The organism is Ruegeria sp. HKCCD6426 (genome assembly GCF_057221115.1).
The window spans coordinates 229,595-281,284 of record NZ_JBWVBF010000006.1; the positions used below are offsets into that span (position 1 = coordinate 229,595).

At 55.1% G+C, this 51,690-nt stretch carries 38 protein-coding genes (1 of these 38 running past the window's edge); 20 read left to right on the plus strand and 18 right to left on the minus strand.

Translation table 11 applies throughout. The features are described from left to right. Positions 1-32, minus strand: partial view of a trimethylamine methyltransferase family protein gene (locus AC2TDA_RS17830; RefSeq protein WP_480880074.1) — the 5' portion only. It extends 1,372 nt beyond the left edge of the window; the window shows 32 of its 1,404 coding nt (coding positions 1-32); its start codon is at positions 30-32; its stop codon lies off the left edge, out of view. A gap of 72 nt (positions 33-104) precedes the next feature. Then, on the minus strand, positions 105-1,700 hold the full coding sequence (locus AC2TDA_RS17835; protein ID WP_480850275.1) for an ABC transporter substrate-binding protein: 1,596 nt from the start codon (positions 1,698-1,700) through the stop codon (positions 105-107). A gap of 231 nt (positions 1,701-1,931) precedes the next feature. Here AC2TDA_RS17835 and AC2TDA_RS17840 point away from each other — a divergent pair, with 231 nt between their 5' ends. The 7 genes from AC2TDA_RS17840 to AC2TDA_RS17870 all read left to right on the plus strand — a co-directional run bounded on the left by AC2TDA_RS17840 (position 1,932) and on the right by AC2TDA_RS17870 (position 11,056). Further along, positions 1,932-2,594, plus strand: a complete 663-nt coding sequence (locus AC2TDA_RS17840) for a GntR family transcriptional regulator (protein ID WP_480850273.1) — start codon at positions 1,932-1,934, stop codon at positions 2,592-2,594. Positions 2,595-2,718: 124 nt separating this feature from the next. Continuing rightward, positions 2,719-3,672: an ABC transporter permease gene (locus tag AC2TDA_RS17845; protein WP_480850271.1), complete on the plus strand. Its 954-nt coding sequence runs from the start codon at positions 2,719-2,721 to the stop codon at positions 3,670-3,672. Then, a complete protein-coding gene (locus AC2TDA_RS17850; RefSeq protein ID WP_480850269.1) occupies positions 3,669-4,532 on the plus strand; it encodes an ABC transporter permease in 864 nt (287 codons plus the stop codon). Before AC2TDA_RS17845 ends, AC2TDA_RS17850 begins: the two co-directional genes overlap by 4 nt. A 1-nt stretch (position 4,533) precedes the next feature. Then, the gene (locus tag AC2TDA_RS17855) at positions 4,534-6,213 is read left to right on the plus strand and encodes an ABC transporter ATP-binding protein (protein ID WP_480850267.1); all 1,680 of its coding nucleotides are present in this window, start codon (positions 4,534-4,536) and stop codon (positions 6,211-6,213) included. A gap of 51 nt (positions 6,214-6,264) precedes the next feature. Next, the gene (locus AC2TDA_RS17860; RefSeq protein WP_480880076.1) at positions 6,265-8,661 is read left to right on the plus strand and encodes an FAD-dependent oxidoreductase; all 2,397 of its coding nucleotides are present in this window, start codon (positions 6,265-6,267) and stop codon (positions 8,659-8,661) included. Further along, the gene (locus AC2TDA_RS17865; protein WP_480880078.1) at positions 8,630-9,424 is read left to right on the plus strand and encodes an aspartate/glutamate racemase family protein; all 795 of its coding nucleotides are present in this window, start codon (positions 8,630-8,632) and stop codon (positions 9,422-9,424) included. The genes AC2TDA_RS17860 and AC2TDA_RS17865 overlap by 32 nt, the downstream gene beginning before the upstream one ends. A gap of 108 nt (positions 9,425-9,532) precedes the next feature. After that, the gene (locus AC2TDA_RS17870; protein ID WP_480880080.1) at positions 9,533-11,056 is read left to right on the plus strand and encodes a trimethylamine methyltransferase family protein; all 1,524 of its coding nucleotides are present in this window, start codon (positions 9,533-9,535) and stop codon (positions 11,054-11,056) included. 149 nt (positions 11,057-11,205) lie between these two features. On the opposite strand, the gene AC2TDA_RS17875 is transcribed toward AC2TDA_RS17870, so the two are convergent. Genes AC2TDA_RS17875 through AC2TDA_RS17885 form a run of 3 tightly spaced genes read right to left on the minus strand, consistent with a single transcriptional unit; the run spans position 11,206 to position 13,843 of the window. Next, the gene (locus AC2TDA_RS17875) at positions 11,206-11,529 is read right to left on the minus strand and encodes a 2Fe-2S iron-sulfur cluster-binding protein (protein WP_480880082.1); all 324 of its coding nucleotides are present in this window, start codon (positions 11,527-11,529) and stop codon (positions 11,206-11,208) included. A gap of 13 nt (positions 11,530-11,542) precedes the next feature. Beyond that, a complete protein-coding gene (locus AC2TDA_RS17880) occupies positions 11,543-12,655 on the minus strand; it encodes an S-(hydroxymethyl)glutathione dehydrogenase/class III alcohol dehydrogenase (RefSeq protein ID WP_480880116.1) in 1,113 nt (370 codons plus the stop codon). A gap of 42 nt (positions 12,656-12,697) precedes the next feature. After that, positions 12,698-13,843, minus strand: a complete 1,146-nt coding sequence (locus AC2TDA_RS17885; protein WP_480880084.1) for an aromatic ring-hydroxylating oxygenase subunit alpha — start codon at positions 13,841-13,843, stop codon at positions 12,698-12,700. A gap of 261 nt (positions 13,844-14,104) precedes the next feature. Between AC2TDA_RS17885 and AC2TDA_RS17890 the strand changes: the two genes are divergently transcribed. The 3 genes from AC2TDA_RS17890 (at position 14,105) to AC2TDA_RS17900 (ending at position 19,013) form a co-directional block, all read left to right on the plus strand. After that, positions 14,105-15,133 (plus strand): type 2 periplasmic-binding domain-containing protein, encoded by a 1,029-nt coding sequence (locus tag AC2TDA_RS17890; RefSeq protein WP_480880086.1) that lies wholly within the window; start codon positions 14,105-14,107, stop codon positions 15,131-15,133. Between the two features lie 9 nt (positions 15,134-15,142). Then, positions 15,143-17,185, plus strand: coding sequence for an adenylate/guanylate cyclase domain-containing protein (locus AC2TDA_RS17895; RefSeq protein ID WP_480880087.1), 2,043 nt, complete (start codon positions 15,143-15,145; stop codon positions 17,183-17,185). Positions 17,186-17,624: 439 nt separating this feature from the next. Further along, positions 17,625-19,013, plus strand: a complete 1,389-nt coding sequence (locus tag AC2TDA_RS17900; protein ID WP_480880088.1) for a tyrosine phenol-lyase — start codon at positions 17,625-17,627, stop codon at positions 19,011-19,013. 113 nt (positions 19,014-19,126) lie between these two features. On the opposite strand, the gene AC2TDA_RS17905 is transcribed toward AC2TDA_RS17900, so the two are convergent. From AC2TDA_RS17905 to AC2TDA_RS17915, 3 genes are all read right to left on the minus strand, one after another. Beyond that, positions 19,127-20,314: a cytochrome P450 gene (locus AC2TDA_RS17905; RefSeq protein WP_480880089.1), complete on the minus strand. Its 1,188-nt coding sequence runs from the start codon at positions 20,312-20,314 to the stop codon at positions 19,127-19,129. Positions 20,315-20,550: 236 nt separating this feature from the next. Next, positions 20,551-22,020, minus strand: a complete 1,470-nt coding sequence (locus AC2TDA_RS17910; RefSeq protein ID WP_480880090.1) for a PP2C family protein-serine/threonine phosphatase — start codon at positions 22,018-22,020, stop codon at positions 20,551-20,553. Positions 22,021-22,042: 22 nt separating this feature from the next. Continuing rightward, positions 22,043-22,420: a hypothetical protein gene (locus tag AC2TDA_RS17915; RefSeq protein WP_480850246.1), complete on the minus strand. Its 378-nt coding sequence runs from the start codon at positions 22,418-22,420 to the stop codon at positions 22,043-22,045. Positions 22,421-22,540: 120 nt separating this feature from the next. Here AC2TDA_RS17915 and AC2TDA_RS17920 point away from each other — a divergent pair, with 120 nt between their 5' ends. The 3 genes from AC2TDA_RS17920 to AC2TDA_RS17930 are packed head-to-tail and all read left to right on the plus strand — an operon-like array spanning position 22,541 to position 24,550. Next, complete coding sequence (locus tag AC2TDA_RS17920; RefSeq protein WP_480850244.1) at positions 22,541-23,095, plus strand: SiaB family protein kinase; 555 nt, start codon at positions 22,541-22,543, stop codon at positions 23,093-23,095. 10 nt (positions 23,096-23,105) lie between these two features. Next, positions 23,106-23,495, plus strand: a complete 390-nt coding sequence (locus AC2TDA_RS17925; RefSeq protein WP_480850242.1) for a DUF1987 domain-containing protein — start codon at positions 23,106-23,108, stop codon at positions 23,493-23,495. Further along, positions 23,492-24,550 (plus strand): adenylate/guanylate cyclase domain-containing protein, encoded by a 1,059-nt coding sequence (locus AC2TDA_RS17930; protein ID WP_480880091.1) that lies wholly within the window; start codon positions 23,492-23,494, stop codon positions 24,548-24,550. Before AC2TDA_RS17925 ends, AC2TDA_RS17930 begins: the two co-directional genes overlap by 4 nt. Before the next feature lie 101 nt (positions 24,551-24,651). Here AC2TDA_RS17930 and AC2TDA_RS17935 read toward each other — a convergent pair whose 3' ends face one another. Beyond that, positions 24,652-26,685, minus strand: a complete 2,034-nt coding sequence (locus AC2TDA_RS17935; RefSeq protein WP_480880092.1) for an oxidoreductase — start codon at positions 26,683-26,685, stop codon at positions 24,652-24,654. Between the two features lie 556 nt (positions 26,686-27,241). Here AC2TDA_RS17935 and AC2TDA_RS17940 point away from each other — a divergent pair. From AC2TDA_RS17940 to AC2TDA_RS17950, 3 genes are all read left to right on the plus strand, one after another. Beyond that, the gene (locus AC2TDA_RS17940; RefSeq protein ID WP_480880094.1) at positions 27,242-28,750 is read left to right on the plus strand and encodes an FMN-binding glutamate synthase family protein; all 1,509 of its coding nucleotides are present in this window, start codon (positions 27,242-27,244) and stop codon (positions 28,748-28,750) included. 88 nt (positions 28,751-28,838) lie between these two features. Then, the gene (locus tag AC2TDA_RS17945; protein ID WP_480850234.1) at positions 28,839-30,512 is read left to right on the plus strand and encodes an acetolactate synthase large subunit; all 1,674 of its coding nucleotides are present in this window, start codon (positions 28,839-28,841) and stop codon (positions 30,510-30,512) included. After that, positions 30,509-31,894: an aldehyde dehydrogenase family protein gene (locus AC2TDA_RS17950; protein WP_480880096.1), complete on the plus strand. Its 1,386-nt coding sequence runs from the start codon at positions 30,509-30,511 to the stop codon at positions 31,892-31,894. The genes AC2TDA_RS17945 and AC2TDA_RS17950 overlap by 4 nt, the downstream gene beginning before the upstream one ends. A 269-nt stretch (positions 31,895-32,163) precedes the next feature. Here AC2TDA_RS17950 and AC2TDA_RS17955 read toward each other — a convergent pair whose 3' ends face one another. The 7 genes from AC2TDA_RS17955 to ubiT all read right to left on the minus strand — a co-directional run bounded on the left by AC2TDA_RS17955 (position 32,164) and on the right by ubiT (position 39,870). Then, the gene (locus tag AC2TDA_RS17955; RefSeq protein ID WP_480880098.1) at positions 32,164-33,930 is read right to left on the minus strand and encodes an OmpA family protein; all 1,767 of its coding nucleotides are present in this window, start codon (positions 33,928-33,930) and stop codon (positions 32,164-32,166) included. Positions 33,931-34,023: 93 nt separating this feature from the next. Beyond that, on the minus strand, positions 34,024-34,914 hold the full coding sequence (locus AC2TDA_RS17960) for a type IV pili methyl-accepting chemotaxis transducer N-terminal domain-containing protein (protein ID WP_480880100.1): 891 nt from the start codon (positions 34,912-34,914) through the stop codon (positions 34,024-34,026). A gap of 52 nt (positions 34,915-34,966) precedes the next feature. Next, entirely contained in the window at positions 34,967-35,842 is an 876-nt protein-coding gene (locus tag AC2TDA_RS17965) for a type IV pili methyl-accepting chemotaxis transducer N-terminal domain-containing protein (protein WP_480880101.1), read from the minus strand. Positions 35,843-36,235: 393 nt separating this feature from the next. Continuing rightward, positions 36,236-37,447: an NnrS family protein gene (locus tag AC2TDA_RS17970; RefSeq protein WP_480880102.1), complete on the minus strand. Its 1,212-nt coding sequence runs from the start codon at positions 37,445-37,447 to the stop codon at positions 36,236-36,238. 5 nt (positions 37,448-37,452) lie between these two features. Continuing rightward, on the minus strand, positions 37,453-38,346 hold the full coding sequence (gene ubiV, locus AC2TDA_RS17975) for a ubiquinone anaerobic biosynthesis protein UbiV (protein ID WP_480880104.1): 894 nt from the start codon (positions 38,344-38,346) through the stop codon (positions 37,453-37,455). Between the two features lie 4 nt (positions 38,347-38,350). Beyond that, the gene (gene ubiU / locus AC2TDA_RS17980) at positions 38,351-39,328 is read right to left on the minus strand and encodes a ubiquinone anaerobic biosynthesis protein UbiU (RefSeq protein ID WP_480880117.1); all 978 of its coding nucleotides are present in this window, start codon (positions 39,326-39,328) and stop codon (positions 38,351-38,353) included. Then, a complete protein-coding gene (gene ubiT, locus AC2TDA_RS17985; RefSeq protein ID WP_480850222.1) occupies positions 39,328-39,870 on the minus strand; it encodes a ubiquinone anaerobic biosynthesis accessory factor UbiT in 543 nt (180 codons plus the stop codon). The genes ubiU and ubiT overlap by 1 nt, the downstream gene beginning before the upstream one ends. Positions 39,871-40,006: 136 nt before the next feature. Here ubiT and AC2TDA_RS17990 point away from each other — a divergent pair, with 136 nt between their 5' ends. Then, positions 40,007-41,515 carry a UbiD family decarboxylase gene (locus AC2TDA_RS17990; protein WP_480880118.1) on the plus strand — a complete coding sequence of 503 codons (1,509 nt, stop codon included), beginning with the start codon at positions 40,007-40,009 and terminating at the stop codon, positions 41,513-41,515. Next, positions 41,512-42,084: a UbiX family flavin prenyltransferase gene (locus AC2TDA_RS17995; RefSeq protein WP_480880106.1), complete on the plus strand. Its 573-nt coding sequence runs from the start codon at positions 41,512-41,514 to the stop codon at positions 42,082-42,084. Before AC2TDA_RS17990 ends, AC2TDA_RS17995 begins: the two co-directional genes overlap by 4 nt. 252 nt (positions 42,085-42,336) lie before the next feature. Here AC2TDA_RS17995 and AC2TDA_RS18000 read toward each other — a convergent pair whose 3' ends face one another. Beyond that, entirely contained in the window at positions 42,337-44,430 is a 2,094-nt protein-coding gene (locus tag AC2TDA_RS18000; RefSeq protein ID WP_480880107.1) for a tetratricopeptide repeat-containing sulfotransferase family protein, read from the minus strand. Between the two features lie 265 nt (positions 44,431-44,695). Between AC2TDA_RS18000 and AC2TDA_RS18005 the strand changes: the two genes are divergently transcribed. Continuing rightward, positions 44,696-49,576 (plus strand): hypothetical protein, encoded by a 4,881-nt coding sequence (locus AC2TDA_RS18005; protein ID WP_480880108.1) that lies wholly within the window; start codon positions 44,696-44,698, stop codon positions 49,574-49,576. Positions 49,577-49,642: 66 nt separating this feature from the next. On the opposite strand, the gene AC2TDA_RS18010 is transcribed toward AC2TDA_RS18005, so the two are convergent. After that, positions 49,643-50,407 (minus strand): DeoR/GlpR family DNA-binding transcription regulator, encoded by a 765-nt coding sequence (locus tag AC2TDA_RS18010; RefSeq protein ID WP_480880109.1) that lies wholly within the window; start codon positions 50,405-50,407, stop codon positions 49,643-49,645. Between the two features lie 216 nt (positions 50,408-50,623). Here AC2TDA_RS18010 and gap point away from each other — a divergent pair, with 216 nt between their 5' ends. Continuing rightward, the gene (gene gap, locus AC2TDA_RS18015) at positions 50,624-51,625 is read left to right on the plus strand and encodes a type I glyceraldehyde-3-phosphate dehydrogenase (RefSeq protein WP_480850212.1); all 1,002 of its coding nucleotides are present in this window, start codon (positions 50,624-50,626) and stop codon (positions 51,623-51,625) included. Positions 51,626-51,690: the final 65 nt, after the last annotated feature.

Consider the following 51,690-nt stretch of genomic DNA (forward strand, 5'->3'; position numbering starts at 1 on the left):
CGTGCGCGCCGGTCACGGGATCGTGGCGCCATTCGGTTCTCCAGAGAGCAGGGGACCGGCCAGCGACAGATGTGTTGGCCGGTTAGTTAGCGCTTGGGTCCGGGTCAGGTGTCGATCCAGGCGGTTCGGGCGCCCTGATAGAATCCGAGAGGTCCGGCGCCATGCGGGGAAATGCCCTGCACTTCATTGCGCGCCGCATCTACAAAGTTACGGAAACCAAGAGTGATATGACCCCCGTCATCCTGTAGCAGCTGTTGCATTTCACCGTACATTTCCTTGCGCAGATCGAAATCAAGCGTCGCACGCGCTTCCAGCAGAAGGGCCTGGAACCGGTCATTGTTCCAGAGCGTTTCATTCCAGCTGGAAGTATTCGAGAAGGCAATGGAGAAAATCAGATCCGGCACCGGGCGCGGGTCCCAGCCCGAGGTAATCATCGGTTTCTGAATCCAGACCGATGACCAGAAACTGTCGGCAGGTGGGTTGATGACATTGATGTTGACCCCGCCGGCCTTGGCACTTTGCTGGACGTGTTGTGCCGCCGCCAGGGAACCGGTTCCGGCAACATCCGAGCCATAAAAGTCGATCGGTGTGTTTTCCAGCCCAGCTTTCTTAATGTGGAATCTTGCCTTGTCGGGGTCATATACCCGCTGTGGGATTTCTGCATTGTAATAAGGATCGATTGGGGCGATCGGATGATCGTTGCCAACCATGCCGAACCCCTTGAGGATATTGTCGACAATGCCTTGGCGGTCGACTGCATATTTCATTGCCAGCCGGAAGTCCGGGTTGTTGGTCGGCTCACGATCCATCATCATCGCGGCATTGAGGAATGCCGCTGAGGGTGCGTTTACAACATATCCGATTCCCGAGTTGTCGATGACGCGGGTCGCCTTCTGATCCAGCTGCAGCAACATGTTGATGTCGCCCGCGATCAGGGCATTGATCCTGGCGGTATTGTCGGGGATGCCGATAAATTCGAGATCATCCACATAGGGGCCATCACCCCAATAGTTTTCGTTGCGGGTGAACACATACCGACTGCCCGGCGAGAACTCGACAACCTTAAATGGACCGGTTCCCGGTGGGGTGCCGGTAAAGTCTTCCATACCGCGCTTGACGATGTGAAGCCGCGTATCCGACAGGATCATCGGGAATTCGGCGTTCGAGCCGGACAACTCGAAACGAACTTGATGATCGCTCAGCTTTTCGACGTTGGTGATCTGGCTGATATAAGATTTTGCGGGGGCTTCACTGTCAGGGTGATTGATGCGGGCGATGGTGTGCATCACATCCTCTGCACCGAAAGGTGCGCCGTCATGGAAGGTGACACCTTCCCGCAAGTTGAACACCCAGGACGTGGCATCTTCGTTGGCCTCCCATGAGGTGGCCAACCAGGGCATTGCCTGCAGGTTGTCGTTGCGGTTTACGAGCGTATCGAAGACGGAGTAGCCCATCATGATATTCGCGGTACCGTAAAACAGGGTTGGATCGAGGCTATCCTGCGCCTGAGCGGCTTCAACACCGACGACCAACCGCCCTCCGGTTTTCGGCGTAGCGGCCTGAGCGCGCTGAGCTGTCAGGCCGGTGATGACACCCGACGACACCCCTGCGGCGGCCAAAGTTCCCATAAACCGACGCCGCGACAATTTCCCGGCGACATATTGCTGGAACATATAATCTTTGAACTTGCTGTCGGACATTTGAAGTCTCCGCTGTTGGGTAGTCCGCCACTGGACTGCCTGGAATTTTCAGACCTTTTGCAGGCTGGATTTTTGTTTATTTGGGGAAACTGTGATCACAGAATGATGTAAAAATCAAGCATCTTTGATCACAGATGGCAGCCATGGTATGGATTGCATAGGCGGTGTCGGGTTCGTAGCGCAGTAATTGCCGGGCCGGTGAACAGTGATAAAGCAGACATTGGAGACCAGATGGATACAGCGACACAACAGGACGCAGCACCTGCGGAAAACCTAAGCGCAAAAATATATACTGACCTGAAAATGAAGCTGATTGTAGGCCAGCTTCGTCCGGCTGAAACACTGTCGATCAGGACGCTGGCCGAGGAATATGGCGTTTCCGCGATGCCTGTCCGTGAAGCGCTGCGCCAGTTGGCTTCAGAGGACACGCTGATAGGCGCTGCCAAGAAAGCCCACCGGGTACCAGACCTTGATCCAGCCGAAGCCGCGAACCTGTTTTTTATTCGCGCCATACTTGAGGGCGCAGCGGCAGAACTTGCCGTGGAGAACGTGCGCGACAAGGATATCAAAGTTCTGGAAAGGCTGGTGGTGGACATGGATGCCGCCTGGCAAAATCAGGACGCGGTGCAATTCTTGGTTGCCAATTTCAAGTTTCACAGCAGAATATACAGCCTCACCGGTAACAGCGCCCTGCAATCGATGATCGAATCGCTTTATGCCCGCACCGGTCCCTGGCTGGCACATGGAATCACCGAGCTGGTTACCATCGACAACTGGATGGGTGACCACCCCGGGATCATACAGGCGTTGCGAGACCGCGACGCAACGCTGGCGCGGAAATTGGTAGAGAAGGATGCGCGTTGGGGCGTTGACCTATACCGCTCGCGTAGTTGAACTCCTCCGTTAGAGTTTCAAATAAATGATGCAGCAAAAACTTATCTCTTGATTTTTACGTGATCTGTGATCACAGTTTTCCTTATCCCCGGCAAGCGACAAGCCAGCACAAGGGAGGGATCACATGAGTTTGATGGAGATTCTCTGGAAGAGAATAGCCCTTGGGATTGGCACATTACTTTTTGTTTCAGTGCTGGTTTTTCTGGGAACCGAGATACTGCCCGGTGATGTGGCTCATGCGATCTTGGGGCAGGGGGCAACACCAGAACTTCTGGATCAGGTGCGCGAGCGCCTCGGATTGAACGAGCCTCTATACGTGCGATATTGGGTTTGGTTGACGAATTTTGTTACTGGCGATTTTGGAACTTCGCTTGCAAATGGCGCGGACATCGGAACGGAGATCGCACGCCGCGCAGGCAATACAATCATTCTGGCCCTTTGTACTGCGGTGATTGCCGTACCCCTCGCAGTCGCTCTGGGTCTGGCTGCTGCAGTCAAGCCAGGTGGGCTGCTTGACCGGATCATAACCTCGACTTCACTGGCGCTGATTTCTTTCCCCGATTTCTTGGTCGCAGTTATTTTGGTGACCATATTTGCGATCAAGCTACGCTGGCTACCGGCCATCGCCTCAATCCGGCCCAGCTATGAGCTGGTGGATTGGATACGCATCCTGATCTTGCCGGTGATGGGCCTCACGTTCACCATCCTTGCGCATATGGTGCGGATGACCCGATCTGCTGTTCTGAACGTGTTGACCAGCCCGGCAATCGAAATGGCAATTCTCAAGGGTGTGCCTCGCCGCCGTCTGCTGCTGCGCCATGCCCTGCCCAATGCGTTGGGGCCGATCATCAACGTTGTAGTTCTGAATTTGGCTTATCTGATCAGCGGTGTGGTGGTGATTGAGACCCTTTTCAACTTTCCCGGCCTGGGTCGCTACATGGTTGAAGCAGTCACCAACCGGGATGTTCCGATCGTGCAGACCTGCGCGATGATATTCTGTTCTTGCTACGTGCTGCTGAACATGTCCGCCGACATCCTGTCCATCATGGCCAACCCGCGCGTGAGGTACAAGAAATGACCCCCGGCACCCGTACATGGCAAGGCGAACTACGCGAGGCTGTATCTGATCTCACCCCCGGCGTCGCGCTGTGCCTCCTGTTATTGATGTCCTTCTTCCTTATCGGTGCGTTTGCCCCCTGGATCGCTCCTTATGGCGAAGGCGAGATACTGACCAATGACAGCTTTCTACCGCCCAACAGCCAAATGTGGCTGGGCAGCGATTACCTTGGTCGGGACGTACTGTCGCGGCTGATCTTCGGTGTCCGTGTCACCCTGTTCCTGGCGTTGATTATCACGTTCCTTTCCTTCTTCGCAGGCGTATTTCTCGGCTTCCTTGCCGCTGCATTCGGTGGGCGCGCCGACAACTGGATGAGTCGGATCAACGATGCCCTGCTAAGTTTTCCAGCGCTAATGCTGGCACTGATCGTGATCAACTCGTTGGGGTCTTCCATTGTGGTGCTGGTCTTCACGATCGCCTTCATCGACATGACGCGGGTTTTCCGGGTTTCCCGTGCGCTTGCGGTCAATATCATGGTGATGGACTATGTTGAGGCTGCGGTCGTTCGCGGCGAAGGAAAGGGTTGGATCGTCTGGCACGAAGTGCTGCCGAACGCTCTGACACCACTGGCCGCTGAATTCGGAATCCGCTTTACCTACGCGATTTTGTTCATCTCGACGCTTTCCTTCCTTGGCCTCGGGGTACAGCCGCCGCAATCGGATCTTGGCGTAATGGTCAAAGAAAATATGCAGGCGATCCTTTGGGGTGAATACACCACTTTATACCCGGCCTTCGGCATTGCGCTGATTGCCATTTCCATGAACGTCTTTGTCGACTGGCTGCTGCAACGGTCAAGCGCCAAGCTTCCCGATGAGATCTGATATGCGCGACACCTCTCAATTTGAACCGGCCGGTGGGCCATTGCTGAAAGTCCGCGGCCTGGATGTATCGGTTCGTGACAAAAAGGGTCACGAGTTTAAAATCGTTGACGGCATTTCCTTTGATGTGCAGCCGGGTGAGGTAATCGCTCTGATCGGCGAGAGCGGTTCCGGTAAGACCACGATTTCGCTGGGCTGTATGGGTTACACGCGCCCTGGATGTCATATTACAGCAGGGTCGGTGAAATTGGGCGACACCGAAGTGTTGGAGCAATCGCTGCCCAAACTGCAGGAATTGCGCGGCAAGGAAATCACCTATGTAGCGCAGTCGGCAGCAGCTTCATTCAACGGAGCGATGACGATTGACGCCCAAGTGACCGAAATCCCGGTGATCACTGGCGCCATGAGCCGCGAAGATGCTCTTGCCAAGGCCATGCGCCTCTATGAGGATCTGGAGCTTCCTGACCCGGAGAATATTGGCAAACGTTATCCTCATCAGGTTTCGGGCGGCCAGCTTCAGCGGTTAATGGCGGCAATGGCCATGATCAGCGATCCGCGGCTTTTGATTCTGGATGAACCCACGACCGCGCTTGATGTGACCACCCAGATCGAGGTGCTGCATTCTTTCAAAAAGCTGATCCGCGACAACAACACAGCTGCGATTTACGTTACGCACGATCTGTCGCTGGTGGCGCAGGTTGCCGATCACATTCTGGTTCTGAAAGAAGGTCAGATGGTGGAATACGGCACCACCGATCAGATTATCTCGGACCCGCAGGACGACTATACCAAAGCGCTGATGGCCGCGGCCCATGTGATGCCCGAAGAAATCCACGCTCCGCCGGGTACGGCGGCAGAAGATGCTCCGTTGCTTGAGGTGCGGGACGTGACTGCCGGTTACGGTCCGACCCAAAACATCATTGCTTTGCGCGACATCAATCTAACGATCAATGCTGGCGAAACCGTTGGGGTCATAGGTGAATCCGGCTCTGGCAAAACCACGCTGGGCCGTCTGATTTCGGGTCTGATGGGGGCCAAGCAGGGTGGGGTCTATCTTGATGGCCAACAGTTAAAACCCTCGGTCGGCCAACGCTCTCGCGATGAATTGCGCCAGATTCAGTTTGCCTTTCAGATGGCCGATGTGGCGCTCAATCCCCGACAGCGACTGAACAAGATTTTGAGCCGTCCGATGATGTTCTATCGTGGCCTGTCGCAACGTGAGGCTACCAAGGAAACCGCCCGCCTGCTGGAGCGCGTTGGCTTGCCGACAGACTTTGCTTGGCGGTACCCGCCCGAGTTATCGGGAGGTCAGCGGCAAAGGGTCAACCTGACACGGGCCCTGGCTGCACAGCCGAGACTGATCATCTGCGATGAAATCACCTCTGCGCTTGATACGATTGTGGCGCAACAGATCCTCGACCTTCTGGAAGATCTGCAGGATGAACTCGGCCTGAGTTATATGTTCATCACACACGACATTGCCACGGTCTCGAAAATCTCCGAGCGTATCGCAGTCATGCGGCACGGGCGAATTGTGGCGCAAGGCCCAGTGGATCAGGTGCTGAAACCTCCGTGCCACGAATACACGCAACTGCTGCTCAACTCGGTGCCTGAGATGCGCACCGACTGGTTGGATGGCGCGGTTGTCGAGCGGCGCAAGTTGGTCGCTGCGCTGGACGGATAAAGGCAGGTGGGACAGCCCCACCAATTGAAACAGACACAGACAGGTGCAAACATGAATACGACAGCGCGGGTTGTTGTAATTGGGGGCGGTGTAGTCGGCTGCTCCATTCTTTACCACCTAGCCCGGAACGGCTGGAGCGATGTGATGCTGTTGGAGCGGCAGGAGTTAACGTCCGGTTCCAGCTGGCACGCGGCTGGGGGCTTGTTTACCGTCGTGCGGCCCAATGCAGCGGCCGAAATGCATCGCTATACCTTTCAGATCTACCGCGAACTGGAGCAGGAACGAGGTCAGCCCTGCGGATTCCATTTCACCGGTGGCCTGAACATCTGCCGCACTCAGGATGAGATTGACAGCAACGCTATGATGCAAAGCGCCTGCCGCAGACTTGGCATCGAAGGCCACTTCATCTCATTGCAGGAGGCCAAGGAAAAGGCGCCGGTTCTGGACACCTCCCACATGATGGGTGCCTTTTGGGAAGAGGAGGGCGGCCATGTTGATCCGGCCTCTGCCACCAATGCCTTTGCCGCAGCTGCCCGTCAGATGGGTGCATCGATCCACCGGCACACGCCGGTCATTGCGACCGACCAGCGGGCGGACGGTTCTTGGGATGTGGTGACAGACAAGGAAACGATTCACGCAGAGTATGTCGTCAACGCTGCTGGCCTCTGGGGTCGCGAAGTTGCCCGTTTGGCGGGGATTGAGCTGCCGCTGATGCCCGTGGAACACCACTATCTGGTGACAGAAAACATCCCGCTTATCGAAAGCCTCGGCTTTGAACTACCACAGATCAACGACAACGAAACCGGCTCTTATGCGCGGCAGGAAGGAATGGGGATGCTGCTGGGTGCTTATGAGAACAAGATGACTCATTGGGCCAAGGATGGCACACCACTGGATTTCGGCCATGAACTGTTACCGGACAACCTGGAATGCATGGAATGGAACTTTGAGAAATCGGTCGAGATCATGCCCTGTCTTGGCGAGGCTGGTGTAAAACGAGTGATCAACGGGCCGATGATTTTCTCGCCTGATCTGTCGCCATTGATCGGCCCGCATCCTGCTTTGCGCAATTACTTCTGCGCCAACGGGGTCATGGCAGGTTTCAATCAGGGCGGGGGAATAGGTCGCGTGATCGCGGAATGGATCATTGGCGGAGAACCCGAGATCGATATTTTCAACTGGGACGTCGCCCGGTTTGGAGATTTTGCAACACAGAAATACACCGAGGAGATGACCCGGTATTTCTATGAAAACCGATCTGAAAAGATTTTTCCGTATCAGAGCTTCCCGGCAGCCCGCCCGCAGTCCAAATCCCCCGTGCATGACAGGCTGGCCGAGGCGGGCGCAGTGTTTGGCACAGGCTTTGGGCGCGAGCACGCCACCTGGTTTGCGCCTGAAGGGACGCCGCCTGAGGACTCTCTCACTTATCGCCAGCCCAACTGGTGGAAGCCGGTCGCGGAAGAGGGCAAGCGCCTGCGCGCGGGGGCGGGATTGTTCGAATTCTCGGACATGGCGAAATTCGAGGTTTCCGGCCCGGGTTCCGCGGACTGGCTTGATCGTATCATGGCGAACCGATTGCCCGAACCGGGGCGGCTCTGCCTGTCTCCCATGCTCTCGAACAAAGGCAGGGTGATCGGTGACTTCACCATCTCCAATCTGGGGGACCGTTATCTGATCATCGGCACCTATGCGATGCAGTTGGCTTACCTTCGCCATTTCCGCAAATTCCTGCCGGCAGAAGGTGTTACACTCAGGAACCTATCCGACAGGCTGTCCGGTCTGGCACTGGCTGGCCCCAAGGCGCAGTCCATGATGGCCGCGCTAACCGATCAGCCCATGGAAACAGCTTCGTTCCGATTTATGGACACCAAGCAAATCACCTTGGCAGGGGTGCCGGACGTCATTGGATTGCGCGTCTCCTACACTGGTGAAACAGGTTACGAGCTCTACATGCCGCCGGAACATCAGGTTCAGATCTTCGATGCACTGCGCAGCGGCGGAGCGAACCTCTGTGGCCTGCGCGCCCTGATGATGCTGCGGCTTGAGAAAAGCTATCCGGCCTGGGGACTCGAGATTACTTCGGACTACTTCGCCCATGAATGCGGAATGATGTACCATGTCAAACTGGACAAGGGGGACTTCATCGGCCGGGAGGCTGTGCAGAACTACGGCCCGCCACGCGAATGTCCAATCAGCCTGACGGTCGATGCAGGCAATCTGGCGATATGGGGCGACGAGGCAATCTTTCTTGACGGCCAGCCTGTAGGTTATGTTTCCTCAGGCGGTTGGGGGCCGGTCACAGGCCAGCACATCGCACTAGGCTATGTGCCGCCGGACGCGTATCGTGAAGACGGCAATTATGCAGTCGAAATATTCGGCGCGCTTCATCCCGCTCGGATCCAGAGAAAACCGCTTTATGATCCAGCGGGCAGTCGAATGCGACAGTAGGGGGTATGGCGGGATGATCGTTACCGGTGGGCATTCCTATCAGGGATATAGTGTCGGGATTTTGATGTTCGACAAAAAGCTGTATCCCATGCTTCCCGGCGATGTCGGAAACGCGACAAGCTATCCGTTTCCCGTTCTTTTGCGTCAGATTGAGGGGTTGGAGAACAATCCGTATCCACCTTTGACCGGGCCAGACGGGAGCTATACGCCCGAAGTGCAAAGCTGCATCGATGCTGCGGTTCAGATGGAAAAGGATGGCGTGCGTGCCATTGCCATGTGTTGCGGGTTCTTATCGTTGGTTCAAGCGGCCGTGGCGAAACACGTGAGTATTCCGGTCATGACGTCACCATTGATGATGCTACCGGTCATCCAACAGATGATCCGACCGGACCAATCGGTGATTGTCGTGACGGCTGCCGCACGGTTGCTGGGGAAGGATTTTTTCAGAGCGGTTGGGGCAGATATGGCAGACCGGATAACTTTGGTTGGCCTGGACGATTCCAAGACCTTCAACGCCATGTGCATGGGCGGGACGCAGATCACCTGCGATACAGATGCGCTGCGTGACGATATTTTGAACGCCGTTGCGGAAGGTCAGGCGCGAGCCCCCAAGGTCGGGGCAGTGCTGTTGGAATGCACCAGTCTTCCGCCCTTTGCTCAGGATATCCGGCAGGCAACCTCATTGCCTGTCTTTGATTTCATAGCCTGTGTGGAATGGATGCATCGGGCTGTCGTGCCCAAATCTTACAGTGGATATATCTGAAAGGAGTCACGGAGATGATCATGCGGTTTGCGGTAGTCAGAGAAGAAACCTGGGCTGGTGCGAGGGGGCGCTTAGCCGCCCTTTCGCACACTCAACAGGAGATTTTCTATGTCCCGCCGCCGCCGTTCTACCCGCCAGCCCCGTAGCTCGGGCTTCACGCAGCGCCCCTTTGGAGAGGTCCGCAACCCGCTTGCTCCATCCGAGCTGATTTCTGATGATCAGGTCGAAACGATCCACCACGCCAGTCTCCAGGTTCTGCGCGACATTGGTATCAAAGTCGATAGCGCCGTCGCCTGCGATTTGCTGGCCGTAGCGGGTGCAGATGTGGAGCGGGATACGGCCCGCGTCCGCTTTGACCCCGCTATGGTTGACGAGATGTTGATGGGTATCCCATCTGAATTCACCATACACGCCCGTAACCCGGACAAGACAGTGACGGTAGGTGGCAACTCCTTAACCTTCGCGACTGTCAGCGGCCCATCCTTTGTCTCTGACCTCGACAATGGCCGGCGTGCAGGCACGCTGGAGGATATGCGAAATTTCGTCAAACTTTCCGCCTCGCTCAACATATTCCATCATGAGGGAGGGGCGGGTTGCGAGCCACTGGAGCTTCCGCCGGAGACGCGGCACCTCGACATGATGCTTGCCCAGACCACCCTTTGTGACAAAGGGTGGCAACCTTGCTGGCTGAACTCGACGGACCGCGCGCGTGACTGTATCGAGATGGCCAAGATTGCCCTGCAGACCGATGATGAGGGCCTGCGCGCACGACCCGGTATCATTGGCGGAATAAACACCAACTCGCCGCTTCTGCTGGATGATAGCCAGGCCGAGGGGTTGATCGAGTTTGCACGGGCAGGCCAGCCGATCCACGTCACCCCTTTTACGCTGGCCGGAGCCATGAGCCCGGCCACTATCGGCGGCTCTCTGGTGCAGCAGAATGCCGAGGCGCTTGCCGGTATCATCCTGGGTCAGGCTGCCTGTCGTGGGGCGCCGGTTTTTTACGGACACTTCACTTCGAACGTAGACATGAAGACGGGTTCACCTGCATTTGGAACCCCCGAATACGCGCAATCGGTGCTGGTTTCGGGACAGATGGCACGGCGTTATGGATTGCCGATCCGTTCTTCCAACACGACTGGCTCGGCCTGTGTGGATGCCCAAGCCACTTACGAGAGCAGCATGTCGATCAATGCCTGCATTCAGGGCCATATTAATGTCATGATGCACGCCGGAGGATGGCTGGAGGGCGGGCTGACCTGCTCTTTCGAAAAACTGATACTCGATGCGGAACTTCTGCAAATGCAGGCAGCCTTTCTCGACCCCATTGATCTGGACGACGATGCCCTTGGCATTGATGCCATCGCCGAAGTGGGCCCCGCCGGGCATTTCTTTGGTACCGCCCACACGCTGGCCCGCTACAAAGACGCATTTTACAGCCCGATCCTGTCCGACTGGCGAAACTTTGAAACTTGGCGCGATGATGGTGCCAAAACGGCCACCCAGCGGGCCAACGAAATCTGGAAGCAACTGCTTAACAGCTATGAAAAGCCCCCCATTGATTCGGGTGTGGAGGAAGAACTGGAAGCCTATGTTATCAGACGTAAAGAAGAAATTGCCGCAAACGGGTAGCGCGGCACATTATCTGGCAGCGGCAATCCTGATTGTTAGGGTTTAGCGGATGCGTCGCCCGCAAAGGTCAATGCGCCGTGCCGCTGCCCATAAGACCCCGCGCGTGGCATTCGTCATCACCACTTTGGGAAGCTCTGAGACGTCAGCTGTCAGATCTGTTTTTCCGGCATCTGTACCACCAGCCCGTCCAAAGCGGCAGACACCTTGAGCTGGCAGGTCAGCCGAGACCGGCCCGGATCCGGTTCAAAGGCAAAATCAAGCATGTCCTCTTCCATGTCGTCCTTGGCAGGCAGTTTTCCCACCCAGTCGGGTGCCACATAGACATGGCAGGTCGAGCAGGCACAGGCGCCTCCACAATCCGCCTCGATGCCGGGGATATTGTTATCGCGGGCGCCTTCCATGACGGTTAACCCATCCGCCACCTCCACAACATGCTCGTTTCCGCCATGCTCGACATAAGTAATTTTGACCATCTGTTGTTTTCCCTCAGAATTCCACTACGGCACGGATGGACTTGCCCTCGTGCATCAATTCAAAGCCTTCATTGATCTGATCCAGAGACAGCTTGTGCGTGATCATAGGGTCGATCTCGATCTTGCCGTCCATGTACCAATCCACGATCTTCGGCACGTCTGTTCGGCCCGATGCGCCGCCAAAGGCAGTGCCGCGCCACGATCGGCCGGTGACCAGCTGGAAAGGGCGGGTTGAGATTTCGGCGCCGGCAGGCGCCACGCCGATGATGATCGATTCACCCCAACCCTTGTGAGCGCATTCCAGTGCGGTGCGCATCACGTTCACATTGCCGGTGGCATCAAAAGTGTAGTCGGCACCGCCACCGGTCAGGTCCACCAGATGTGCGACCAAGTCGCCTTCAACATCGGCAGGGTCGACGAAATCAGTCATGCCGAAATGTTCGGCAATTTCCACTTTGCCCGGATTCAGATCGACGCCGACAATCTGGTCGGCACCAGCAAGTCGCAGACCCTGAATGACATTGAGGCCAATCCCGCCAAGGCCGAACACAACCGCGCGACTGCCAATTTCTACCTTGGCGGTATTTATCACGGCACCGATGCCCGTGGTGACGCCGCAGCCGATGTAGCAGACCTTGTCAAAGGGCGCATCGTCACGGATTTTTGCCAGCGCGATTTCCGGAACAACGGTATGATTGGCAAATGTCGAGCAGCCCATGTAGTGGTGGATCGGTGTGCCGTCCAGCATGCTGAAACGGGTGGAGCCGTCTGGCAGCAGACCTTGCCCCTGGGTCGAGCGAATAGCCTGGCACAGGTTTGTCTTGGGGTTGAGGCAATATTCGCACTCGCGGCATTCCGGTGTGTAAAGTGGAATCACGTGATCGCCGGGCTTCAGGCTGGTGACGCCTTCACCGACTTCTACCACAATACCCGCGCCCTCATGCCCCAAGATCGCCGGAAAGATCCCCTCGGGGTCATCGCCTGATCGCGTGAATTCATCCGTATGACAAAGACCGGTTGCCTTGATTTCTACCAGAACCTCGCCCGCCTTCGGACCCTCCAGGTTCACATCCATGATTTCCAGTGGCTTACCAGGAGCCACCGCAACTGCTGCGCGGGTTTTGATCATTATGCGTTTCCCTTGATTTTGGTCTTTGTCTCGGCCTGATCACAGATCACGGTCTGATCCCAGCATCCGGCCCATATACCCCAGAAAGTCCCAGATGGTGCCTTCCAAATCATCTGGCGCCAGCGGGCCGTGTGGGAAATAGCGAGTGTTCTGAGCGATCTGCAGGGTTTCCAGCTTTTCCTTGTCCTCTGCGTTGAAAGACTTGCAAAGATTTACATAGCTGACGACTTCCGGGTCATTCGGGTCGGTTTTAAACCCTGCAATTCCCCAGCGTATGGCCACTTTGTCCGCGCCGTTGGGACGCAGGCACAGATACAGAGTATAATTGGCGGCCACGGCCACCACGAAGCTGGGAAATACATTGAACAGGACCGTGTTGCGCTGTTCATCCTCTGTCATATCTTCGTGGAACGGGCCACGCGGAGGGAAGTCTGGATCGTAATAGGATCTGTAGGCCGTCCAGCGTGCTTCGCCCGGAACTTTGCGGCACAGCTGTGTTGGTGTCATCGGCTGCAGGGTCTTGGAGTGGGTCGCGAAGAGGTGGTAGCCCTCCATGAAGTTCTCGGTCAAATTTTTCCAGTTGGTGTTCCAAACACCATCGTCGGTGAATAGCAGGTTACGCTGTTCATTATGGTAATTGTGCAGAATGCCGTCCAAAACCTCCATCTGAGGTTCCAGCGGTTCGGCGGTGCCATCCAGATTGACAAAGATGAAGTTGCTCCAGATTTCGGACTTCAATCGGGGCAGACGACAGCCTTTCACTTCAAAGTTCTTGGCGTTCTTCATCAAAGGTGCGGTCTTGAGCTGGCCTTCGGTGTTGTAGGTCCAGGCGTGATATTGACAGACAAAAGATCGGCGGTGCCCTTTGGGGCTGGTCTCCACCAGATTGCCGCGATGGCGGCAAACATTGGATAGCACATGTACGTCGCCATCCTGCCCGCGCGAAACCAACAGCTGCTCGCCGACAATTTCGGTAGTGAAGAAATCACCAGGCTCCGGGATTTCTTCAACATGCCCAAGGCAAATCCATTCCCGACGGAAGATGTGCTCTTTCTCAAGCTCCAGAAAATCGGAGGAGGTGTAGAAACTGGGCGGCATTGTTCGCGCCTGTTCCTGATCCAGCTGTTTCAGTTCGGTCAGTTCCTTGCGTAGTTCATCGGCTGACATAGCTCTGGTCGCGGGCATGTGATTCCCCTTGAAAAATCAAACTGTGATCACAGATGAAGTACTAGATTTACTGGCAATCGCCAAGAGAAAAGTCCAGTTCAAGGTCGCGATAGCATGCAAACTCAGGCGGAAATCCTGATGGTTCCGTTCGGATCGTCTGTGTCGCAAAGCCGTGTAACGCGCGAAGGGCCACTCGAATCTGCCCTTGGTCAGCAATTTCCACTTTATTCGTAAATTCCCTGGATCGTGATAGAATGAGGATCAACGAGGGAGGTGCCGATGCGTTCTCTTATCGTCTCGATAACCGCTGCAGTTCTTATTGTGTCTTTGAGTGTCGGTGTCGCCCGACCAGACGAAAGCGTTCTGAGCGCAGTCCGGGAGCGCGGTTTTGTCAAGTGCTCTATTGGAAACCGGCTGGTCGGTGATACGCGTATTGGCTCGGAAGGGTATGAAGGGTTTTTCCCCGAGTTTTGCAGGATTGTTGCGTTGGCAGTCTTAGGTGACCGAAATGCGGTTCAGATGTCGCCAGCCCTCATTCGCGCGGGGTTGGAAAGCATCTCTGAGGGTGAAGTCGACCTTTATGTTTCAAATGTCACCTGGACGTTTTCCCGCGACATAGCCCTCGGCCTGACCCCTGCAGCTGTACTTTACTACGACGGCCAAGGGTTCATGTCTCATAGGGGAACGATCAAAGGTTCGCTTCGCGACTTGGGTGGCGCATCCGTTTGCGTATCACGCGCCACGACAACCATCGGCAATCTGGAAGATTATGTAGCTCAACACGGGCTCGACTGGATAATACAGGCTTTCGAGTCATCACAGGGTCGAAACGATGCTTTCTTTTCCCGCCGATGCGATTTGTTGACGACAGATCGGTTTGCTCTGGCAACGATGCGGAGCTCGGCTTTTGACGATCCCGCGAATTATGTGCTGCATGACGAGGTTATTTCTAAGGAACCGCTTGTGGCGTACGTGTCTTCGCGCGACATGATGTGGGCAAATATCGTGCGGTGGGCGATTTTTGTGACAATTCTAGCCGAAGAGAAAGGCATTGCCCGGTCAAACATCGAGGCGCACCTGGAAAGCTCCGATCCCGAAATCCGCCGCTTGCTGGGGCTTGATGACGTGGAAGGAACGGCGGTCGCCGGTTTGGACCGGAATTGGGCAAGAAACGTGATCGCAGGCGCCGGAAACTACGGCGAAATATTCGACCGGTATCTTGGTCCGGGCAGTTTGATGAATATTGATCGTGGGCTGAACCGGCTTTGGCGAGATGGCGGTTTGATGATCAGCCCGCCATTCCGGTAGGCCGATACCGTGCCCGATCAATTGGCAAATCACGGCAATGTTTGGCAACGCATATCGACGCTGCTGTTTACTGTATTGGCGATGATCGGCGTACTGCTCGGGCTGGGGTTGCTCCTGATAACGCTTCGGTTATTCGAGATCCACAGGGAGCTTGATGTGCTCCGCACTCAATCGCTCCCGAGCTTGATCCGGCTGTCGCAGCTATCTCAGGAAGCCTCTGCCACGAGTTCCATAGCGCCAGCCCTGAGCCAAGCCGCGACCCGCTCGGAATTAGACACACTGATCGCACGCATCCACGACAAGCAGGCTTCGCTGTTGGCCCTCCTCGACGAATTGGAGGGATTAAGTGGTGGTCAGGAACGTGTTGCGCCGCTCCGGTTAAGTGCTGCCACCTTGAATGAAAATCTTGAACATCTGATGGATGCCGTGGATGAGCAAATCGACCTTCGTCGCACGATTGAGACCCATGTCAGGGTTTTTGCGCGGCATCTGAATGACTTGCATTCCGCAGAACCCGGTGATGACCCTGTGGCCATAGACTTGGCAACACGTGCGGCATTGCAGATCGACAGTTTGTTGCAGGACACAAACCGCGCACGGCTTCCACGAAACCGGCAGTCGACAGAAGAGAGTATTGAGGCGCTGACCCGTCACCTCGCCGAGACAGGAAGAGAGCCAACGGTGCGCGCATCAGGTCTTGGACCGGACAACTTGATCGAAAGCTGGAACGCACATCGCACGGAGATTCTGGAAGCCAAATCGTCACAACTGTCAAATGCCTTCCAGATCAAGGCGCTGATCGAGGAGAACTCGTTGATTGCAAACAGGCTGCTTAGCAGTGCAAGCAACGCGTTCTGGCAGGCTAGCTCCGAACTCGAAACCCAGGTGCAATTGGTCAATGAAACGACGCGGTTCACATTGCTTATCACCTCCGCACTTTTCCTTGTTTTGATCGCAGGGGCTGCCCTGGTTTCCCGGGTGCTCAGACGGCGGGTGTTCCTGCGTCTTGATAAGCTGAGAATGGCATTGAAACGCTATGCGGAGGACCGGCAACATGGATTTTCCGATGTCCGTCCAGACGAAATCGGCGAGATTTCAGGCGCAATGTCGCGCTATATGGGTTTAATTGATCAACGTGAAGCCGAATTGGCTGAAAAAACAGCGGCATTGGAGGGGTTGGCCAACCAGTTATCCAAGTATCTCTCGCCTCAGGTTTACAAGTCGATTTTTACCGGTCGGCAAGAAGTCAAGTTGGCCAGCTCACGCAAGAAACTCACCATATTCTTTTCCGACATCGTAGGTTTCACGGAAACCGCTGACAGGCTCGAGTCCGAAGAATTGACGCAACTTCTTAACCACTACCTCACTGAAATGTCTCAGATCGCATTCGCGCACGGGGCCACGATCGACAAGTACGTGGGTGATGCCATTCTTGTGTTTTTCGGCGATCCAGAAACACGGGGCGTGAAAGAGGATGCTCTCGCCTGTGTTCGGATGGCCATGGAGATGCGGCACCGGATGAAAGAGCTTCAGGACCAGTGGCACAGGTCCGGAATCGAAAAACCGCTCCAGGTCAGGATGGGTATTCACACGGGGTACTGTACGGTGGGCAATTTCGGTAGCGAAGACAGGTTGGACTACACGATCATCGGGGGTGCCGTGAACATTGCATCGCGATTGGAAGCGACGGCCGCCCCGGGCGAAATCCTGATGTCCTATGAAACTTTCGCGATTGTCCGGGATCAGATTGAATGCTCAGAATACGGAGATATAGACGTTAAGGGGATCGCCTATCCAGTTGCTGCCTACAGCGTTGCTGACCCGCAGGAAAGGACAGGTCAGACCCCGCAAAGCCTGCACGAGCATCAGCCTCACTTCAGAATGGACGTTGACGTGTCAGCGATGTCGGAAGAAGACCGCTCGGCGGCGGCTGCAAGCCTCAGGAGGGCTCTTTCGCTTCTGGGATGTGGCACAGCGCCAAAGCCATCTCGGTCGGTCAGAGCCCCTGGCGCCACAGACGAGTCCAACGGTGGAGCACCGCCGGATAGCTGAGGCATGACCAAGGCCAGAAAAATGCAATTCGTCTCAGGTATGGAGGCAGAGGGGTGCAACCCGCCCGTCAACGTGCGTGTCACCCTTGAGTATTGGCTAAGTCTGGTCTTGGACACTTTCGGCTTATGAGGAGATCAGATCGTACCGGCAAACTTAGGGAAACTTCCGCGAAAATGCCCAAACCAATGTGAAAAGTTGAATGGCTCTTGGGATGCCAATCGAATGGTTGGAACATTGGCCAGCGAAAGCCGGGTTTTAACATATCAGCTTCACTTCGTGGTTGAGTGTCCCGCCATTAGACAATAGTGTTCGACACGGCCACTCTGGCCAGAGCGCGAGTTCTGGCAAGGAGGGATGAAATGCCACGGGCAATCCGTGGCGCACCCTCAAGGCTCCACGCGAAAACCCACTTACGTGTCGTTTGAACAAGGAGCCAACTATGACTTTGCAAAACCGAAGCTGGGCCGAACCATACAAGATCAAGATGGTCGAACCGCTGAAGATGACCACTGAAGCCGAGCGGAAGGCCGCGATCGCTGAGGCCGGTTACAACACATTTCTGCTGAAATCCGAGGATGTTTACATCGACCTTTTGACCGATTCTGGCTGCGGCGCAATGTCCGACCGGCAGTGGTCTGGGATGATGGCGGGCGATGAGGCCTATGCTGGCAGTGCCAATTTCTATCGTATGCGAGATGCGGTTGAGAAACACTATTCCTATAAGCACACCGTCCCGACCCACCAGGGGCGTGGCGCCGAAAACATCTTGTCGCAAATCCTGATTTCAGATGGCGACTTCGTGCCCGGAAACATGTATTTCACGACCACCCGCCTGCACCAGGAATTGGCAGGAGCCACCTTTGTCGATGTCATCGTCGACGAAGCACACGACCCTGCTTCGACCCACCCGTTCAAGGGCAATGTCGACCTGGCCAAGCTCGAAGCTCTTGTGGGTGAGGTCGGCGCAGACAAGATCCCCTATATCTGCGTCGCGACTTGCGTGAATATGGCTGGTGGACAGCCAATCTCGATGGCTAATCTGCGTGAACTGCGCGCGTGGTGCGACAAAAACGATGTGAAGCTTGTCCATGATATGACGCGGGTTGCCGAGAATGCCTACTTCATCAAGCGCCGCGAGGACGGCTATAGCGACAAATCCATTCGCGAAATCGTATTCGAGCTCTGCGCACTGACAGATGCGGCCACGATGTCTTCCAAAAAAGATGCACTGGTCAATATCGGCGGGTTCCTAGCGATGAATGATCCGGAGCTGTACGAAAAGGCGTGTAACCTTGTTGTGGTCTATGAGGGGCTGCATACGTATGGCGGCATGGCCGGAAGAGACATGGAAGCTCTGGCCATCGGCATAGAAGAAAGCGTGCAGGATGACCACATCAACGCCCGTGTCGGACAGGTCGAATATCTTGGTAACAAACTCAAAGCCATGGGCGTGCCGATCGTGAACCCGATCGGCGGACACGCGATTTTCCTCGATGCGCGCGCGATCCTGCCCCATATTCCGCAGGATCAGTTTCCCGCGCAGGCATTGGCTGCGGCACTTTATGTTGACGCAGGCGTACGGGTTATGGAACGGGGTGTTGTCTCGGCCGGGCGCAACAAGGACACCGGCGAAAACTTCATGCCGAAACTGGAACTTGTGCGCCTGACCCTTCCGCGTCGCGTCTACACCCAGGCGCATATGGACGTGGTTGCCGAAAGCGTTGAACGGGTCATGGAAAAGGCAAATGAAATCCGCGGGCTCAAGTTCACGTATGAGCCGGAATATCTGCGCTTTTTCCGAGCACATTTTGCCCCTGTCGAAGGGTAATCAGAATGGGTGTCGTTTGTGGGAGCCGCTTTGCGGTTCCCACGGTCCCCGATCATAAATGGCACCGAATTCTCTGACCCTAGTCGCTATTGGGGATTGTTTGGTCACCTCAGTCAATGGCGTGTGACTTCCGCCTTGAGATTCTTGAAGCCGCGAAACCGGACGCGACCGCCTTGCACGCGATTTGTCAGCGTGAATGACCTGATCCGCTCAAGAAACCGCCCCAATGCAATTTGCCCTTCCATGCGTGCCAGGGTGAGACCAACGCAAATATGCGGCCCACCGGCAAAAGCGAGATGACGGTTTGGCTTGCGCGCAATATCGAAACGGTTCGGAGCTGGAAACACTGTCGGGTCACGGTTTGCGGCACCAATACAAAGGTGCAGATTGGTGCCACTTGGAATGGTAATGCCGTCTATCGCAAAATCCTGCGCTGTTTCCCGATTGCCAAACTGGTTTGGCGAGGCGAAACGTAAAACCTCTTCGACACATGTGTCGATAAGGTCCGGATTGTTGCGCAATTCCCGTTGCGCATCCGGGTGGTCATGCAGCAGTGCCAAGCCATTCCCGATCAGATTGGTCGTGGTCTCATGGCCTGCATTAAGTATGAAAATGCAATTCTGGATGAGTTCGGTCTCGGTCAGTTGCCCGTTATCGTCGCCGATAATAAGACGGGTCAGAACGTCTGTGTCGGGATCACCAGGCGCCTGACGCCGACGTGAGATAAGGTCCTTTAGATATACCTTGAACTCGGAAACGGCCCGTTCACCGGCGGCAAGCTGTTCCTCGCTTAAAACCGGTTCCAACGCACCTAAAATTGCCAGAGACCAATCCCGTAGGGGTTCGCGTTCATCCATTGGGACATCCAGTAAATTACCAATTATCTGAATTGGAATTAGCGAAGCGAAATCCTCGATCAGGTCGGGGTTATCGTTCAACGCATCGAGCAGTTGATCAACGGTCTCGATCAGGCCAGGTTTTAGGCGCGAAATTGCGCGCGGCGCGAGTGCTGATGACATGATGCGACGTACCCTCGTGTGAAGCGGAGGATCGTTGAAAACCAAGGATGTCGTGTGGTGCTCATACAGCAAACTATGCTCGCCGAATTTCGGCGCGAAAGCTGCCTTCTTGTCAGAGGTAAAGAGTTTTGTATCCTTGTATACCCGCTCCAGATCTGCATGGCGCGACAAGATAACCGACCCGTCTGGTTGCGTGCAAACTGGCGCAGTCTCAAGTAATGCATCGTAAAATGGAAATGGATCTTCGAGAAACTCTTCGGGTAGGTCTTGCAAATCAATCATAGCTTAAAGTTGTTGGGCAACCAGGCGATGTCAACAAGCAGACCACGGGTTCTTAGAAGAAACGTTCTGTGTGCCGATATTCGCCCATGCAAAAGGAAGACACGTCTGGGGCGGGCGCTGGCACCATCGTTCTCAACGAATCTCCGGCGCGTTTGAACGGATTTGGAGCACCTGAATTGGGTACGTGGTCCGGTAGTAAAGCCCAGCGTTGGGTGGTCAAGTGCCTGCGTGGCAGCTCAATCACTATTGCCTGCTGGGCGCAGCGCAATCACCGTCAGGTCGTCCAGTCGCTCTTCATCCTTAGTGTAGTCTTGAAATGCCCTGTCTATGGCCCGCAAAAGCTCTTCCGAGGTTGACCAGTCACCCTTTTGGATTATCGCCATTACGCGTTGAAAACCAAATGCCAGACGTTTTTCCCCGCCTAGCTGGTCGATGAGACCGTCGGTAGAGATAACCAAAGTCGTGGCTTCTTCAAACTGGATCTCGTGTTCAGAAAACTCAGGTGAACTCGGAGTATCCACATATCCAATACTCATTTTGTCGCCTCGAATCCGTTCAACGCCCGCATCTGACTTGACCAACAAGGACATGTGAGCGCCAGAAAAGATAGCTGTCCTTGTCCGTGCATCAATCTGGCAAATTGCTGCGTCCATGCCGTCGTTAGATGTCGCGTCGGAATTGACCTGATTTAGGAGTGTACGTGTCAAGTCGCTCAGCTTCGAAAGAGCCGATGAGGGGCTAAGAATTTCGTTTTCAAAGTAAAGCCGTTCGAGGGTGGCAATTGCCAACATGGTCATGAACCCTCCGGGGACTCCGTGGCCTGTACAGTCAATTACCGCGAGTGTTGAAACTGGACCTGCCGCTCTGAGCCAATAGATGTCTCCACCGACCAAGTCGCGAGGTTCCCACTTGACGGCGAAATCGGCGAAGGCGTCCTGGCATTGATTTGCAGTCGGCAATAAGCCCTGCTGAATTCGCGTGGCATAGTTTACACTTTCGACGATATGGTGATGCGCTTCTCGGATTGCAGTGACGCGCTCGACCTCCCGATCAAGCATTGAGTTATAGCTTTGAACAACCTTGCCGATCTCATCTTCCGATTGGTAGGTCACTCGCTGCGGGTCGTCGTACAGTTCGAACTTTTCAATGGCGTTTAGCATTTGACTGAGGGGTCTGTTGATTAGCCATAAGAATGCGGCGGCACCGGCTAGGATCAGTGCAAGCCCTCCGAGAATCCCAAGAAGAACCACAACGCCTACTTCTGTTCGCAGCTCTCTCTTGAGGACTTCTTGGTCAATTCGCGCCAACATGGTGGTTGGTCCCGCTTCCGTCGGAACGGAAACCAAAATATCCAAACCTGGTTTTTTTATCTTGGCGCACCCTATAGCGGGCCAGGACACCAGAGTTTTCGAACCTAGCTCTAGTTTTTGTTCAGCGCAAACCACGTAGGGAAACCCCGAATACACCGCCAACAAACTTGTGGCTTGCGGGAGGTTCCCTGCTTCAACCAATTCAGCCAGCGGGCGCGCAATGCGATTGGCGATCGTGGCCATTTCGGCCGCAATTTGATCTGTCTGCGCCTGCCTTTTGAACTCGTAATAGAAAAAGAGCACAACCGCATTCAACACACCCCCAATCAAGAGGGTCGCCAGAATATGTTTTAAAAATATTCGGCGGTTAAGAGAGGTCCAAACCTCTCGCACCATTCGCCCCAGTACAGACAGGCGCCTAGTTCCCGATATTCTTCATTGCAGCCTGAAGAGCATCACGATTGTTGACTATCATCTGCACGACCTTGTAATCCCCGGCAATTTCACGCACGAGGAAGTCCGCTGTCACGGTATCTCCGTTGTCCGTAATCATTTCGGAACAAACAAAGAAATCACTTCCCGCAGGAATTACCATGGGATGAACATTTGCTGGGTAGACGGTCTCAATCTCGTTGGTGGTTGTATCCAGATACGTATAGGCACCATCAACCATCACGCCATCAACATGTGCAATCATAGCAGATTGAAGTTTTGCCTTCACCTCAGTCGGAATGTCGGCAGCGACTACCGGGCTGGAAATCAACACCCCGGCGAGCATGCAAAAAAGCCTGGTCATCCTCACCTCCCCACTAAAAACACTGCACAATTGATACACTAAAAATGCATAAATGTGTATCTTGTGATATGAAGGTCCTGATCGAACTTGGTTCGTTCCGGGAATGATCAAGGGAAACAGATGCTTGCAAACGAAGTCTACGAGCTGCGCGCTGGCCTGCGTAAACAAGGCGTCGTTTTTGCCTATAGCGGGTATGTAACTGAAGGCATCCTCAGCGGTGTCGGTGACGCCTTGAAGCAAAAGTTGGTGTCTGAAGATGCCGACACCAAAACGCTTCGCAGTGTATTCGCTGTGTTTGTAGAGCAAATGCAGAACATCATTAGATATTCAGTTGAAAAATTGCCTGTCGATGGGGAGACCGAAGTGTTGGACATACGCTACGGCATCCTGACGATTGGGAACGAAGCTGAAAACTATGTCGTTCACGCTGGAAATCTGATCCTTTTGAGTGACGTAGACAACATGAGAAGCCGGTTGTCAGCACTACGCGACATGAACCGCGAAGAACTCAAGGCTGCATACAAGGACCAGCTTCGATCCGAGAGTGACAGCGTCGCTAACGGTGCCGGCATCGGGTTAATCGAGATTGCGCGCAGAGCGTCAAAACCAATTGAGTTCGACTTTATGCGGGTTGACGACCAACACGCATTTTTTGCGCTCAAAGCCACAGTCTAAGAGGGGATTGATGCAAAATATTGAGATCTCCGCAACCAACCGGACACCCAGCGTCGCGTTTGATTTCGGTACTGGTCACCTCAGGCTGATTGGAGAATCCTACCCAGAGGATGTCACCACTTTCTACAATCCGTTGTTCGATGCCCTGAGAGAGTGGCTGTCAGACAATTCAAAATCGTACTGTCGGTTTGATTTTGAACTAATTTATTTCAATTCCTCCAGTGCCAAAGCCATCATGATGATTTTGGAGCTGCTGGATTCTGCGGCAGAGACCGGGAGAAGCGTAGAGGTCTACTGGTTCCACGACCCTGAAGATGAAACAATGGAAGAGCTTGGCGAGGAGTTTGGAGAAGATCTGATGCATGCCAGGTTTGCTCTGAAAAAGTTGTCGGATCGATGACTATCGACGATCTTTTTACTCGAGAGAAAGAAGTTCTCGAGACGGTGGAAGCGACGCTGGACAGCGGAAAGTTTCCAAACGACAAAACGCGCAAGTCGATACAAAACCTTGCAAAAGAATACAGAAAGTTACTCAGAACAACTCGGCGAATGATTCGATTGAGTGATCGAAACGAGCGGGAACTTAGTGCTCTGGCCGAAAAACAGCGCGCCGCCGCTGAAGAAGTTATTCTCAAGAATCAAGAGCTTGAAGCGTTGTCAGGGAAGCTCGCAAAGTACCTATCCCCGCAAGTCTATAAGTCTATCTTTTCCGGTCGTCAGGAAGTGAAACTTGCTAGCCAACGGAAAAAGTTAACTGTGTTTTTTTCCGATGTTTCCGGGTTCACAGAGCTTACTGATCAGCTGGAGTCTGAAGACTTAACTCAAATCTTGAACAGTTATCTGACTGAAATGGCTCAGGTTGCTCTGCGCCACGGTGCTACGATTGATAAGTTTATTGGAGACGCCATTCTGATCTTCTTCGGTGACCCCGAGACCAAAGGGGTGCGGGAAGATGCACTGGCATGCGTGCAAATGGCAATTGCGATGCGGGACAAGTTGGAAGAGTTGCAGGCAGAGTGGAAACGCCAAGGCATACGCCAGCAATTGAAATGCCGGATTGGCATCAACACGGGCTACTGCACAGTCGGGAATTTCGGCAGCGAAGACCGGATGGACTACACGATAATTGGTGGGGCCGTGAACATTGCCTCAAGGCTGGAACACCAGGCTGAAGAAGGAGAGATTTTTATCTCTTACGAGACCTGGGCGCACGTGAACGATGCAATTGACACCCAAGAGGTTGGCGCCATTCAAGTCAAAGGCGTTACTCAACCCGTCATTACCTACCGCGTCTTGGGTCAAAAGGAGTCGAGAGCGCCCTTCGTTAAAGTGGAGTGTCAAAAGCCGAATTTTCAATTGGTTATTGATCCAAACTCGATGACGCCTGAGGAGCGCGCTGAGAGCACGGAAATTCTACAATCAGCGCTTGCATCACTCCGCAGCTTTGACGCCTAGTCGCGAAAGCCTTCCAACCAAATGGTGAAGGTCTGCTTTGGTGAACGCCGTCCAGCAGTACGTCTAGAATAGGTGGACGTTCAATTTTGCAACGAAGGTGACTAAAAATCCTTAGCATAACGGAGGCCATCGTAAATTGCGGCGTGGATGTTACGGCTGGCGACGGCATCACCGATCCGAAAGAGCATGAATTGGCCGTCCGGGTTGGTGTTTATCATTTGCGGACGCCCCTCGATCAGCGCGCGATGGTCCACAGCGCCTGAATTGCATGAGAGCGGCTTCAAATCGAAATAGAGTTGGTCCAGCGGGCGGGTTGCGCATTCGATGACAACTTGATCAACCTCGCGAATAATTTTCCGATCCGCATAGTCCGAGCCCAGCGTCGCCAAAAGTCGGTTCCCCTTGCGCTTGATGGCTTCAAGTCGCGTGTTGACCGTAACCCTGACGCTATGCGTCGCTAAGGCACGCGCATACGGCGCGTGGTTCATGCCACTCACATCGACGCCAAACAAGCGTTCAGGCGTGACGACTTCCAGTGAGGTCCCAGTTTCGGCAAGGAATTCCGCGGTTTGCAGGCCTTGCTCCTGCCCGTGATCGTCAAACAACAGGACCTCAGACCCCGGAGCGATATCGCCTGACAAAATGTCCCAACTCGACACCGCCAGCCCGCCGCCCTCACAAATATCGGGGTCCGGTAGACCTCCGGTGGCGATGATGACGATATCTGGGTTTTTGGCCAGAATGTCGTCGGTCTCGGCATAGACGTTGCAGCGAAGATCAACGCCCAGCCGCTCCAGCTCAGCCACCCGCCAGTCTGCGATTGCGATCATCTCTGCACGGCGCTTGGTCCGCGCAATCAATCTCAATTGTCCACCCGGTTGGTTTTGCGCCTCAAAGATCGTCACGTCGTGACCACGTTCGGCAGATGCACGAGCCGCTTCCAACCCGGCGGGCCCGGCACCCACTATGACAACACGTTTGCACTCAGAAGCTTTGGACAGGACATGCGGTAACGTCGCTTCGCGGCCTGTTGACGGGTTGTGAATGCAAAGTGCCTCGTGACCCTGATAAATGCGACCAAGACAATAAACCGCCCCGACGCAGGGTCTGATTTGGTTTTCCCGGCCATCGATCACCTTTTGCACCAGATGCGGGTCGGCGAGTTGAGGGCGCGTCAATCCGACCATGTCAAGCTGACCTGAAGCAACCGCATGTCGTGCGTTTGACACATCGTTGATCCGGGCGGCGTGAAAAACTGGTACACCTGTCTCGGCCTTAATGCGCGCAGCGGCCGCAAGATGGGGCATTGTCGGCATGCCCTGGATCGGAAGGTAATCGATCAGCTTATTATCCGTCTCGATCAAACCCCGATTGACGTTGAGAAAATCTATTTTACCGGTAGCTGCAATCCGCCGTGCGATTTCAGAGCCTTCATCCGCGGTGAGGCGGCCAGCTTCGACCTCATCCGCCGTAAGCCGCATGCCAACGATGAATTCAGGACCAACACGGTCACGCACCGCATCAATTATCTCCATCGTCAACCGCAGGCGGTTCTCAAGCGAGCCGCCATAGCTATCCTGTCGGTCGTTCAGGGATTGTGACCAGAAGCTGTCGACCAGATGTCCGGAGGCGTAAAGCTCGATTCCGTCGAGCCCTGCCTCTTTCATCCGTTCCGCTGCATCCGCGAACCGAGACACGACCCGCTCAAGGTCCCACTCCTCAGCGGGTTTGGGAAACGCCCGATGCGCTTGCTCCCGAACCCCAGAGGCGGAAATGACCGGGAGCCAGTGGGAATGGTCCCAGCCTGTGCGCCTGCCAAGATGTGTGAGTTGGATCATCACCTTGCAGTCGTGCTGATGGCAGTCATCGGCCAAGGCGTGCATCCAGGGCACGATCTCATCTCGCCAAGCTTGCAGGTTTCCAAAAGCAGCCGGGCTGTCTTCGGCTATCAAGGCCGACCCTGCGGTCATCGTCAGCGCGCAACCACCCCGAGCCTTCTCACGGTGATAGAGCCGGTATCGATCCTTGGGCAGACCGTCTTCCGAATAGGCGGGCTCATGCCCGGTTGAAAAAATCCGGTTCTTCAAAGTCAAATGTTTCAACTGATAGGGTTGAAGAAGTGGATCGTCGGACATTGCAAACCCATTTCAGTTAGGACTGAACGCAGCATACTTTTGAAACGCAATCAACCAATGCAAGAAAGTCGATTAGGCGTCAATTGTGGAGAGCCAGGCCTTGTCCGCAGGCAAACTGATCTTCAGCAATTTTGAAGCTGCATGAGAAGGAACCCTACCGCACCTTTTCCGACATTGAATGCCGCGACGTTCATATCCTTCATGCAGTTCGGATATGACCGGACGGGTTGCAGCAGAGCATTACCGTTTGGCGTAGCCACGACCACTTCGTGCTCGTGATTTTTTGGTAATCGAGTACATACCAAATAGCTCAGCGAAACATTGCAGAATGGACTTGGAACCTGCGTTAAGCCGATCAGTTTTCCAACGGTCCTGCGTGGAGCTAAATGCTTGAGGTTTACTCGATCACCGGTCCACAGATCATCAAAAGTTGATAACGTCGTGAATGGAATATGCGCCTTTGGGACCCAATGTGACTTGAATTGTGATGGACAGGCTGGATGACACACCCGTCAATCCGCTCACAGCCAAGACGTTAGTCAGGAGCGAAAAATTGATGTCACAGCTATCGAATGTAATCCTGAAATTTTTGGAAATACTCTCCTATGCATTCATCTTTGCCATAGGTCTCGCGGTGCTATGGGTCGTTGTGATCTACTTCCGCGATAAGACCCAAACCGAAAGCACCCTACGGCGAAATTATCCGGTTGTTGCGCGGTTCCGCTATTTCTTTGAACATATGGGCGAGTTTTTTCGTCAATATTTCTTTGCGCAAGATCGCGAAGAGATGCCGTTCAATCGGGCTGAACGGTCTTGGGTTTACCGCGCGGCCAAGAATGTTGACTCGACCGTCGCTTTTGGTTCGACCCGCGATTTGCGCCCGACGGGGACAGTGTATTTCGTGAATTGCCCGTTCCCGACGTTGGAACAGGACGCCAAGGAACCTTCGGCCGTGACCATCGGTCCATTTGCGCAAGAACCTTATTCGACAGATTCGGTCTTTAACATCTCGGGCATGAGCTATGGCGCGATCTCGGTTCCGGCCGTGAGGGCGTTGTCAGCGGGGGCGAAAAAGGCCGGTATCTGGATCAACACCGGCGAAGGCGGTCTGTCACCTTATCATCTGGAAAGCGGCGCAGATATCGTCTTTCAGATCGGTACTGGCAAGTTTGGCGTGCGCAAACCCGAAGGCGGGTTTGATGAAGATAAGCTGCGCTCTGTTGCGGCCCATGACGCGGTAAAAATGTTTGAAATCAAGCTCAGTCAGGGGGCTAAACCGGGCAAGGGTGGGATTCTGCCCGGCGCTAAAGTGACTGAAGATATCGCCAAAATTCGCGGGCTGAAGGTCGGTCAGGACGCGATCAGCCCCAACCGCCACCCCGAGATCAACAGTGTAGGCGATCTTCTGGACATGATTGCCTATGTGCGTGACCTGACAGGTAAGCCGGTTGGCTTCAAGGCTGTGATAGGGGCTTATGGGTTCTTTGAAAGCTTGTGTCAGGAGATTTTGAAACGGGGTTTGGAAAGCGCCCCGGATTTTGTGACCATTGACAGTGCCGATGGCGGCACCGGTGCCGCGCCAATGAGCCTGATCGACAATATGGGTATGCCTTTACGGGAAAGCTTGCCGCTGACTGTGGATATGCTCAGGACATACGGCCTAAAAGACCGGATAAAGGTCTGTGCCAGCGGCAAGATGATTAACCCGTCCGAGGTGGCGTGGGCGTTTTGCGCAGGTGCTGACTTCGTAAACTCTGCTCGGGGGTTCATGTTCGCTCTTGGCTGCATTCAGGCCCTTCAATGCAATAAGAACACTTGCCCTACAGGCATCACCACTCACAATCCCAAACTGCAATTCGGGCTTGATCCGGTCAGCAAGGCAGAGCGTGTCGCAAGCTATGCCAAGAACATAAAGAAAGAAGTCGGTATTATCGCCCACAGTTGCGGCGTGGCCGAGCCGCGGCTGTTGAAACGGTATCACGCGCGTATCGTTCTGGATAACGGACGCTCGGTCTCCATGGATGAACTTTATCCAGACCCCCAACAAATGCAGGCCGCCGAATAGCCGATACTGTATACCTTAAGGTCGTGGCAGCCTGGGTTGCCGCCCGGATCGCCAATCGCTGTCGGTCCACAAAACATCAGGAGATCGCATGTCAGCTTCTACTCCCACTGTATCATCCCCCACCAAAGCCTCGGACCTACTGATTGAAGCACTTGAGGCTGAAGGCGTTGAATACATCTTTGCCGTACCAGGCGAGGAAAACCTCGATGTTTTGGAGTCGCTCAGAACGTCGAAGATCGAGCTGGTGCTGACCCGGCACGAACAGGGCGCGGCCTTCATGGCGGCCACCTATGGCCGACTGACTGGCAAGGCTGGTGTCTGTATGGCAACGCTTGGGCCAGGTGCCACGAATTTTGCCACCCCTGCGGCCTATGCACATCTGGGTGGCATGCCCCTGATCATGATCACCGGGCAAAAGCCGATCAAGAAATCCAAACAGGGCCAGTTTCAGATCATCGATGTGGTGGGCCTGTTTGCGCCGATCTGCAAGATGTCCAAACAGATCGTGCACGGCAACACCATCCCATCCCTGATCCGCGAGGCATTTCGTGTTGCGCAAGAGGAACGTCCCGGCGCGGTTCTATTGGAACTGCCCGAGGACATCGCGGCCGAAGACACCACGGAACCTGTGCTGGAACCGCATCCACGCCATTATGCGGTTGCCGGTGACACGGTACTGAATGAAGCCGCCGAAATGGTCCGCGCGGCAAAGATGCCGCTGCTGCTGCTGGGGGCAGGGGCCAATCGTAAACACACGCGTAGTGCGCTCAGCCAGTTTGTGAAGGACACGCAAATCCCGTTCTTCAATACGCAGATGGGCAAGGGCGTGGTGGATGAGCGCTCGGATCTGTTCCTTGGCACTGCTGCGCTGTCGGACGGGGATTATCTGCACTGTGCCATCGAACGGGCCGACCTGATCATCAATGTCGGCCATGATGTGGTCGAAAAACCACCCTTCTTCATGGAGGAAGGTGGTACCAAGGTGATCCATGTGAACTACAAGGCTGCACAGGTCGATCAGGTCTATTTCCCGCAGGTCGAGGTGGTCGGTGATCTGGCGCAATCCATTGCCCGGCTGGGTGAAAAATTGGGCGGCCCACTGAATTTCGATCGCAGTTATTTTGATCGCGTCAAACAGGAAACCGATCTGCACACCTCGGCAGGGGCCGATGACGCCCGGTTCCCGGTGATCCCGCAGCGCTTTGTGGCCGATACGCGGAAGGTCATGGGGGATTGCGATATCATCGCGCTGGACAATGGCATCTACAAGATTTGGTATGCGCGCAATTATCAGGCCTATCAGCCCAATACCGTGCTGCTGGACAACGCATTGGCGACGATGGGGGCGGGGCTGCCCTCGGCGATGATGGCCGCCAAGCTTTACCCTGACCGCCGGGTCATGGCGATCTGTGGCGATGGCGGGTTCATGATGAACAGTCAAGAAATTGAAACCGCTGTACGTCTGGGCCTGAACCTAGTTGTTTTGGTGTTGAACGACAGCTCATATGGCATGATCCGCTGGAAGCAGTCGCATGCCGGCTTCGACGATTGGGGACTGGAGTTCAATAATCCCGATTTTGTGCAATACGCCAACAGCTATGGCGCATCTGGTCACCGGGTCGAAAGTGCCGAAGATCTGGTGCCAACCTTTGAGGCAGCATTTGCTGCAGGTGGCGTGCATCTGGTCGATCTGCCTGTCGATTACAGCGAAAATCAGCGCGTTCTGATCGATGAGCTGGCTGCAAAGGTCTGCCTGATATGAGCGGCGTTCTTGAGGTCGTGAACCCCTTTGATCTGGCAAAGGTGGGCAGCGTGGAACTCTGCGGATGGGACGATATTGATGCGATGCTCGGCGCTGCCCATGCCCTGTATCGCAATCGCGACAGCTGGTTGCCTGCGTACAAAAGGATTGAAATCCTGAAAGAAACCGCCCGATTGATGTTGGGGCGGGCCGAGGAACTGGCCTTGTTGATTGCAAGCGAAGGCGGCAAGCCGCTAATTGATGCCCGCGTCGAGGTAAAGCGTGCAATCGATGGGGTCGAGCTGTGCGTACACGAAATTGGTCAGATGAGCGGCCGGGAAATCCCGATGGATTTGACCGAGGCGGGAACTGGACGCATCGCTTTTACCCAGCGCGAACCCATCGGCGTGGTGGTTGCGGCCAGTGCGTTCAACCACCCGCTGAACCTGATTGTTCATCAGGTTGCCCCGGCCGTCGCCACCAGCTGTCCGGTGATTGTGAAGCCGGCGCTGGATACGCCTTTGTCCTGCAAGGTTTTTGTCGACATTTTGCATCAGGCGGGCTTGCCGCAGGATTGGTGCCGCTTTGCCGTCTGTCAGAATGACGTGGCCGAGAAAATGATAACCGACGCTCGCGTTGGCTTTTTCTCGTTCATTGGATCGGCACGCGTTGGGTGGATGCTGCGATCAAAACTGGCACCAGGTGCACGCTGTGCGTTAGAGCATGGTGGAGCTGCCCCAGTAATTGTGGATGAAACGGCAGACATCGACGCCATGGTTCCGCTGCTGACCAAGGGTGGATTCTATCATGCTGGTCAGGTCTGCGTTTCGGTACAGCGGGTTTATGCGCCCACTGTCAAGGCGGTTGAGATTGCACAGAAACTGGCGGATGCTGCTGCCTTGCTGACGGTCGGTGATGCCCGCGACCCCAACGTCGAATGCGGCCCCCTTATCCGCCCGGCCGAAGTCGATCGTATTGAAACCTGGGTTGATGAGGCCGTTCAGGCCGGGGCGACGGTGATGACGGGTGGCAAGCGTCTGGGGCAAACGACCTATGCTCCTACCGTTCTTTTGAACCCAACCGCGGACTCACGCGTCTCAATAGCAGAGATTTTCGGCCCAGTCGTCTGCGTCTACGGCTACGACAGCCTGGATAGTGCCTATGCGGCCGCAAACGGCCTGCCGTTCGCGTTTCAGGCCGCGGTTTTTACAAAAAATCTCGATACTGCCATGAAATCCATTCAGCGTTTGGATGCCACGGCGGTCATGGTAAACGATCATACTGCGTTCCGGGTGGATTGGATGCCTTTCGCCGGGCGCCGCCAATCCGGCTATAATACCGGAGGCATCAGGTACACCATGCATGATATGACTCAGGACAAGATGGCCGTGATCAAGCTATGAGCTGGTGGCCGGACTGATCCGCGTGACCTAACCTCTTCGGATGGCGCGATTTTGTTAGCCCGCTTTCAGATACCAAAATGTTGCTCAACCTGTTCAAAGGTGCAGTGAGGCTGCCAGCACATGAAGGAAACGGCCGGGCTTCGTTTGTCCAAATTGAGCGGCAAGAGCAATGCACATGGACGTTCGATACCCGCCCACAATCAGCTCACATCAAACTGTGACAGCCGAAGCGCTTTCTACATCGCCTAGGACGACGAGAACGTTCCTCGTTAGGTGTTCTCAGGTACCCGGACCCAGACTTCAACGCGGCGGTTGCTGGCGCGGCCCTCTTCCGTGTCATTGCAGTCAAGCGGCATCTGTTCACCGAAACTCAGCGACTGAATGTTGAACTGGCTCAGGCCATCGGCGGCAAACTCACTTGCAAGTACGCCCCGAACAGCCTCTGCTCGTTGTTGTGCAAGACGCGTATTCTGTCCTGCATCGCCTACGCTATCCGCAAATCCGACAAGCAGAAGTTCCAGCCCGTCAAATTCGCTGTTGCGCAGCCGGTTTGCCAGATCCCGGATATTCAGCACCGACTCCGCGTCCAAAGTGCTAGAGGCATTTTCAAAGCGGAAGGTGATCGAAAGACGGTCGGCACGACGCAACTCGCGCATCATTGACGAAAACTCATCGCCGCTGAAGTCCGGTTCTACGGCAGCAGCATGGATCAGGGTTATGCCCATGTCTTGGATTTTCATACGCTGAAGCCGGGCGCTGGCAAGCCCTGTATCTTCCAGCACGGGTTGTGCGGCATCTGTCTGAGTCCATTGCAAGAAATCTTCGGCAACCGGGTGCAGATCTTCATCTGCTGCATACGCAATGACTGGGCGCGACAGCGGATAATTGTCGATTTTCATATCGAAATCGGAAGGTTCGGACATGAGACCACAGGCTTTTCGAATGGACATCATATCCGCCCCGCCACGCTGCACCTGCACGCGATCGAGTAGACCGAGCGCCGTGTGGTCTGCCCGGACTGAGTTGATCAGATCCTGCGCATTGGGGTGAAACACCGTATCCGCTGCCAAGGGACCATCGGGGTTGCTGGAGGTCTTCTGATAAAAGAGCGCCGGTGTATCCCCTTCCAGCAAATGCAGCGTAACCGGCGAACTTCCTCCACCCAAGTTTTCCCAGGAGCGCAGATCACCGGACAGAATGCTGGCGATTTCCTCAATACTTAAGTCGCGAACAGGGTTTTTGTCGCCGGTAATCAGAACGCGGCTATCAAGTGCAAGCATAAACTCCCGCTCTGTACCCGCGGCTGTTTTGATCCGCTGGTCTGTAATCATGATATCCGGGGCGAAGACGGACTCGGTTGTGCTGGAAGGCTGCATGTCGATTTCGGCTACAACAGAACCATCTTCGCCGCTTAGAAGAGTGACGACGAAACGACCTTGGGGTTGTTCTTCAACCAAATACCGAAGCCCCCGCTCACGCGCATATGCGCTCAGCAGCGCCGGCATCATGGATTCAATGGCATTTGTTCCACCAAGAACAGCGACCCTTGGATCGTAGAGATTCAGATCTGGGCAGGCTGTGCCAACGCAATCAACCCGGTCTGTGGAAAGCTGGAAGCTGCCGAGGGGCGTTTCAACGACGAAATAGCGGTCGCTATAGTCAACCAGCTCGCCCACAACCTCTGTATCGTCGCTCCGGGAAACGAGTGTGACCCGCGTGTCGACAACCTCTTTCTCCGGCTCCTCTTCCGCGATAGTCCCGTCAGCGCCGGGGCAGCCTGCACCAGAACATGTTAGCATCGCCGCATAAAGTGTCAGCTTTCCCAGCTCTGTCTGCAGAACATAAGTAGCCCCGTCATATTCGAGTATTACTCCGCGGACACTTGTGCCACCGTCATGCGTGGTTAGTTCGACTTCGTTTGTCGTTTGCGCACTAGTTTCAAAGGCAACAGCAGATGCGAACATGCAGGCGGTTACAAACAGGTGCCTGGAATTCTGTGCCAGGATTGATTTTGAAAGCCAGGAAGCATGAGACATCTGAATTTACTCCAATTTCGCCTGGTGTATTCGCTGAAGGACCGGGGAGCCGGGGGTTGAGCCGTACCCACGGCAGCCTTCCGATGGATACCTTCAGCTCGAAGAGGATTGCGTTGTGTAAAGGGCGACCGCCTCATTCATGCGCTGAAGTAACGGTTCACTGTCGCGTGCAAGAACAGCCAGATCGCGATCTGAAAGCACTTCTCCGTTCACGGCGCGGTCCAGCAGGCCTTTCACCGGATTCCACAGCTCTTCGACTTCGCGAAGTTTGCGGGCGATTTCCTGTGTGGGCGGTGCAATGACGCCAATATCCGCAAATCCGTCCTGCAGCGCTGACAGAGAGGTATCAAAAAGTTCGACAGTATCGGCCAAACGCGCCGCCTGCTCAGACGGATCTTCTGCAGCCTGCATCAGACAGGCTTCTTTCACGGCTTTTTGGGTCAACATGCGCTGGCGCCCGGCGATATCAACGGTGATCGCCAGATTCAAAGAGACAGAAGCCGTTTCAGAAGCATAGGCACGTGCCATTTTGTAGACAGCGATATTCATAAATTTCAGAACCCGCAGGCTTGCAGTGTCGAGCGCATCCAGCTCGGCACTGGCGATAGTGGCGTTGTCAATACCGGTTTCTATGATCGGTTTATAAGCGGCCCAATGAGAATCAATCGCCCCGAGCGCCTTGGTGACTGTGTCATTGTTCTCGGCGTCCAGACCCAGATCCGGGTCCCCGTTTCGCAGTCCATTGTCGGATTGCAGAAACAGATCATAAGCTTGGGTCATTTGGTCAAATGACGTCGTGAACCCGACATCCCGCGCCATCAGGCAAGCGGCTTTGGTAATGCGCTGGGTCAGCATTCGCTGACGCCCGGCGATATTTACCCGATGTGTAACCTGATCAACATTTTCACTGTCCTGTGCAGTCAGGGTCTGGGGTGCAATTGTTGCGCAGACCAAGAGCGACGCGGTCAGAACCATTTTGATCATTTTGGTATCCTTATATACTGAGACGTGGCTGTCTCAGGTCGTTTTGTGTTGGTTATCTGTACATAATGACGGCTTCGTTCATCTTGCGTAGAAGCGGTTCTGTTTCCCTTGCAAGAGCTGAAAGCTCCCTGTCCGTCAGACGTTCGCTGGCGATCGCGCGATCGAGAATTTTTTTCACAGGCACCCAGAGGTCTGCCACTTCTCTCAATTTGCGGGACAGCTCTGGGTTGGACGGGGGAATAACGCCTGCAGCGGGGAAACCCTCCAGCAGAGCCACAAGGGAGTGGTCAAACAACTCAATTGTCTCTGTCAGTCGTGTGGCTTGCACAGAGGGATCGGTTGCAACCCGCATTAAACAGGCTTCTTTCACGGCCTTCTGCGTCAGCATCCGCTGGCGCCCGGCAACATCAATTGTCATCGCCAGGCCAAGTGGGACTTCCGGAGTTGCAGAAGCATAGGCTTGAGCGGTGGCGTAGACCGCTGCATTCATAAATGCGAGTACGTTGAGGCTGGCGTTATCAAGGACTTCAAGATCTGCCCTTTCTATCGTGGCGTTTTCGATCCCGACATCAACGATGCCCCGATAGATTGTCCAATGAGGGTCGATCTCTTCCAGCGCCCCAAGAACAGCGCTGAATTCTTCCGGGGCAAGTCCCAGCTCTGGGTCTCCGCTGCGCAAAGCGCTATCTGAACGGATGAACAAGCTGTGCGCTTGGGTCAGCTGATCAAAAGCCGTCGTTGTGCCGATGTCCTGCGCCATCAGGCAGGCCGCTTTTGCCATGCGCTGCGACAACATCCGCTGGCGTCCTGCGATGTTTATCCGGTTTGCAGCCTGTGCTGCGAACTCCGCGGGTTCTGACGTGGATTGCCCAAACAGGTTGGTCGGAGCGGTCAGCAGCAAAGCGATCGCAAGCACGTTTCTTAACATCACAGGGTCTCCGGGATTGCCGGTTAGTATCTTATTTTGCCCCATCGTTTTGTGATGGAGTGCGTTTTCTGGAGAGGGCAAGAATACACAACTTTAAGACGAACTACCGTACCCTAAGCCGCTGTATATGTTGGAACAATCAGAAGATTCCAGTACCATTTTGTCGCGGTCGCTCACCTTGCACCATACGTTGACAATGGTAGTTTTCATGGGGATTTGTTGCGAAATTTCCAGCCGCTTGATTGAGGATTTTTGATCTGCGGTGCTAATTGGCCAACCTCACGAACCATCGAAACGGACAAACTTTCAGCGTGAATTGGTTGTTGCGCATATTGTGTACCTATAATGTCAATATGGCTAGAAAATGTGATCTTCTTGCGCAACGCTCTCTGCCTACTCCGGATGCCGTTTGCCGCTGAGAACCGGGCGATGCAAGGGCCGGGTCAGAGCCGGTAAGAAACCAACCGCAAACGCTAACCAACCCAAGCACCACATTGCTGCAGCCGTTGTCACCATCGGTGTTTCAGGAAAGAAAGGCGCAGCCAGACGGATCCAGGTCGCGATCCAATTTAGCAGGAAGCCAATCGTGAAACCAAACGTGGCTTGCATTGTACCATCCGGAGCATGAGCTGCCGCTCTCCCGGAAATTGCCATTGTAAGTCCCGACATTCCTCCGATTGTGATGGCGTGAATCGCGTCAATTATTGGGTATGTTGCAGGTGAAAAGCTCGCAACTCCAACTAACATCAGGCCAATTGGTAGCCAGAAGAATGCAAGGTGCAAGGCGGCCAATAAGGGATTGGAAAGTGCTGAGATGCTTTGCCATCCGCACATGGCAATAAGTAATGCCAACGCAGCGGCAATCATCGCAATATTGGCCGTGGCATGAAGACCGATCAGTTTGGCGCCAATCGTTATTCCTAATAGTACGTGCACCAGAGCTCTCAACTGTGTTGAATCCCGGCGTACTCGGATTTCGCGCCGGTTCAGCGCAAGCCAGTTGTAAGTAAAGGCGGGGATTGCCTTCATTCCAACGCTGGCCATAAGCATGACGATACCGATCAGCAAGGTTTGAGCCGTTGTCAGGCTGACCCAAGGCGACCCAGCCAGGGCGGCTCGCAGAAACAGGGCCTCGCCCGCACCAAGACCGAGTATTGCGAACAAGAATCCGAGCTTGTTGTAAATGCCGGTTGACAGCAACTGAGCGCCGATGATCCCGGCCAGCAGCAGAAAATACCCAGCATTGAGCGAGAAAAGCAATGTAGTTGGAACATGGGAAGCCAGAGCCAAAGCCAGGCGTGCGGAAACCCAAAAATACAACAGCGCTTTTAAAACGCGCCCGCGAATGGGCGGCTTTCCCGTCCAGGACGGAAGCGCCGTAAGCAGGTAACCTCCGATTGCGGCTGCGGCAAAACCGAAGATTAGTTCATGAACATGCCAGATGACTATGGGGTCAAAACCTGGCCCGGGTAGGCCAAGGTGAACTCCCAGCGGCCACCAGGCTATAGTGAGCAGAGCGCACAAAATGGCAGCCGAGAATAGCGGGCGATGCGGAGCCTCCCAGAAATCTCGAAAGAACCTGTTGTCGCCCGATGCGGCAGCCACGGGCTTTAGCTGCCGGACCACTCTGCACCGTATGCGCCGGACAGAAACCCATCGCTTAGGCGAATACCGGCATCAGAAGAGAGGACCTCTTTCGCCAATTCCCCTGGGGTCAGGTTCTGGTCAACGCGTTGGCGATAAAGCTTACACAGCTGCACGAACCCGTGCGATTGCGGCGACAGGCGCAGGGCCGAGACACCGACCGAGCGCAGCAGCTCGATTTGATGATCGGTACAGGCATAACTGTCCGACAGAGTTTGCACTCCATTCATCGCCATGAACGGCTTGCCGTCTCGGGTGAGCACGTCCAGACCGTCGGGATCATCTTCGCAGGCGAACTGGCAATTGTCTTTGGTGCGCCCATGCAGGCGCGCGTGATAACACCGCCCGGAGATGGCCAGTGGCAGGCGCCCATGCCCCCAGACTTCTATCGCGACGCCCAGATCAGTGGCTGCATTTACAAGTGTTTCAACCGAACCCAGAGGTAATTCCGGGGGCAGGCAAACGCGTTTTGCGCCGCGAGAGGCCAGCCATTTTAACGTGCCCTCATTATAAACGTTCACCAAGGGACCGACCGTAAACTCAGCGTTTTCGGGCAGGTACGCCATTGCCGTCAGGTCGTTGATTTCAACCGTGACACCCATTTCCGCCAGTTCGGCAGTCAGCTTGCGTTCGCGCTTTAACGTCACCAGGGCGAGGCTGGTCAGGGCAACGTCCTTGCCGGCCTCAACCAGCTTGGAAATCGCTTCGGGGATACGATCCTGATAAAATGGTAATCGTTTTGAACAAACGAGTTCCCCGATCACAACACGGTCTACCGGGGACTGGGTCAGATCATCATAGAAGCCACTCCAAGTATCGGCAGGCCAAAAGAATTGGTTGGGTCCAACTGTCAGTTCCATCGCCCTATCTCCACGTCTTTTTGTAGGCGCCGGTGGTCATGGCCTGACCTTCGGACAAACGCGCTAGCATGCCTTCGGGCATTGGCTGGCCCGCTTCCAACGCATCAACAGCTGCGCGGAAATTCCGCACAACTTGCGCGACATATGATTTCGACCGTTGCCGGCCTTCGATTTTCAAGGCTGTGACCCCGGCCTTCTGCAATTGCGGGATCAGCCTTTCGGCGTTCAGGCTGACGGGATCTTCGAAAAGGTGGCCGGTCTTGTCACCTGCCGAGAAACACCCTTTGCATAGCGTGGGGTAGGGCGCGGGCTGCCCTTTCTCGACCCGGTGGATGAGATAGCCGCCAAGCCGGGCATCCAGAACCCCCTGATCTTCGCTGTATTCCACATGACTGGCCGGCGAACAGACACCGTTCATATTGGGCGACAAACCAGTAGCATAGGACGACAGCGAGCATCGGCCCTCGGCCATCACGCAGAGGCCGCCAAAGACAAACACCTCGGTCTCTACCTCGGTTTCAGAGTTGATTGCGGCAATCTCGGGCACTGACAGGACGCGGGGTAGAACCACCCGTTTGACACCAAAGGTATTGGCATAAAAATTGACCGCATCGGCATTCGCTGCCGCCGCCTGCACCGATAGGTGTCGACGCAATTCGGGGTGGTTGCGCGCCGTGTAATCCAGCAACCCCAGATCGGCCAGGATCACCGCATCTGCGCCGCAAGTTTCGGCATCGCCAACTGCGCGGTGCCAGATCGCCTCATCACCGGCGCGGGGAAAAGTGTTTATGGCGACAAGCACTTTGGCGCCATGTGAATGGGCAAAGGCCACGCCTTCGCGCATTTCCGCCCGGTCGAAATTCAGGCCGGGAAAGTTGCGCGCATTGGTTTCGTCATTGAAGCCACAATAGACAGTATGCGCGCCCGCCTTGACAGCCGCACGCAGTGCGGCAGGCGTCCCGGCCGGGCAAACAATTTCCATCACCATATTACGGCATCCTCTGGTCGGGTCAGACAAAGCCCCGTCTGGCGCTCTGCAAGGGCAATCAACTGCTGAACCGGGCGCGCGAATGGTCCCGACAGCGCTGCCGCCTCCTGCGCAAGATCCAGTTCCGCATCGTCTATTGCATTGCGCAAGGCCAGTGCTGCACTGGTGTCGCCTTCGATCACAAGATCGCGCGAGAAAAACAGGGCGTCGCCATCAAATGCACCGTGAACCAATCCAAGCAACGCAGCCAGGGGGCCGGAAATTCGAGCGGCGCCTTCAGCCTGCCGTCGGGTGAGTTTGACAGTGGGCAGACCGCCATTTGGATTAAGGCAAAGGACGATTGGCAGATCGGTCGGATCGAGAACAAAGTCGGTCCGGCCATATTCACCGAGACGGTTGAACATGCCAGGATTGTTCTTTGCGATTTTGCGGGAAAACGCAGTCAGAGACAGGGACAGCGGCGCGAGTGGAATAACCCGCAGCGCCGCCGCCAGTGCGGCTGGGCAATGCGGTATCAGGTTTTGAGGATCGGACAAACAGACCTCCTGCAGCCTCAACGAATTTGTGCACGCTGCTTTCCTAGGCTGCATCCGGTCTCGGCGAATTGACCGTTGTCAAGTGTGGCCTGCAGTTCCGCTGTTAGGGGAAAGGGAAGATCTCCGGAGCAGACCCATTCGAAATTTCCCACCATATCCCAGTCTTCGGCATTTCCTTGCTTGGTGCCAGGAGACCGGGCAGTTCAAAGCTGTGCCTGACCCGGTTTCAGTGCGCCATCAGATGACCGCCGTCCATCGTGCCGTGCTGGAGGCGAATGGACCGGTTCTGCAGTTCGATCAGCCAATGAATGGCCCGGGCGGTCGATCGGACATTCCTGTCGTTGTGAACCTCTTCGGCACTGCCGAACGTGTCGCCGTCGGGCTTGGTGTTTCGATTGAAGGTCTGGACGACCTTGGGGAATTTCTGGCCGCCCTCCGAGCCCCGGAACCACCTGACGGACTGCGTGACGCGCTGTCACGATGGCCGATGCTGAAAGCAGCTCTTGCGACGCGGCCGAAAGTTGTCAAATCGGCACCAGTTCAAAGTGTCATCCACAATGACGCTGACGTGGACTTGCGCGCACTGCCTGTTCAGACGCACTGGCCGGGCGACGCGGGCCCACTCATCACCTGGCCAGTGGTTGTAACGCGGCCCTACGACAGTGAGCCGGATAACGTCGGAAGCTATAATGCCGGCGTCTATCGTGTTCAGGTCCTTAGTCAGAACCGCTTGATCATGCGCTGGCTGCAGCATCGCGGAGGGGCCGCGCACCATCGGAGCTGGGTTCAGCGAAATGAGAAGATGCCCGTGGCAATCGTTCTGGGTGCAAACCCCGCGACCCTTCTGTCGGCAGCGCTGCCTTTGCCCGAAGCCGTATCCGAACTGACATTTGCGGGGGCTTTGAACGGCGCTCGCCCCCGGCTTGTGCCTGCCAAAACGGTGCCTCTGTTGGTTCCCGCAGACGCTGAGATCGTGTTGGAAGGCTGGGTCTCCCCCAACGAAACCGCACCCGAAGGCCCGTTTGGTGACCACACCGGATATTACAACCCGGCAGAGCCATTTCCTGTCATGCATGTCAGTGCGCTGACACACCGCGACGCGCCTTTGTATCTGTCCACTTATACCGGTCGCCCACCAGATGAACCTGCGATCATCGGAGAGGTGTTCAACAAACTCGCTCTGCCAACAATCCGAGCCCAAATACCCGAGGTTCGCGATCTCTGGCTGCCGCCTGCTGCCTGTTCATACCGCATCGCCGTCGTCAGCATCGATAAGCGGTATCCCGGACAAGCGCGCCGCGTGATGATGGCGCTTTGGGGGATGTTGCCGCAGTTTAGCTACACCAAGATGATTGTCGCCGTGGATTCGGACATTAACCCCAGAAATTGGGATGATATTGCCTGGGCATTGGCGACACGCATGGATCCCGTTCGCGATGTGATGCTACTGGAAAACACCCCGATGGACTATCTCGACTTTGCTTCTCCTCAGCCTGGATTGGCCGGTAAAATGGGCATTGACGCTACCACCAAGATCGGCAGCGAAACGAGCCGGGAATGGGGGGAGGTTATGCAGACCTCGGACGCGGACAGCGCCTTTGCGACCGATCTGCTGGACAAGCTTTTACCGGAGCTGAACCGATGACAGATGCACGAGTCATTTTGGGGGTTTCCGGTGCGTCCGGCGCGGTGCTCAGCCTTGCTGTGGCGCGAAAGTTGGCCTCGCAGGGCATCGAGATCGACCTTGTTGTCAGCCCTGCGGCCAACTTAACGCTTGCGCAGGAGTGCGGCGCGGGCGCAATTGACGAACTGCGCGATCTGGTAACCCGCCACCACGCGACCGCCGACGTCGGTGCCAGTATTGCGTCAGGGTCGGTTCCGGTGGCCGGTATGATTGTTGCGCCGTGTTCAATGCGAACGCTTGCTGCAATCTCGCTTGGCCTGGACGACAACCTGCTTACACGCGCGGCAAGTGTGCAGCTTAAGGAGCGCAGACGTCTGATTTTGTTGGCTCGGGAAGCGCCGCTGACTCTGGCTCATCTGCGGAACATGACTGCCGCGACAGAAATGGGCGCAGTGATCATGCCGCCGGTTCCCGCCTTTTATCTTGGGCCGCGCGATCTGCCCGACATTATCGATCAAATTGCAGCACGCGCCGTCGATTGCCTGGGCGTCTGCGAACCGAGTGCGAAACGGTGGCATCCTTCAAGTTAACAAGCGTGGCGGTCGAGATCACGCCCGCATCGTTTGGCGACAATCGGAGTGGTCGCAGCAGCGTAAATCTCGTAAATCGAACTCTGCCTGGATCTGTTCGGGGGAGCAGCACAAATAAGTGTTCAACAGCATTTCCGCACGCAACAGCCAAGCTGACACCAAACCTATGTATATCCACAATTCACGCCAGCCTCTGTCCCTAGTGATTTAGCTGAGGCCGACGTAGCCGGGTGAACGGGTCGCGGCGGATTGTCAGAACAATATCTGATTTGAACCGATGGTTTCGATCAGCGGCTGCAAGTGTGCCTCGTACCGACGCCATTTTGCTTTCGACGAAGAATAAAGCGGTTGGCGAACCTGCTGTACGCTGGCTGTACGCACCCGTCTCTTGGCCGAGTGGAACTCCAGACAGGAATCGGTCCAGTCCAGGCCGCAATACTCGATGATCCCGCGTGCCACGGTCTCGATGTCATCGACCAAGTCTTCATATCGAATGGAATGGAATGCTCCCTGCGGTAGCGTTTCCTTCCAATGGTTCATGACGCGCACGTAATTGTTGAAATATTGACCCAATTCGACTTGGTCGTAACTATGCAGCTGACTGCGCTCGAACAAGCGAGTGTAGCACGAAAGGCATGTATCAAGCGGGTTGCGGGCAATGTGAATGATCTTTGCATTGGGAAAAATGCCATGAATTAATCCGATCATTTGGAAATTCGCAGGCATTTTGTCGACCACATGCCGCGCGTCCGGGCCGTGTGATTTCAAGGCGTCAAGGTAATCTTCCGCACGTCGTGTCAAAGTGCTGTCAGACATCGACCTAACGGAGAGAGGCACGTTTGACGATCCGTCATCCATCCTACCGAACAAGTTCTGGAGGTCGTTCAATTCTCCGGCACCAATAACGTCCGGGTGCGCATTCAGAATGGATTCCGTCAGCGTGGTACCGGAACGCGGCATTCCGACCACGAAAATCGGAGTGGCATCGGAATTGGCGCAAGCATGCAGCCGTTCGATCATAGTAGCGTCGAACGTCGCAATCAGGTCGTCGGTCAATGTGTCGGTTTCCGCCGGATCATACGATACCAAGGACCGCTTGAGCTGGGCTCCCTTCGCGAAACTTCCAAACGCTTCATCATGACGACCCAGTTTTTCGTAGCAGTCCCCCATTGCGAAATGATAAGCGACCGCTTTTTGGGGCAACATGGCCTTCGACATGGGCTGTTCTGCCTCAAGCGCGCGAAAGATCGGGCTGTCTTCTGTTATCTTTTCCAGCCGAGCCAAGGCAATCCACGCGCTCAGTTGGTCGTCACTGGTTTCTGCAGCGGCTTCGAAAAACTGGCGCGCGGTGTCAAAGTCACCCTGTTCCAGGGCAAGATGCCCCAAGGCAAGCCGGCTTGCCGTCAATTCAGGTTTTAGCTCGATCGCCTTGTGATACAGATTGATTGCGGCTTCCACATCCCCAAGATGGGCTTTGACCAAGGCGGCCTGATGGCAGGCGACCGCATTTTCCGGGTCCAAGCGCAGGGCCTGCTCGGCTTCGATCAATGCCAGTTTCGGATGGTTCTTTTCAAACAGAACCTGAGATAGTCCAACGTAGCTATCCGCCTTTTTCCCGTCCAGAGAAATGGCATTCCGGAATGCGGCCTCGGCCTTGTCCATTTGGCTTTCCAACGAGAACAGGCGCCCGAAGTTACGGTGCAATTCCGCATTTTTTGGAAACTGTTCAAGCAAGCCTTCGCAAAGCTTGCGGGCGTCGGCGATCCTTTCAAACTCGATCAGAACCGACACAAGGTTGTTTGCGGTTTCAGAGGAATTCGGGTTGACCCTTAGCGCTTTCTCATAAAACTGGACGGCTTTTTCACGGTCGCCGGTGTCGCGTGCAATGCTGCCGAGATTGTTGATTGCACGATCAAACTCGGGCGCAAGGGCTACGGCCCTTTGTTGCGAGGCCTGGGCCTGATCCAGATCTTTCAGATCGTAAAAAACCAACCCCAGATTCGAATGCGCAGCCGCGCTGCCAGGGGCGAGACGCACCGCGCGCTCGCCAACCTCACGGGCCTGGTCCAGGCGTCCGGCCGAGCGGAGGATTTCGATAAAATTGGTTAGAAACTGCACGTTTTCCGGCTGTAATTTGACGGCCTGGGTCAAGGCGTTGACAGCTGGATCAATTTGTCCGGCCTGAAAAGCAATCAACCCCAACATGTGATGCGCTGGAGCATATTGCGGTGCCGCGCGAATAATTTCAGAGAACAGATTGACAGATTGCTGCAACTGTCCCTGCTCGTAATGTGACATGGCTTGCGTAAATGCGTCCTGCACCGATACCTGCTGCTGCTTTGCCATAATAGTAACCTCATTTAAGCAGTGATTGTGGGTTTGGCGACCGCAACAAATCCCGATAACCCCCACGTGTTAGAGCATTCTGGCGGCGTCGTCCACGCGTCAGGTTTTGCGGATCATTTTGTCTCAATTCGAGAGGCATTGTGTGATCTCTGCCATAGCTTGAAAAATTTCAGGCTTTAGGCGCGGGTCATAATTGTGCCCAGCTTCGGCTCTACTTATCGTTTAACAAAATATTAACAAAAGAATATCCGAGGGGTTGTCGGAGATGAGTAAAGGTACAGTTGTGCGCGCGCGGTCCTGCGTGGCACGCGGTGGTCGTGTTTTGAAATGGAAAGGGCGGGTGGCCAGCGTCGCGCCGTCGCTGTTTTTAGCATCTGCATCGGTTGCAGCGCTTTCTGTGGGGATCGCAACGGCTGCCGAGATTACAGCGCCACAAAACACACGCGCCGTGTTCGCCGTGGACGAAGACAATACGATTACATCGACAGGGGCCGTCAATCTGACCACGGGCGGTGGTCCGTCCGTTGAAATCGCCACCGACTACACAAGCGTCTTTACCAACGATGGAACCATTACCGGTCCGGCTCCGGGCAGCTCGGTGGGGTTTGGTGTGCTCTTGAACGGGAATCTGTCGTCAACCGGCCAGATCGTGAACAATGGCGTAATTGATATCACGGCAAACAGTACAAGTTCTGCCGCTGCGCTTGGTTTCCTGATGCTTGGCGATTATTCCGGTGCCTTTGTCAATACCGGAACTGTCACTGCGGCAGCCAGCGTTACATCCGGTGGTAATGCAAGCGCCCTTGGTGCCGTTTTTGTGAATGGCGTAGAGGCAGGGGGCTCTGTACTCAATTCGGGGACAGTTACGGCGTCCGCAAATGCAACCGGCTCCAGCGATGCAGAGGCGTTAGGATTTCTGTTCGTCGATGATGTAGACGGCAATATCACAAATAGCGGCACCATTTCGGCAATTGCCGCGGACGCAACATCCTTGCTTGCCGTAGGTATTGAAGTCCAACGCTCGTTGAACGCCGATTTGAATAACTCCGGCACAATCTCTGCTGTGGCCACGGATAGTGCAAGTCAGGCTGTTGCTGCCGGGGTTCGAATCCAGAGCGCCGTGACAGGCAATGTGAACAACAGCGGGTCGATTTCGGCGATGGCCGCCGGATTTTCGTCGGCGTCTGCCGCAGGGGTCCAGCTTCAGAATGTTCTGAATGGGGATTTTGACAACTCCGGAACAATCACTGCCGCGGCCGACGCGTCGTCGAGTGCCGCACGCGCGGCAGGTGTTTTCATCGTTGGTTTTGCCAACGGAAACGTATCCAATAGCGGAACCGTTGACGTCCGTGCGGATGGGGGAAACAGTGTGACGGCGGTCGGGATTGCCCTTGGTGACGGCTATTCGGGTACATTTTCCAATACTGGAACGATAAATGTCGCTTCGACTTCGGCGGGGTCTTTTGGCCCACCACCTCCGCCTCCCTTTGCGGCTGTACCCGATGCGACGGGTATGTTGGTCGCTGATAATGCGTCCGGAGATGTTTCCAATGGTGGCACCATTAACGTTCGCGCAGATGCTGTATCCAATGCTTCTGCGTCCGGTGTTTTTCTGACCAAAGATCTGGCAGGTCATTTCACAAACACCGGATCGATTTCGGTGGTTGCAAACTCCACCAGCGATAGCGCTGTTGCGTCCGGATTCCGTGTCGTTGGATTGATGGATGGTAATATCCTAAACAGTGGCAATATTTCCGTTTCTGCGCAGGCGGTTTCGTCAGCTACCGCAACAGGAATCGAAATCGGCGGCGGATTGAACGGGAATTTCTCCAATACCGGTACAATTACTGTACGGGCTGTCGATGCAACCGATGATGAGGCCGAGGCCTATGGATTGTACGTCGACGGTGGCATGACCGGAAACATTGGCAACAGTGGAACGGTCGATGTGCGCGGCGATGGGTATTCGTCTGCGACAGTTGCCGGTTTCTACATCCGTGGTGGGTTGACGGGAGATTTTAGCAACTCCGGTACGATCCAGGCCGTCGCCACTGACGAGACAGAAGAATCCGAAGCCTATGGCCTGTACGTCAGGGGCGGTATGACCGGGAGCATCGATAATAGCGGAACGGTTACTGTGCGCGGCGAAGGGTATTCTTCGGCGACAGTTGCCGGTTTCTACATCCGTGGTGGGTTGACGGGAGATTTTAGCAACTCCGGTACGATCCAGGCCGTCGCCACTGACGAGACAGAAGAATCCGAAGCCTATGGCCTGTACGTAAGTGGCGATATGACCGGGAGCATCAATAATAGCGGAACGGTTAATGTGCGCGGCGAAGGTTACTCTGACGCGACAGTTGCTGGTTTCTACACTTCAGGCAATTTGGACGGCAACTTCACCAACTCCGGTACGATCCAAGCTATCGCAACTGACGAGACAGAAGGAGCCGAGGCCTACGGTCTGTACGTCAATCGTAACATGACCGGAAACATTGGCAGCAGTGGAATGATCGATCTGCGCGGCGCGGGCGAAACTTCGGCGACAGTTGCTGGCTTTTACATCTCGGGCGCGCTGGATGGCGACTTCAGCAACTCCGGTACGATCCAGGCCGTGGCCACTGTTCGATCAGCGGAAGCCGAAGCCTACGGCTTGTACGTCGGAAGCGATATGACCGGGAGCATAGATAATAGCGGAACGGTAAATGTGCGCGGCGAAGGTTACTCCGACGCGACAGTTGCTGGTTTCTACATCTCGGGCGCGCTGGATGGCGACTTCAGCAACTCCGGTACGATCCAGGCCGTGGCCACTGATCGATCAGAGGAAGCCGAAGCGTATGGCTTGTACGTCGACAATGGAATGACCGGCAGCATTGACAATAGTGGAATGGTGAACGTGCGCGGCGAAGGCTACTCTTCTGCGACAGTCGCTGGTTTCAACATCTCCGGTGGGTTGACAGGGGATTTCAGCAACTCCGGTACGATCCAGGCCGTGGCCACGGACGAGACAGAAGAAGCCGAAGCCTACGGCTTGTACGTCAGCAGTGGGATGACTGGGAGCATTGACAACAGTGGGACGGTGAACGTACGCGGCGAAGGCTACTCTTCCGCGACAGTTGCCGGTTATTACATCTCCGGTGGGCTGACGGGAGATTTCAGCAACTCCGGTTCGATCGAAGCCGTGGCCACGGACGAGACAGAAGAAGCCGAAGCCTACGGCCTGTACGTCAGCAGTGGTATGACGGGCAACATTGACAACACTGGAACAGTTAATGTGCGCGGCGAAGGATACTCTGACGCGACAGTTGCCGGTTTCTACATCTCCGGTGGGCTGACAGGGGATTTCAACAACTCCGGGACGATCCAAGCTGTCGCCATTGATCAGACAAGCGAGGCAGCGGCCTATGGTCTATATGTTTCTAGCGGTATGGCCGGGGACCTAAACAACACCGGTTCAATCTCGGTGCAAACCGATGGTGGCACCAGTGCATCGGCGTATGGTGGCGGACTCTATTTGCGCGGTGGGTACGACGGCAATCTTTCGAATTCCGGTGTGATTGAAACCACAAGCGTTGGAAATGACAATGCGCGCGCCCGCGGCATCTATATCCGTAACAACACGACAGGAAATGTCTCAAACAGCGGCAGCATTGCGGTTTCGGCCACAGGCTCTGCGGATATACGGGCTCAGGCCATTCTACTATATGACGATGTGACTGCAGATGTTTCGAACTCAGGCCATCTGAGTGCGACTGCCGGTATCCGAAACGGTACTTCCAGTGCTATGGCTCTAGCCGCTGGCGTCTGGGTCGAAAACATGCAGGGGGATTTCTCGAACACTGGCGTTATCACGGCATCGGCGACAGGCGGCGCTGAGGTTGACGCCTATGGGCTGTACTTTGAAAACTTCGATGGGGTGATCACAAATGTGGGTCAGATTTCTGCCTCATCCGAAGGCGGGGATGCCTATGCGATCTTCTTGGGTACTGGGACCGGCACGTTGAACGTGGACACCGAGGATCAGATATCTGGTCTGATGCGCGTTCAGGATCACAACGTGAATCTTGATGCAAAAGGTGGCAGCGCGATATTTTATTTCGAGGATGCCGCCCCGGGCTCGGGCACATTCACGACCACTGTTTCGGATGGCCGATCCGGGTGGTTTGTTGAAGATCCCGGTGGTTCCGCACCCGTCTACGCGGTTGTGGATGGGGCCGATATCGCACCAAACAGTGACGTCGTGGCTTATTACGGCAGCGTCATCGGCAGCGTTAGCAACGCCTTGCGGTTCGATCGCCCCGAGGCGGTCAGTCAGGGCAGATCACTGGACAGCGCGTGGGGATCTGCCTTTGGTGCGTTCCGTCCGTTCGCTATGATCGATGCTGAAGCACGCCAGTTTGAATCCGAAATCGGCACTGAGACTGACGTCACACTTTTCAATGGCAGCGCGGGGTATTCCGGCCAGTTGGAAAACGGGTTGGCCGTAGCCGTTGGTATGGGCGTGTTTTATGCAGATGGCGACCAAAACTCGAACGACTTTGACACAACAGGTTTCTACCTGGACGCCGCAATCGGGCGCCAGTTTGGTGCCTACACAGTCGAAGCCGGGTTGGGCTACGGTTGGCTGTCGACAGACAGCTCGCGACAGATTGCGGGCAGCCCTGACGCAAATGCCGACTACGACAGCACCCTGCTGACAGCGCATCTGGGCGTCGAACGCTCATTTGATGTAAGTGACAATTTCGACCTGCTGGGCTTTGGCGACGTGCGGTATACAAGCCAGCAGGACGATGCCTACACTGAGACCGGTTCGAACGCCAACGCCACTATCGGAGAAACAACGACCGAAGTCGTCGAGGCTCGTCTTGGTGTTGAGGTTGAAAAGTCGCTGAACAGCGGTGGCCTTCTCATTGGACAGCTAAGCGGCGTATTGCGTCGGAATGTCGGTGACGATTCAACTAATGTGACCCTCTTTTCGACGTCGCAGGCACTGACCTTCGCGTCGACAGACTTTAACGGCGCAAGCTTGCTGGTCGGTTACGAAAAAGAACTTCTGTCCGACATGACGCTGGAGCTGACGGCTGAGCAGGAGTTTGGCGACGCTGCGCAAGGCCCGAATATTCGGGCTGGATTAAGGTGGTCGTTCTAAGACCACCACTTTCCAAAATCATCAAAACTCTAGCCGGGCTCCTCAACGTGGAGTCCGGCCATTTTTTTAGGCTTTAGTTACGATTACCGATGTTTCTAATTCGCCCAGTCCCGCGCTCATTTCCGGCGGCAAGGGTGCGTCGGTGAACAGCTTGTCTGCGTCGCCAAGATTGCCGATCCGGCCCGGCGCGGATCTCAGGAATTTAGAACTATCAGCTACAACAAGCGCAGATTTCGACTGACGGATAATGGATTTGGTTGCACGGACTTCCTGAAAATCGAAGTCAAGCAGATCGAGGTCTGCATCAATGCCTGCGCAACTGATGATTGCAAAGTCAAACTTGAATAGATCAACGACCTGCGTTGTCAGGTTGCCCAATAAGCCACCATCGGTTCGCCGCAGCGACCCCCCGGCAACGACAATCTCGATATTGGGGTTTGCGGCCAGAATGTTGGCGGTATTCAGGCTGTTGGTAACCACAAGCAGGTCTGAATGAGTAAGCATCTCGCGGGCAACTGCCTCGGTCGTGGTGCCGATGTTGATGAATACGGTTGAACCATTCGGGATATGACGGGCGCATTCCTTCCCAATCTTTGCCTTGCCTTGGGTGTTTCGGTTGCGTCGTTGTACATAGTCAAGGTTTCCGAGGCCCGATGATACGACGGCGCCTCCATGCACGCGCTCAAGCTGACCGGATTGAGACAATTGCGCAAGATCCCGCCGGATCGTTTGTTCGGCCACACCAAAACGGCGCGCAAGATCCTCAACACGAATTGTGCCTTCGTCTTGCGCGATTTGAAGGATCTCGGATTTACGGTTTTGGTTCAGCATGTTCGAAATTCCTATGGTACACCAAAAATGCGCGAATAAGTGTGTGTTCGCAAGGTAATTATGTTCGAATTTGCGCGAATTGCGCCAAATAGGCCACTTATGATGAGCGTAAGTGTTGACTTTTTGATCGAATAGTGATTGTTAGCGGTAACGCTTTAGCCGCCTCGTGAGTCGGCATTTCGATCTGCGGGAACCAAGGGAATTGGGAGAATAGACATGACCGTAAAAGTAGCCATCAACGGATTTGGCCGCATTGGCCGCAGCGTGCTGAGATCTCTGGTTGAAGCGGGACGGAACGACGTGTCGGTCGTTGCCATCAACGATCTGGGGCCGGTCGACACCAATGCCCATCTGCTGAAATATGACAGCATCCATGGACGGCTTGATGCGGAAATTCAAATCGAGGGTAACACCTTGTTGGTAGGTGGCCGCCAAATCCGCGTGAGTGCGGAGCGTGATCCTGCCAAGTTGTCCTGGCAGGATGTTGATGTCGCCCTGGAATGCACCGGCCTGTTCACCAAGCGCGAAAGTGCTGTTCAGCATCTTGGAAACGGTTCGAAAAAGGTTCTGGTCTCTGCTCCGGCCACCGGCGCGGACAAAACCATTGTGTACGGCGTCAACCACCACAGCTTAACCGGCAAAGAAGTTGTCGTGTCCAACGCAAGCTGCACGACCAATTGTCTGTCTCCGGTCGCCAAGGTTCTCGATGACGCGTTCGGCATCGAAACTGGATACATGACGACAGTGCATTCTTATACCGGAGATCAACCGACTTTGGATACAATGCACAAGGACCTGTATCGAGCACGCGCCGCTGCCATGTCGATGATTCCGACATCCACGGGCGCCGCCCGTGCAGTGGGGGAAGTTCTGCCTCAGTTGAAAGGCAAGCTGGACGGCTCGGCAATCCGGGTACCGACGCCGAATGTATCTGCGGTAGACTTTTGCTTTATGCCCAAGCGTGAAGTGTCAATTGATGAGGTCAACGATGCCATCCGTACAGCGGCCTCGGGCGAGATGCGCGGTGTTCTGGCCGTGACAGATGAGCCGCTGGTCTCGATCGATTTCAATCACGACCCGCATTCGTCGATTTTTGCCACTCAGCAGACCCGCGTGACCGACGGCGGCATGGTTCGTATTCTCAGCTGGTACGACAACGAATGGGGTTTCTCCAATCGAATGCTGGATACAGCCTGCGCCATGACGGCTCGCGCTTGAGAGGCCGCCGATGAGCACGATCATCGACATTCACGCACGCGAGATACTGGACAGCCGGGGCAACC

Excerpts from the sequence above, each read along its gene's own strand:
- AC2TDA_RS17885 (WP_480880084.1), bottom strand. The coding sequence starts at position 13,843 with ATGCCCGCGACCAGAGCTATGTCAGCCGATGAACTACGCAAGGAACTG.
- AC2TDA_RS17845 (WP_480850271.1), top strand. The coding sequence starts at position 2,719 with ATGAGTTTGATGGAGATTCTCTGGAAGAGAATAGCCCTTGGGATTGGC.
- ubiU (WP_480880117.1), bottom strand. The coding sequence starts at position 39,328 with ATGGAAATTGTTTGCCCGGCCGGGACGCCTGCCGCACTGCGTGCGGCT.
- AC2TDA_RS17960 (WP_480880100.1), bottom strand. The coding sequence starts at position 34,914 with ATGATCAAAATGGTTCTGACCGCGTCGCTCTTGGTCTGCGCAACAATT.
- AC2TDA_RS17840 (WP_480850273.1), top strand. The coding sequence starts at position 1,932 with ATGGATACAGCGACACAACAGGACGCAGCACCTGCGGAAAACCTAAGC.
- AC2TDA_RS17920 (WP_480850244.1), top strand. The coding sequence starts at position 22,541 with ATGCTTGCAAACGAAGTCTACGAGCTGCGCGCTGGCCTGCGTAAACAA.
- AC2TDA_RS17930 (WP_480880091.1), top strand. The coding sequence starts at position 23,492 with ATGACTATCGACGATCTTTTTACTCGAGAGAAAGAAGTTCTCGAGACG.
- AC2TDA_RS17910 (WP_480880090.1), bottom strand. The coding sequence starts at position 22,020 with ATGGTGCGAGAGGTTTGGACCTCTCTTAACCGCCGAATATTTTTAAAA.
- AC2TDA_RS17965 (WP_480880101.1), bottom strand. The coding sequence starts at position 35,842 with ATGTTAAGAAACGTGCTTGCGATCGCTTTGCTGCTGACCGCTCCGACC.
- AC2TDA_RS17865 (WP_480880078.1), top strand. The coding sequence starts at position 8,630 with ATGATCCAGCGGGCAGTCGAATGCGACAGTAGGGGGTATGGCGGGATG.
- AC2TDA_RS17835 (WP_480850275.1), bottom strand. The coding sequence starts at position 1,700 with ATGTCCGACAGCAAGTTCAAAGATTATATGTTCCAGCAATATGTCGCC.
- AC2TDA_RS17855 (WP_480850267.1), top strand. The coding sequence starts at position 4,534 with ATGCGCGACACCTCTCAATTTGAACCGGCCGGTGGGCCATTGCTGAAA.
- AC2TDA_RS17905 (WP_480880089.1), bottom strand. The coding sequence starts at position 20,314 with ATGATTGATTTGCAAGACCTACCCGAAGAGTTTCTCGAAGATCCATTT.
- AC2TDA_RS17915 (WP_480850246.1), bottom strand. The coding sequence starts at position 22,420 with ATGACCAGGCTTTTTTGCATGCTCGCCGGGGTGTTGATTTCCAGCCCG.
- AC2TDA_RS17935 (WP_480880092.1), bottom strand. The coding sequence starts at position 26,685 with ATGTCCGACGATCCACTTCTTCAACCCTATCAGTTGAAACATTTGACT.
- AC2TDA_RS17955 (WP_480880098.1), bottom strand. The coding sequence starts at position 33,930 with ATGTCTCATGCTTCCTGGCTTTCAAAATCAATCCTGGCACAGAATTCC.
- AC2TDA_RS17850 (WP_480850269.1), top strand. The coding sequence starts at position 3,669 with ATGACCCCCGGCACCCGTACATGGCAAGGCGAACTACGCGAGGCTGTA.
- AC2TDA_RS17900 (WP_480880088.1), top strand. The coding sequence starts at position 17,625 with ATGACTTTGCAAAACCGAAGCTGGGCCGAACCATACAAGATCAAGATG.
- AC2TDA_RS17890 (WP_480880086.1), top strand. The coding sequence starts at position 14,105 with ATGCGTTCTCTTATCGTCTCGATAACCGCTGCAGTTCTTATTGTGTCT.
- AC2TDA_RS17870 (WP_480880080.1), top strand. The coding sequence starts at position 9,533 with ATGTCCCGCCGCCGCCGTTCTACCCGCCAGCCCCGTAGCTCGGGCTTC.
- AC2TDA_RS18010 (WP_480880109.1), bottom strand. The coding sequence starts at position 50,407 with ATGCTGAACCAAAACCGTAAATCCGAGATCCTTCAAATCGCGCAAGAC.
- AC2TDA_RS17950 (WP_480880096.1), top strand. The coding sequence starts at position 30,509 with ATGAGCGGCGTTCTTGAGGTCGTGAACCCCTTTGATCTGGCAAAGGTG.
- ubiV (WP_480880104.1), bottom strand. The coding sequence starts at position 38,346 with ATGGAACTGACAGTTGGACCCAACCAATTCTTTTGGCCTGCCGATACT.
- AC2TDA_RS17945 (WP_480850234.1), top strand. The coding sequence starts at position 28,839 with ATGTCAGCTTCTACTCCCACTGTATCATCCCCCACCAAAGCCTCGGAC.
- AC2TDA_RS17860 (WP_480880076.1), top strand. The coding sequence starts at position 6,265 with ATGAATACGACAGCGCGGGTTGTTGTAATTGGGGGCGGTGTAGTCGGC.
- AC2TDA_RS17995 (WP_480880106.1), top strand. The coding sequence starts at position 41,512 with ATGACAGATGCACGAGTCATTTTGGGGGTTTCCGGTGCGTCCGGCGCG.
- gap (WP_480850212.1), top strand. The coding sequence starts at position 50,624 with ATGACCGTAAAAGTAGCCATCAACGGATTTGGCCGCATTGGCCGCAGC.
- AC2TDA_RS17925 (WP_480850242.1), top strand. The coding sequence starts at position 23,106 with ATGCAAAATATTGAGATCTCCGCAACCAACCGGACACCCAGCGTCGCG.
- AC2TDA_RS18000 (WP_480880107.1), bottom strand. The coding sequence starts at position 44,430 with ATGGCAAAGCAGCAGCAGGTATCGGTGCAGGACGCATTTACGCAAGCC.
- AC2TDA_RS18005 (WP_480880108.1), top strand. The coding sequence starts at position 44,696 with ATGAGTAAAGGTACAGTTGTGCGCGCGCGGTCCTGCGTGGCACGCGGT.
- AC2TDA_RS17940 (WP_480880094.1), top strand. The coding sequence starts at position 27,242 with ATGTCACAGCTATCGAATGTAATCCTGAAATTTTTGGAAATACTCTCC.
- AC2TDA_RS17875 (WP_480880082.1), bottom strand. The coding sequence starts at position 11,529 with ATGGTCAAAATTACTTATGTCGAGCATGGCGGAAACGAGCATGTTGTG.